Raw genomic sequence first — 55313 nt, 5'->3', positions numbered from 1 at the left:
GCACGTCAACCTGATCGGCAGCCTGGCCGGCATGATCGTGCCGGTCGGCGCGTGGGCGTTCGCGATCCTGGTGATGACCGAGTTCATGCGCGACGTGCCGATCGAGCTGGAGGAGGCGGCCCGGATCGACGGGGCCGGTGACCTGCGGATCTTCTGGTCGGTGATCCTGCCGGTGTGCCGACCGGCGCTCGGCGTGCTGGGCATCTTCGGCTTCACGATGATCTGGGACCAGTACATCCTGCCGCTGCTCGTCGCCCAGGACGCGAAGCAGTTCACCCTGGCGCTGGCGTTGCGCAGCCTGCGCGCCGACGAGCAGGTGGGCACCGGGGTGCTGATCGCGTCGGCGCTGCTCGCCCTGCTGCCCTCCGTCGTGGTTTTCCTCGCCTTGCAGCGCCAGTTCATGCGCGGTCTGACCTCGGGAGCGATCAAAGGATGAAAGTCAGCGAAGTGACCGTGACCCCGGTCGCGTTCCCTGACCCGCCGTTGCTGAACTCCGCGGGCGTGCACCAGCCGTGGGCGCTGCGCGCGATCATCCAGGTCCGCAGCGCCGATGGGGCGGTCGGGCTGGGGGAGACCTACGGCGACGCTCCGCATGTGGCGCTCCTGACCCGAGCCGCTTCTGCTATCAAAAACCTGGATATTTTTGATTTAGCAGGACTTGTACGGAAAATCGGGGTCGCTCTTGGTGACGCCGACGCCCCGGATCGCCATGGGCTCACCGGCGACTCCACCGCCGCCAAGACCCTGGCCCGAGTCGTCTCGCCGTTCGAAGTCGCGCTGCTCGACCTGCAAGGACAGGCGATCGGCCGGCCGATCCACGACCTGCTCGGCGGCAAGGTCCGTGACCGCGTCCCGTTCTCCGCCTACCTCTTCTACAAGTGGGCCGGCACCGACGACTGGGGACCCGCACTCGACCCGGCCGGGATCGTCGCCCAGGCCCGCACCATGATCGACCAGTACGGCTTCGAGTCGATCAAACTCAAGGGCGGGGTGTTCCCGCCCGACGAGGAGATCGCCGCGATCCGGGCACTGCGCGACGCGTTCCCCGGCCTGCCGCTGCGCCTCGACCCGAACGCCGCGTGGACCCCGGAGACCTCGATCAAGGTGGCCGAGCAGACCGAGGGCCTGCTGGAATACCTGGAGGACCCGACCGGCGGGCTGGCCGGGATGGCCGAGGTGGCCGCGCTCGCCCCGATGCCCCTGGCGACCAACATGTGCGTGGTCGCGTTCGCCGACCTGCCCGAGGCGATCGAGCGTGGCTCGGTGCAGATCGTGCTCGCCGACCACCACTACTGGGGTGGGCTGCGCGCCTGCGTGGAACTCGCCGCGATCTGCCGCACCTGGGGGATCGGCGTCTCGATGCATTCCAACAGCCACCTCGGGATCAGCCTGGCCGCCATGGTCCACCTCGCCGCGGCGACACCACAGCTGACCTACGCGGTGGACACCCACACGCCGTGGCAGTCCGGGGTGGACGTGGTCAGCGATCCGCTGGTGATCAGTGGGGGAGCGGCGACCGTGCCGGACACCCCGGGGCTGGGGGTGACGCTCGACGAGGACAAGCTGGCCGAGCTGCACGACAACTGGTGGCGCTGCGGGATCCGGGAACGCGACGACACCGCGTATCGGCAGAGCTTCGAGCCGGACTACGTGAAGCTGCGGCCGCGATGGTGAGCGGGCACGCTTTTCCGTGGGATGTGCTCGGGGATCCCGGGTTCCTGGACCGGGCGCCGCAGCGGGTGACTTTGGCCGCCGCCTACCACTCGACGCGGGCCGCGACCCCGCTGCACCCCGCGCGCCGGATCGTCGACGCGCGGTGGGCGGCGCTCTACCGCCCGGTCCGTTCGCCGGCCTGGGAGGGACGGCAGCTGCGGCCGCTCGCGCCGAACTGGGTGTCGCACGCCGACGCGTTCGGGACCGCGGCGCGGTTGCTGAAGCGGGCCGGGCGCCAGGTGAGCGCGTGGATCGTACTGACGCACAACACCCGGCTGGGCACGGCACGACCGGACGTCGCGGTGGTCAACTGCTTCGGAGAGCCTTATCCGTACGCCCTGTGCCCCGCCCATCCGGAAGTCCGCGACTACGCCGCCACGCTCGCCGCCGAGGCGGTCCTCGACCTGGACCTCGACGGTGTCTCGCTCGAGGCGTGCGGCCAGCTGGGCGTGAACCATCTCGGACACCACGAGAAGACCGACGGCGCCTGGACACCGGCCGAGGCGCGACTGCTGTCGATCTGCTGCTGCACCGCCTGCCGACGGGGGTGGGTGGCGCAGGGGCTCGACCCGGCATCGGTGGCCGCGGCGCTGCGGGCCGGGAACCCGTCCGACGAGGTCCTAGCCGTGCTGCTCGGGGTGCGGCACCGGAACACCGACCTGCTGCGCGCGCAGGTGCTCGCCGGGCTGGGTGATCTGCCGGTCACGCTGCACGCGCACCCCGACCCGTGGGCGACCGGACCGTCGCCGGGACTGACCGCCACCGCGGTCGCCGAGGTGGACGCGCTGCTCGTGCCGTGCTGGCCGGTCGGCTCCGAACAACTGGTGCGCGCGGCCGCCGAGCACGGGAAACCGGTCGACGCGTACGTCACCCTGCTGCACCCGATGGAACCCGACGCGGTCGGGCCGCACGTGACAGCGCTCCAGGCCGCCGGCGCGAGCCGGCTGAGCCTCTACCACCTGGGCCTCGCTCCCGCCTGGCGTCAGGATCTCTTCACTCTTTGATGGAGTCCACTGTGCTTGGAAAAGCCGCGGCACTCGCCGCCTTCCTGGTCATCCTCGCCCTGCCGGTCCCGGCACAAGCCGCCACCACCACCGTCACCGTCGACACCGTGCACCCGGCCGGGCGGCTCGCCGCCGACGCGGTCGGCCTGTCGTTCGAGATGCGCGAACTCGGCCTCGGCAACCTCGACCCGGCCCGCGGCAACATGGCCCAGCTGATGCGCACGCTCGGCGCCAGCAACCTGCGGATCGGCGGCAACACCCTGGACCGCGACACGCTCTGGCTGCCGGCCGGGCAGTCGCCACCCGACCCCAAACCGGACTGGGTGCAGGACATCGTCACCCCGGCCGACATCAAACGGCTGCGCGGGCTGCTCGACGCCACCGGCTGGAAGGCCGAGGTCGGCGTCAACGTCGGCCGCTGGGACCCGGCGCTCGTCGCTGATCAGGTCCGGACGATGGATCAGGTCCTCGGCAAGCGCCTGGTCGCGGTCGAGTGCGGCAACGAACCGGACCAGTGGGAGGGCAAGGCGTTACGCCCGCCCGGCTACGCCTATCCGCAGTACCACGCGGACTGGGCGGCCTGCGCGGACGTGGTCGGCCACCACCGGATCGCCGGACCGGACACCGCGGGCACGTCGTCGTCCTGGGCGTCCTCGCTCGCGGCCGACGAGCACGATCGGATGGCGATGCTGACCGTCCATCAGTACGCGTCCGGCCCGGACCTCACCATCAACCGGATGCTGTCGGCCGCGCAGATCACCTCGCAGCTCACCGCGGTCGCCGGCAACCTGGCCGCGGCCACTGCCACTGGCCTGCCGATGCGGGTCGACGAGGCCAACTCGGCGTACAGCGGCGGTGTCGACGGCGTCAGCAACAAGTACGCGTCCGCGCTCTGGGTGATCGATTACGGACTGTCGATGGCGCAGGCCGGGATGGCCGGGATCAACGTGCACGGCGGGCTCGGCGTCTGCAACGCCCCGATCTGGAACGGCAAGTTCCAGCGCTACACCCCGATCTGCGCGTCCAGCACCGCCTATGAGCTGGCCCAGCAGTACCGAGTCATGCCGATCTATTACGGCATCTGGATGGCCAGGCAGATGGGTCCGGGACGGTTCCTGCCGGTCACGACCGACACGACCCAGAACCTTTCGGTGTACGCGGTGCAGGGCGACGACGGGCGCACCCGGATCGCGCTGGTCCACAAGGACGGGGCGCCGGTCGACGTGACCCTGGCGGTCGGTGGCCGGAATCGGCTGGCGTCGGTGCTGGCGATGACCGGTGCCGGGCTGGACCAGGAGTCGACGGCGGTGCAGGGCGTGACCGTCGACGGCGCCGGCCGGTTCTCTCCGGCCCCGTCCTCGGCGCGGGTCACCGGCGGGAAGCTGACCCTGACCGTGAGCGCGGCGAGCGCGGTCGTGGTGACGCTGTGAATCGTCGTACCGTGTTGGGGTTGGGTCTTGTGCCCTTTGTTCCTCTGCCCTCCTCGAAGCCGGCCTTGACCACCGTGGCTGCCGCGTCGGCGGCCCGCACTGATCGGCGGCCGGTCGCCGGTGGCGTGCACGACCCGCGCGCCGGGAAGACCTTCATCTCCTGGGGCGGGTTCCAGGAGGACAACTACGTGCAGGAGTACGACCACAGGCTCGCGGTCTGGTCGGCGCCGGTGCGGGTGGCCGGCGGTGACAACGACTCGCACAACTATCCGACGCTGATCCAGGCCGACGACGGTCACCTGCTGGTCTTCCGCGGCCTGCACAACCGGGAACTGTGGGTGGCCCGCTCGCCCGAGCCGCACTCGATCGCCGGGACCTGGACCGACACGATCATCCCGGAGGGTCTCGGCGCGACATATCCGATGCCGGTGAAGACGTCGACCGGCGACATCTTCGTGTTCATCCGCGAGACGGCCGGCGACTTCGACCCGGCTTTTCCCACTGACACCCGGCCGATGAAGTACGTCCGCTCCACCGACGACGGGCTCAGCTGGCAGAGCTCCACGGCGCTCACCGGCGACCGCTGGTGCATCGCGCCGCTGAACCGCGCGGACAACATGAACGAGATCTATCTCGGTCAGATCCGCGTGGAGGGCGACCGGATCGCGATGGTGTGGACGCTGGCCGGCGGCGGGCCGGAAGGTCACCTGCACGACCGATACCACCGCAACGTCTACTACGCCACGTTCTCCCCGGCCGACCTGCGGTTCCGGTCGGCCGCCGGGCGTGACCTGGGCACCAGCGTCGACGACGCCGACCAGGAACGGTATCTGAAGGTCGCGGCCACCGAACTGCAGACCGTCAACCCCCGTTCGCCGGACTACATCAGCCTGGTCGGTTCGACGCTCGGCGGCCGCGCCCCGTTCGTGGTGTGGATGCAGCTGGACGCGCAGGCCCGGGTGCACACGCACAGCGCCGTGCACCTGGCCGGCATCGGCTGGCGGGCGACCGAGCTGGGCACCGGCGCCCGGGTCCGCGACATGGAACCGGCCGACGACGTCTCCTGGCGTGTCCATGCCACGCCGGACCCGGCGGCGACCGGTGTCGACACCTACCGGCTGGTGCCCGGGCTGCCCTGGCGCCGGGAGTCGACGCTTGCCACCCCGCAGCCGATCCAGCGGATCGAGGTGATCGCCGGGCACCACCGGCCGGCCCGCCTGCTGCTCACCGGCGCCAGCAGCGCGCGGGAGGTGACGGTGGCCGACGGCGACGTCTACGTGGCGGGATAGTTTCAGCCCTGTTCGGCGGCCCACTTGGCGACCCGCTCGGCGCTCTCCTTCTCGGAGAGGTCCTCGACCCGAGTCATGATCGACCAGCGGACGCCGAACGGGTCCCGCACGCTCGCGAACCGGTCGCCCGACACGAACGTGGCAGCCGGTTCCCGCACCGTCGCACCGGCCGCCTCGGCCTTGGCGAGCACCGCGTCGACATCCGGGCAGTACATCCCGATCGAGTAGCAGTCCTGCTCCCCGGCGGGCGGCGGCACCAGGCCGTAGGACTCGATCGGCTCGCCGAGCTGCAGCAGCCCGCTGCCGAAGTCGAGCACGGCGTGCGCCACCACGCCGCCCATCTCGGTCACGTCCACGACCCGGGCGCCGAAGACGTCCCGGTAGAAGTCGATCGCGCCGCGGGCGTCCGGGATGACCAGGAACGGGGTCAGGCTGGTGGCGCCGTGCGGGGTGCCGTTGGTGGTGTATTCGCCGGTAGCGGCTTTATCGGTCGTAGTCATGGCCCTAACGCTAGGTGCGGCCACCGGCGGATTCCTTGGAGATACGCGACAGCTTGTACGGTGGTGACCGTGAGCCAGGAGCACCGTGGCGTGCTGTACCCGGTGCGGCTGCCGACGTTCGCGCGCCTGCCGCCGCCCGCGTCGGTGGCCGCGCTGGTGCGGTGGTTCTGGATCCCGGAGTGGCAGATCGCGCCCGGCCGGGTGTCCCGTCAGTACCTGATCGCCTTCCCCGCCTCGAACCTGGTCGTCGGCCCGGACGGGGTGGAGCTCTCCGGCCCGTCGACCCGCCGTTCGCACCGCGACCTTTCCGGTACGGGCTGGGCGGTCGGCGCGCTGCTGCGCCCGGCCGCGGTGCCGGCCTTCACGGCGGCGCCCGCGGAGCTGAAGGACACCGCCCAGCCGGTGGACCTGCCTGACCTGCAGAAATGGGTCACCGAGGCGATGACCGGCCCGGCCGACCGGCATCGCCTGGCAGTCGACGCGTTCGCGGACTGGCTGGCCGGTGTGGTGCCGGCGCCCAGCCCGGAGGCTTTGCTCGCCAATGCGATGGCCGAGCTGATCGACGCCGACCCGGCGGTGCTGCGGGTCGAGGACGTCGCCGCGCGTTTGCACGTCTCGACCCGCACGGTGCAGCGCCTGGCCCGGCGGTATGTGGGTCTTCCGCCGCTCACGATGATCCGGCGGCGGCGGTTGCAGGAGGCGGCCCAGCAGTTGCGGGATGATCCGGGTACCAGCTTGGCGGAGCTGGCGGCCCAGCTCGGCTACGCGGACCAGGCCCACCTGAGCAGCGACTTCAGCACGATCCTCGGGTTGACCCCGAGCGCCTACCGGAGCGCCGTCACTCCCGAAAGCTGACACCTCGCGTTTCAGTCAGCTGACGTTCTCGTCTGGCCGCGGCGCGGTCCTGGCGTGCTCGCGGCGCGCGGCGGCCGGTCGCTCGCGGCCCCCGGCTGGTGCTCAGGGGTGTCTCAACGGTCGTGAGGCACCCCTGGATGCCAGCCGGGTTCCGGGAGCGGGCCGCGGCTGGTGCTCAGGGGTGTCTCAACGGTCGTGAGGCACCCCTGAGCGCCAGCCGGGGGGCCGGAAGCGGCGCGCCTTCCGGGCTCAGGCCGAGGCGATGGCGAGTGCCAGCGTGAGCATCCCGACGGCCATGAGTGCGGCGGGCAGCGGGATGCCCTTGGTGTCCTTGACCCGCACGTGGGCGAGCACCGCGCCGGCGAAATACAGCACCAGGCCGGCCGCCGCGGCGATGCCCAGCGGCCGCCACGCGATCCCGATCAGCAGGCCGATCCCGCCGGCGAGGTTCAACAGACCCAGCGGCACGAACCACGACTCGGGGACACCCGACGTGGTCAGCACCGTGGTGACCCGCTCGACCCTGCGGAACTTCGCGACGGCGGAGTTGACGTTGGCCAGCCCGAACACGACAGCGGCGACGACGTAGGCAACAAACATGGCATCTCCCAAATGATGGTGCGCTGGAAATCGTTGGAAGCCTACAACGATTATTCCAGAGCAACAATCGGGGTGCTGGTTATGATGGCGGCATGGCTTCGACCGCGCGCACCGCGCTTCCGGCCCCGTTGGGCGTGCTGCTGGCCGGCCGCGGCGCGGTCGCCAGTGCCCGGGTCCGTGAGGCCCTGGCCGCTCAGGGGCTCACCATGCGTTCCGAGTTCACGCTGCGGCACCTGGCCGACGGCCCGGTCAACCAGCAGGCGCTGATCGACCTGCTCGGCGTGGATCCGAGCGCGCTGGTCGCGGTCCTCAACGAGTTGGAGAGCCTGGGCCTGGCGTCCCGGCAGCGCGACACGGCCGACCGCCGCCGCCACATCGTCACCATCACCGCGAAGGGCACCGGCACCCTGCAGTCCGTCGACGATGTCCTGGCCGGCGCGGACGACGACCTGTTCGCCGCGCTGTCGCCCGAGGAGCGCGCTCAGTTGGAGCGACTGCTGGACAAGGTCGCCGACGTCGCCTCCTGCGGCGACAAGTACTGACCTGGCCGGGTTGCGCGGCCCGGCGGGCGAGTGTCAAGATCAGGCGGTCAGCCCGTGGCGAGGGGAGGTGTGGTTGAGATGTTCACTTACCAGTCTCCCGCGCCCCTTCGCCAGCACCGCTGACCTGCTGTGACCCGGGGCGCATTCATCCACTTTGGAGAGTGCGATGGCTTCAGGCATCAACCACATCACCTTCGACACGACCGGTGATCCGTACGAGCTGGCCCAGTTCTGGTCGCAGGTGGTCGACCGTCCGCTGAGCGACGACGACCAGCCGGGCGACCCGGAAGCGTCACTGAGCGCCGATGGGCAGCCGTCGATGCTGTTCATCCGGGTGGCGGACGGCAAGGCGGTCAAGAACCGCGTCCACCTGGACCTGCAACCGCAGGACCGCACCCGCGACGAAGAGGTCGACCGGCTGATCGCGATCGGCGCGAAGCTCTTCGGCGACCACCGCCGCCCGGACGGCACCGGCTGGGTCACCCTGACCGACCCGGAAGGCAACGAGTTCTGCGTGGAGCGCAGCGCCGCCGAACGAGCCGCCAGGTAACACCACGGCAGGGGACGGTCCGTACCGCGGGCCGTCCCCTCGGTGCACCCGGCTCAGAGGGCGACGAACGTGAGGCCTCGGGCCTTCAGGGCGGGGAGGACGACGCTCAGGGCCTTGTAGGTCTGGGAGCGGTCGCCGCCGCCGTCGTGGCAGAGGAGGATCTGGCCTGGTTTGGCGGCCAGCATGCGCTTCTCGATTTTGCCGGCGCCCGGTTGGGTCCAGTCCCGGGGGTCGTTGCTCCAGTCCAGGGGGAGCAGGCCGGCCTTGGCCACCTCGCCCAGCAGGTGCGGGGACCAGTCGCCGCCGGGGGAGCGGAAGAGCTTCGGGACGTACCCCGTGGTGTTGGTGATTTTCTTCTGCGCGCGGTGGATTTCCTTCTGGGCGAGGGACTTCGACTTCTCGCCCAGCTCGGTGGGGTGGCTCCAGGTGTGGTTGGCCAGCTGATGGCCGTCGCCGGTGACCATCTTGGCGACCGCCTCGTGGCCGAGGACCTGGTTGCCGATCATGCAGAACATCGCCGGGACCTGGTACTTCTCGAGCAGCTGCAGGATCTTCGGGGTCCAGATCGGGTGCGGGCCGTCGTCGATGGTCAGGGCGATCGCGTCGGAGGGGAACGCCGGCAGGCCGGCGGCCTTGGTGTACTCGGCGAGCGTGGAGAGCGGCTTGCGCTGGACCGGCACCGGGGAGGCGGTGACTTGCGCCTTCTCCGGTGTGCGGGAGGTGACGACCGCGGGTCCGGCGGGGGCGGGTTTGCCCGGGGCCGTGCTGGATTCGGTGGTCGCGCCGTGGATGGCGACCGCACCCGCGGTCAGGGCCGCGGCGCCGGCGACGCCGGAGAGCCCGAGGATCAACCGGCGCCGGGACACGGCGATGCCGCCGATCCGGACCGGGGCCGCCGGGGCGACCGGTGCGCTGCCGAGACCGGCCGCCAGCCACGTGGTGGCTTCCTCGTCGGCGGGCGCGGAGGCGCGGGCAGATGCCGGGAGGCGGGCGGGTGCGGGCGCCGGGGCGCGGGCGGGGGTGGAGGCGCGGGCGGGCGGAGCGGCAGGCGTGGTGGTGCGGGCGGGTGTCGGTGCGGACCACGCGATCGTCGCCTCGTCCGGCGGCGGGGTGACGGTCATCGCGACGGTGGCCTCGTCAGCCACCGGCGGGGCGGCGACGATCGCCACGGTCGCGTCGTCGACGGGCGTCGCCAGGGCTGCCGCCTCCGCGGCGGACACCACCACCGTGGTCTCGTCGGCCGGTGGCGCGGTGGCGGCGATCGCCACGGTCGCGTCGTCTGCGGGCGCTGCCTCCGCGGCGGACACCAGCATGGTGGTCTCGTCGTCCGGGGATGAGGCGGCAGCCGTCGCCTCGGCCGCGCTGAACGCCACGGTGGCCTCGTCGGCGGCCGGCGGCACGCTGACCTCGTCCGAGGCCACAGTGGACTCATCCGCAACGATGGGCGCGGTGGTGTCGTCCGTAACTACCAGCGCGGTGGTCTCGTCCGCGACGAGCGCCACGGTGGGCTCATCTGCGGGCTCCGGCGCGGTGGTCTCGTCCGGGACCGGTGGCACCAGCGGCACCGTCGGGTCGTCGGCGGAAATTACTGCGGTGGGCTCGTCCGGAAGAGGGGCCGCGGGCATCACCACGGTGGCCTCGTCGGTCTCTTCGGGCGTGCTGCCGCCGGGTGTTGTCCCACTGGGCTCGGCGGGCATCAGGAACCTCCGCATCGACGACTGACCTGCCAGCGGGCGACGCTAGCACTGACTGTCGAATTTCCCCCAAAAGGATGAAACCTATCGATTCTTTCTGTTCGTCAGGCTGGGAAATCCCGCTGCGAGCCCCGCGGACCTATATCCAGGGGTATAGGCGCGATTCCGACCGTGGTCAGATCCGCCGACGCCGCGGGACGGTCAGACTTCTCGCATGGACATCGACAACCACCCGGCACCGCAGCCGGCCGCCACCAGCCGCACCCGCATCTGGCTCCGCCGCCTGGCGATCGCCGCCGCGTGCGGCCCGCTCGCTCTGGTCAGTGTCCTGCACACGATGGGGCGCACGGGCGACTTCGGCGTGCTGGGCGAGTGGTACGTGCTGGTCCCGCTGACCGTCGCGGGCCTGTTCGCCTGGCACCTGATCGAACGGGCGGTCGCGATCAGCAAGTGAGCGCGGCGAGCAGCTCGTCGCGGCCGCTGACGCCGGTCTTGCGGTAGATCGCCTTGAGGTGGTCGTTGACCGTGTACGGCGACAGTCGCAGCCGGGTGGCGATCTGCTTGGCGGCCCGACCGGCGCGCACCTGGTCGAGGACGGTCCGTTCCCGCGCGGTGAGGTCGTGCCAGGCCGCGAACGCCGGGAGCAGCTGGTCGGCGGCGGCCGGTTGGATCGTGACGACCAGCGCGGCGTCGAGGGGCTGGGCGTGCATGGCGAGCCAGCCGCCACCGGCCGGGATGCGGGTGAGCGCCTCGCCGCCGGTGCGCCGCGCGGCGTACACGACGCTCCACAGGTTGGCGAAGAGCGTGTCGTCGTCGGTGGCCGCGGACGGCGGGAGCAGCCGGGCCAGCCAGGCGCGGCCGGCGGCGGTCGGGCGTACACCGTCGTCGGCCTCGACCACGACGACGCCGGGAGCGGACCGGTGGGTGAAGGGGCGCGGCGGGCGGCTGGTGACGAAGTTCTTCAGGGCGACGGCCAGCGGTGCGGACAGTCGCTCGGCGCGGTCGGCGTCGGCCGGGGAGAAGGGCCGGCTGCCGCGTTCGCGGAGCAGGGTGAGGGTGCCCCAGGTGATGCCGGCGTGGACCAGGGCGACGCGCAGCTCGCTGCCGAAGCCGTCGGCGGCCATCAGGTCGTGCAGGCGTTCGCTGTGGCGTTCCGCGCGGGCGCCGGTGCCCAGCACGCCGACGCGCCGGCCCGCGCCGGTCAGAGCGGCCAGGGAGTGCAGGTCGCGGCCGCCGGCGTCGTTGATCTCGAGGCGGCGGGCCGCCGACGGGCGGTAGGCGTTCTCGGTCACGGCGAGGCAGCCGACGCCGGTGATCGGGTCGAGGGCGCGCAGCTGGTAGCCGTCGTGCGGGACGGTGCGGCCGGCCGTACCCGAAACGGCGGAGCCGAAAGCGGCCAGTGACATGCCCTCGAGTCTGCCCACCGGCCATCCCCAGGTCTCGGGATTTTCCGGCGCCGCCGGGCGCGGCAGGCTCGCGGCATGCAACCGGACGAGTACGCCCGCTACGACGCGCTCGGCCTGCGCGGGCTGATGGCCGCCGGCGAGGTGACGCCGGCCGAGGTCGAGGACGCCGCCCGGCGCGCCCTGGAGACCGCGAACGCCGCGCTGAACGGGCTGTCGCTGCCGCTGTTCCCGCGCCCGCTCGCGCACGCCGCGGACGGGCCGTTCGCGGGCGTGCCGTTCCTGCTCAAGGACGGCGGGCCGATGGCGGCCGGTGTCCCGTTCGCGCTGGGCAGCCGCGCCATCCGGCACGCGGTCGCCGGGCACGACAGTGACCTGATGTGCCGGTTCCGGGCGGCGGGCCTGGCCACTCTCGGTCAGACCACGGTCCCGGAGATGCTGCTCAGTTTCGCCACCGAGTCGGTGCGTTACGGCGTCACCCGCAACCCGTGGGACCTCGACCGGGGTGCCGGCGGCTCCAGCGGCGGCGCGGCGGCCCTGGTCGCGGCGGGCGCGGTGCCGGTGGCGCACGCCAGCGACGGTGCCGGTTCGATCCGGGTGCCCGCCTCGTGCTGCGGCCTGGTCGGCCTCAAACCGAGTCGCGGCCGGGTCGCGTGCGGGCCGGATCTCGGCGAACCGATGTTCGGGATGGCCGCCGAGTTCGCGTTGACCCGCACCGTCCGGGATTCCGCGCACCTGCTCGACGCGGTGCACGGCCCCGGCGTCGGCGACAAGTACACCGCGGCGCCGCCGCACCGGCCCTACGCCGACGAGCTGACCGCCGAGCCGGGCCGGCTGCGGGTCGCGGTGACCACCCGGGCCTGGTCGGGTGTGCCGGTCGACGCCCAGGTGGCGGCCGCGACCGAGCGGACCGCCCGGCTGCTGGAGCGGATGGGCCACGACGTGAGCGAGGCCGCGCCGGCGGTGGACGGGGCCGACGCGGTGCAGGCGCTGCGCGCGGAGCTCTCCGCGATCGGCGCGGCGTTTCTGAGCGGACCCCGCCCAACGGACCCGCTCCTGCTGGAGGCGGTCTCCCGGCAGGTCATCGCGGAGACCCGCGGGCTCGGCGCGCTGGAGCTGATGGCCCGGCTGGACGCGCAGAACCGGGTGAGCCGGGCGGTCGGGGCGTTCTTCACCCGGTTCGACCTGCTGGTGACGCCGACGCTGGCGCAGCTGCCCGCGCCGCACGGCACGCTGCGCTACGACGATCCGTTGCAGTCAGTCGCCGGATGGCTCGAGGTGATGCTCGGTTACGGGCCGTTCACGTCGGTGTTCAACGTCAGCGGTCAGCCCGCGGTGAGCCTGCCGCTCGGGCACAGCGCTGAGGGGTTGCCGATCGGGGTGCAGGTCGTCGCCGGTCACGGCCGCGAGGACCTGCTGATCCAGGTCGCCGCGCGGCTCGAGGAGGCCGCGCCGTGGCAGGAGCGGATTGCGTACGCCTTCGTCGCGCGCCCGACCCCGCTCGCGTGCGCCGAGGAGCCGGCTGCCTAGGCTCGCGGCATGGTTGACGTGAGCCCGCTCGGACAGTTCCTGCGCGCCCGCCGGGCGCAGGTCGACCCGGCCGACACCGGCCTGCTCACCAGCGGGAATCGCCGGGTGCCGGGCCTGCGCCGGGAGGAGGTCGCCGTGCTGGCCGGGGTCAGCGCCGACTACTACGCCCGCCTCGAACAGGGCCGCGAGCGGCACCCCTCGCCGCAGATGCTCGCCGCGATCGCGCGGGTGTTCCGGTTCGACGCGGACACCCGCGGTCACCTGTTCCGGCTGGCCGGGCTCAGCCCGGGCGACGCGCCGGCCACCGCCGGTGACCGGGTGCACCCGGCGCTGCTGACCCTGATGGACGGGTTCCCGCGGGCGGCCGCGTACGTGTTCGGCCGGCGTTCGACGTGCTGGCGGCCAACCCGCTCGGCGCGGCGCTGCTGGCGCCGTTCGGTGAGCGGCCCAGCATGGTGCGGGTGGTCTTCACCGACCCGGGCGCGCCGGCGTTCTTCGACGACTGGCCGGCCGCGGCCGACGCGGTGGTCGACGCGCTGCGCCGCAACTCCGGGCTGTTCCCGGCCGACCCGGACATCCTGGCCGTCCTGGAGGATCTCGCGGATCGCGCCGAGTTCACCGGGCGCTGGGCGCGGCAGGGTGTCGGTGCGCTGCCGCGCACCGACAAGACCTTCCACCATCCCGAGGCGGGCCGGATCGACCTGACCTACCAGACCTTCGACGTACGCGACGCGCCCGGCCAGCAGCTGCAGGTCGGCACGGCCGCGCCCGGCAGCCGCAGCGAGCAGGCCCTGACGTATCTGGGCGCGGTCACCACGCGGGTGCGCGCCGGGTAGCCCGCGGCTCAGGCGTCCTCGACCTCGGCGAAGACGATGCGGACCCCGCCGGTGGCCAGCTCGAAGACCTTGGCGACGAACGTCGCCGCCTGCGGGGTGGTCACCGCCGTGCTGGCCGTGTCGTAGTCGGCGAAGTACAGGTCGAGCAGGCGGTAGGCCGGGGTGGGGCTGCCGTCCTCCTTGGGCCACACCTTCGCGCTCTCCACCCGCCGGATCCCGGGCAGTTTCCTCGCCAGGGTCACCTGCTCGTGGTGGTCGGCCTCGAACGCCTCCGGGTCCTTGGGGTTGTCGTAGATGACGGTGATCTTCGTGGGCATGGTCCTGGACCTTTCTAGTCGCGTTTCCATTCGGCGTTGGTGGGGATCGACTTGTTGGCGATCACGACCTCGATGATCGAGGGACTGCTCGAGTTGGCCAGGGCGCCGGTCATCGCGGTGCGCAGCTCCCCGTACGTGCCGACCTTCCAGCCCTGGCAGCCGAAGACCTCCGCCAGCTTGCTGTAGTTCCACGGGTGCAGGATGCACGACTTGTAGAACGACCGGTTGCTGGCGAAGACCGACGCGTCGGCCAGCCACTGCTCCACGCCGTAGACCCCGTTGTTGATCACGAAGATGATCGGGTTGAGGCCGAAGCGGGTCTGCGTGGACAGGCATTGCGCGCTCATCTGGAACCCGCCGTCCCCGGAGAAGACCATCACCCGCTTGTCGTCGTTGTTGGCCAGGCAGATGCCGGTCGCGGCCGGTCCGATGTAGCCGATCGCCGAGTACGACGACTGGGCGATGAACCCGCCCGCGCTGGGCACCTTGAGCAGCAGGCTGCCGAAGTAGTTCAGGCTGGCGTCGCTGCCCACGATGGTGTACTCGTCGACGTACTGCGGAATGAAGTCGTAGAACCCCTGATAGGTGATCGCGGTGTCGGACGCGGCGACCGGCGCCACGCCGTGCGCCTGCACCTGCGGCCACTTCAGGTTGTCCCGGCTGACCTTGCCGGCCAGCAGCCCGTCGATCAGGTGCTCCAGCGAGACCTGCGGGCTGAAGTAGGTGCCGTACTTGACGGTGTCCAGCGAGACGAAGGCGGTCTTGGTGTAGTCGGTTTCCCAGCCCAGGGTGTTGAGGTCGGTCAGCCAGACACCCAGGGCCAGGATGAAGTCGGCGTCCTCGGCCAGGTCCTTGACCGCCGCCGAGGACGCCTGCCCGTCGAACACCCCGGCGAACAGGGTGTCGTCCTCGTCCAGGACCGCCTTGCTGAGCAGCTCCGAGACGTACGGGATGTTCAGCTGGTGCAGCAGGGTGGACGTCTTCTCGTGCAGGCCGAGGCGGTCGACCTCCACCCCGACCCAGATCAGCGGCTTGCTCGCACTCTCCAGCTTGCGGTTGATCTGCTCGACGGACTGCTCCAGGTTGGCCGGATCGGACATGATCCGGGCCGGCCGCAGGGTGCCCTGCGGCGGCTGGCAGCTCAGGTCGACCATGTCCTCGAGCAGCTCGATGTAGACCGGCCGCTTCTCGCTGATGCACTGGGTCAGCGCATAGTCGATGATCATCGGTGCGAGGTCCGGGTTGTCGACCCGGACCGCCGCGACGGTCAGGTGCTCGAAGGTCTGCAGGTCGGTCTCGCGCCCGCTGATGAAGTGGTGCGAGCTGAAGCCGGTCTGCTCGAACGCGAGCGTGCGCTTGATGCTCGGCGTGCCGTTGATCAGGACGACGGGCACCTTCTCGACGAAGGCGCCCGCGATCGCGTTCACCGCGGACAGCGCGCCCGCGGAGTAGGTGACGCACAGGGCGCCGATGCCGCGGATCCGGGCGTAGCCGTCGGCCGCGAAACCGGCGTTCAGCTCGTTGACCTCTTCGATGACCTCGATCTGGCTCTGCTGGACGTACCGGTTGACCCATTCGATGGAGTAGTCGCCGGCGATCGAGAACAGGTGTCCCAGTCCCAGCTCGCGTAGCCGATCGACCAGGTACCGGCCGACCGTGTAGTCGGTGTTCATGGTTGGCTGCCCTCCGTGCTCGTTCGCCAGTGACGTGACGTTCAGTAGTCCCCCGCGCCGTCGAACAGCCGGGGCAGGTAGATGTCGAAGATGCCCGGGCACCGGCGTTCGGGGTAGCGCTGGATCAGGTAGTCCTGGAAGGACTTGCCGGTCACCCCGTCGGCGATGGCCTGCCCGGCCGCGGCGAGGTACTCGATGTTGCGGGCGACCTCGTTCTTGTCCGCCGGCAGGCCGTGACCCGGCATGAACAGGTCGTAGTCGGCGAGCAGCATCCCGCTCAGCACCCGGATCCACGTGTCGATGTTCTTCGTCAGGTACAGGTGCGTCCCGCTGTAGACCAGGTCCTGGACGAAGTACACCCCCGATTCCGGGAGCCGGATGGTGAGCGCGACGTCGATCTCGGTCTCGGTGACCCGGTCGAACTGGTAGCGGACCCCGTCGATGACGTCCTCGCCCGGCGCCACGGCGTGCTGCGGGACGACGATCCGGGCCGGGGCGAGATCACCGAGCTTCCCGTGGTCCTTGCGGGAGTCCTCGCCGTGCTCCCGGACGAAGTCGATGGTCTCGGGCAGCGCGTGCACGGCGACGTCGGTGAACGCGGTGCCCAGCCCGAACCAGTGGTCGGGGTGGCGGTGCGAGAGGTACACCCGGTCGATCGGCTTGCCGAGGCTGTCCGCGTAGGCGCGGAACTTCGTCGCGTACGGGGCGAGGAACTGCGCGTCGACCAGGACGAGCCGGGTGCGGCTCTCGACGATGTGGGTGGCGTTGGCGATGTTGCCGCCGGTGAACGCCGCGACGAACGTGTGGATGCGCACGTCGCCGGCCTCGCGGACCACCATCACGACGGGTTCCGGTAGCGGGGCGGGCATCAGGAACCTCCGGTGCCGGCCGGGACGGCGGCGAGGTGCTCCCGGAACGTGGCCAGCGCGTCGCGCGCGACGTCGTAGGCGCTGGGGCGGTGCGGCTCGGGGGTGTCCTCGCCGGGGCGCCAGAAGCGCCGGCGCGCCATCCGCATCGAGCTGACGAACGGCGGGACCGCGTTGAACACCTCGATCAGGTACGGGCCGTGGTAGACCGGGGCGAGCTCGCCCAGCATCAGCTCCCACGGGATCCAGCTGTCCCGCACCGCGCCCCGGTCGGGTGCGGAGATGTGCACGTAGAACAGCCGGTTCTGCCGGGTCGCGCGGGCCACGTTGCGTTTGAACACCTCGGGACCCTGGCTCTCCATCAGCACCTGGGCGGTGTCGACGGTGACGCCGCCGGGCAGGCTGCCCGGGGCGTCCTCGACCGTGTCGAGGAAGTCCAGCACCTCGGAGACCATGTTCGGCGGCGGGGTCTCCCAGCTCTTCACCGGTTCGATCGCGAGCCGGACCTGTTTGCGGGAGGCGTACTCGGCCAGCTCCTGGAAGACCGGGCGGGCCGCCTCGTAGCGGGGTGTCATCCACTCCTGCAGGTCGTCGCTCCAGATCTGCTCGCCGAGGTCGGTGAGCGGGAAGACGCCGTACGGGTAGAGGAACGGCCCCGACATGATCGATTCGCCGCCCAGCACCCGGGTGATGTCGACCCGGGACTTGAGGTACGCCAGGGCCTGCCGGCGCTGCTCCTCGTACGGTGAGGTGATGTCGAAGGTCCGGGTGGTGCCGACATTGGTGGTGAACTTCGTGTCCTGCAACCCGGCCTCGTCGAGCGCCTTGCGCAGGTGGACGTAGCTGTTGAGCTCGAGGTGCGGGTCGGCGCCGGCCGGTGGCGGCGCGATGTGCACGTCGAAGCCGTCGTAGCCGATCTCGGTCAGCGCCGTGAGGTGCCCGATCAGGGTCCGGGTGTAGTCGGCGTCGTCCGGGCGCAGATCGGCGGTGAACATGAAGAAGCTGAAGTAGATCTTGGGCATGGTCACCACCCCAGGACATCGGCGAGGTAGGCGCGGGCCTTCATGGCGTACGCCAGCGGGTTTGCCTTGTTCGGGTCCTGCTCGGCCTCCACGACCAGCCAGCCGCGGTAGTCGGCGTCGGCCAGCACCTCGAAGATGGGCCGGAAGTCGATCGCGCCGTCGCCGGGCACGGTGAACACCCCGAGCTCGACACCCTGCTGGAAGGACAGGCCCTGCTCCCGGACCTGGCTGACCACCTCGGGCCGGACGCTCTTCATGTGCACGTGGCCGATCCGGTGCGCATACGCGCGGGCCAGTTCCAGCGGATCGTCGCCGGCGAATGCGGCGTGGCCGGTGTCGAGCAGCAGGAAGACCAGATCCGGATCGGTCGAGGCCATCAGCCGGTCGATGTCGTCGCGGGTCATCACGCCGGTGCCCATGTGATGGTGGTAGCTGAGCTTCATCCCGGCCGAGTTGGCGATCTTGCCGAGGGTGTCCAGGCCCGCTGTGAGGGCGTCCCACTGGGCGTTGCTGAACACCGGGCGGTTGGCGAACACGTCGACCGGCAGCAGGTGCGACGAGGCGCCGAACTCGGCCACCACCAGCTCGTCGCCACCCAGCGCCTTGATCGTCGCCAGGGTCTGCTCGAAGCTGTCGACCGTCTTCTGGTACATCTTGCCGATCGTGAAGTAGGTGCTCGTCCACGGTTCGGAGACGCGCAGCCCGCGCAGGTCGAGGGCGGCCTTGAGCTCGGCCGGATCGGACGGGTACTTGTGCCCGATGCTGCAGCCCTGGAAGCCGGCCAGCGCCATCTCGCTGACCGCCTGACCGAACGGGATGCCGGCGTCGATGGTCGGGAAGTCGTCGTTCCACCACAGGGTGCAGCAGACGCCCAGCCGCACCCGGTCCGGGCCGAGCCGGCCGGCCAGGTCAGTCATCTTCTCGCGCCTTTCAGGTAGCGGTCGTCGATGCGGGGCGGCTCGGCCCAGGACCCGAAGCCGGGTGCCTTCGCGCCGGGCGGGTTCGCCCCGATGGCCCGCCACAACAACCCCTCCTGGTACGAGGCGGCGGTGACGGTGGAGGTCTGTGCCGCGCTCTGCGCCCCGTAGCTGTCGGTCCACTCCGGGGGCAGGCCGTACCAGGTCCCGGCGTACCAGAGCTTGATCACGTTGCGGGCCACCGGGCCCAGGCAGTCGTCGCTGAAGATCCGGTACCGCAGGGCGCGGTCGAAGCCGTCCGGGTCGCCGGCGGACTCGGCCCGGGCCGCCTGGTGCGCGGCGAACAGCGCGGTGACCACGGCGTCGCCGCACGCGCCGCGCAGCTTGGCCAGGTACGGGCTGCCCAGCCCGGTGCCGAGCAGATCGGTCTCGCCGAACGCGGTGAGGTCGACCGAGAGGGCGACGAAGTCGTCGAGCGAGGGCGCGGTCATGACAGCGCTCCGCCGGTGCCGGTCACCTCGAAGGTCGGGCCGGCGTGCAGGCCGTCACTGCCGGGCAGCGGATTGCGGATCAGCCGGTTGACGCTGTCGCGCAGCCGGAACATCCACCAGACGGCGTCCTGCAGCCGGTCCGGCTCCCCGTTGAACGCCCGGGTCAGCAGCGTGAGGAACGCGCCGTAGTCGGTGTTGAACGCCGCCGCGGCGGCGGCCAGTTCGGAGCCGGGCGGATAGTCGGCGAGCTTCGGGCTCACCTTGACCTTCCAGACCTCGTCCCAGTCGATGTCGAGCTCCGGGCCCGACGGCGCGTCGGCCTTGTCACCCTTCTGGTAGTAGCGGCCGAACTGCAGTTGCCGGAACCGGTAGTAGTGGGCCAGTTCGCCCTCGGCGTCGTAGACACCGGTGTCCAGCCCCTCGCCCTGCTCGGAGATGAGCTGCAGGGCCCGGCAGGCCGACGCGAGGTCGTGCACTTCGATGATCATGCCGCCGCCGGAGTAGAACTGCTCCGGCCCGACCTGGCGCGACTCGTCGCCGCTGAACAGCTTCGGGTCCTCCGCGGCCAGCCGCTGGAGCCCCTCCATGATTTCCTCGTAGAACTCGCCGATGCTGTAGAACCGGATACCGCTCGCCGTCGGGCTCCCCACCAGCAGGGACTCCTCGGGGCGGACCGCCATCAGGCGGGCCTGCGGGTCCGGCGCCTTCCGCGGGCGTTCGATCTTGCAGAACGTCTCCACCGCCTCGGGCGAGAACGGCCGCAGGTCCACGGTGAAGTCGTCCTCGCCGTCCGGCAGGTAGGCCGGGTAGGACGGCACGAAACCCGGGCGGGTCAGGTCGGGACTGCCGCCGACGGCGTTCATGACGTTGGCGACCAGGGTCAGGTGCAGCATCTCCTCGACCGCGGTGACCCGGATGATGTGGGCCGCGTCGGAGTTGGTGGTGGAGTGGATCGAGTAGTAGGCGGTCAGGTAGACCGGGATCGTGGCGTGCTCCAGCGCCAGTGCGGCGTCGAGGTATCTGATCAGGTCATCCCGGCTGTTGATGGTCGGGTCGGTCACCGGCCTGCCTCCTCGCGGTGAGACGGCGCGCCCGCGGTGGCCAGCTGGACGGGCGCCTGCTCGCGGTCGAGCTGGGTGAGCATGGCCCGGGCGCTGCGCCGGCAGAGCGCGGCGATGGTGAGGGTGATGTTGGAGGTGCCGACGGTCGGGAAGCTGCCGCCGCCGACCAGGAACAGGTTCTGGTGGTCCCACGAGCGCTGGTCGGCGTCGACGACCGAGGTCGACGGGTCGGAGCCCATCATGTGCGTACCGGCCAGGTGGTTGCCGCCGCGGATCTCATAACCCTGACCTTCGTACGTGGCGTAGCCCCAGAAGTTCGGGTCGTAGTCGGTGTGGTCCTCGGCGCCGAGCCGGGCGAAGATCCGCTTGGAGAGCTGCCGGGCGTAGGCGACACCGCGCATGGTGTAGTCCGGGATGGCGTACGTGAGGATCGGCCGCATGTTGCCGAGCCGGTCGGTGTACGACGGGTCGACGGTGATCCGGTTGCTCGGGCTGGCCGGCACCTCGACCATGAACGCCAGCAGCAGCTGGTGCGAGACCCGGTCGACCAGACCCTGCCGCAGGCTCTCGCCGTAGCGGCCGCCGTTGTCGACCAGGTCCAGCAGGTCGGTCATCGGCGCGCCGCGCGACCAGCCCCAGCCGTCGTTGTGGATGTCGACGGCGAACGCGGCCTGGTTGCGCCGGAACCGGCCGCCGCGCAGGTCCGAGATGCCGCCGGTGCAGTTCGTGCCGCGGAACGTGCCGGCCACCTCCGGGAGCAGCCCCCAGGTCAGCAGGTACGCGTGGTCCATGAAGTTGCGCCCCATCAGGCCGCTGGAACCGCGCAGGCCGGACGCGAGCATCAGCCGCGGGTTCTCGACCGCGTTGGTGGCCAGCACGTACAGCCGGCCCCGGGCCCGTACCGTGGTGAAGGCCTTGCTGTCCGGTCGCTTGTAGCGGCGGTACTCGATCTCCTGGACCCGGCCGGTCTCCGGGTCGACGTGCACCCGGTACGCCACGGCCTGGGCGATCAGGTCCACCCGCCCGCTCTCCAGCGCGACGGTGAGCGTCTTGCCGGCGTGGTACTTGGCCTGCACCGGGCAGATCGGCACGCAGTTGTTGTTGCCCTGGCAGCGCTCACCGACCTCGACCTGATAGGTGCTCACCGCCCCCTGCGGGACGAAGCCGTTGCCGCCGTCGTACGCCGGGTTCGGTATCCCGTTTCGGCCCTGCGGGAACGGCCGGACCCGCAGCCGGGTCTGCTCGCCGTCGAGCTCGACCGGCATCCCGTCGACGTCCTTGGCCACCATCCGGTCGAGGTAGGACAGCGGCAGGCCCTTCATCGGATAGACGTAGCGCTCGTCGAAGGTGATGCCGAGGAACGACTGGTCCTCGACGTCGGCCGACACGCCGATCACCCGTTCCGCCTCGGCGTAGTACGGGGCGAGGTCCTCGTAGCTGAGCGGCCAGTCGACGCCCTCGCCGTACAGGGTGCGCATCCGGAAGTCGTCGGGCAGCATCCGCGGCGTCTTGCCCTCCCAGTGCATGGTGGTGCCGCCGAGCACCCGGGTGTAGGTGGTGTCGCTGGCCAGCGGCCCGCTCTGCACGAGGTAGGCCGACGTGTCCGGCGCGCCGGGAGCGATCCGGCGGGTGTCGGTGCCCCGGGGCATCGGCGCGGCCAGCGACGCCGGGTACGGGGCCTGGTTGTCCTTGCTCGTCGAGGAGTAGAACCGGTCCAGGTAGCTCTCGTAGCCGCGCAGGGTGAGGTCCTCGGCCGGCCCGGCCTCCAGGATCAGCACCCGTTTGCCCGCCTCGCTCAGCTGGGCGGCGATGATCGACCCCGCGATGCCGGCGCCGACGATGACCACGTCGTAGAGGACTTCGGCGGCGGCGTCCTTGTCGGTGCGCTCGGTCGCGCCCTGCGGGAATTTCACGAACATGAGGCAGTCACCCCTTCTGACCGGTCCGCGCGACGCGGGGCCCGTGCGACGGGACCCGCGTGGCGGACTGTTTGGTGATCACACCGCGGTGGCGCGGGCCCGCAGCGCGGACAGGTAGGAGGCGTAGCTCCAGGTCAGGTTGTTGACGCTGCGCTCGTAGCCGGTCGTGCCGTCGAACTGCTCGGACAGCGCGAAGTCGTCGCTGTGGTAGATGACGGCCTGCACCATCGCGTCACCGGTGGCGACCAGGGCACGGGCCGCGGCGTCGGCGGGTGTCGACGCGTCGACGCCGGACTGGGCGAAGAACGGACGCGACAACTCGTCGAAGGGCAGCGGGGTGCCCGCCTTGATCTCGGAGGCCAGCGTGTAGTGCAGCTCGGCGACGTTGCAGGTGGTCAACGCCCACGGGTGCCCGCCCGGCTTCGGGTGGCTGGTGTCGCCGTCGTAGGTGTCGGCGGGGTAGCGGCCGAACAGCGGGCCGAGGCCCAGCTCCTTGTCGGTCTTGTTGACCGGGTAGAACGCGCTGCCGCCCTCCTCCCACTGTGCCCGCAGCTGCGCGGCGGTGGCCAGCATCTTCGTGTCGGTGCAGGGCACCGCGCCGTACACGGACGCCTGGACGATGTCGATGTTCGGGTCGTAGCCGTACATCACCGGGTGCCGCGGTGACGGCGCGCCACCGTCGCCGGGGATGGTCATCATGCTGATGTAGATGTTGCCGTCCCAGTGGCTGTCGAGGGCCTGGCGCAGCCACTCGATGGCCGGCTGGATCCCGTTCGGCTTCTCGACCCCGGCGACCGAGGTGGCCAGCACCGTCTCGAAGCAGCGCAGCTGGGCGGAGCGGGCGAAGAAGCTGTAGCCGATGTGCTCCTCCCACAGGTTCGTGGTGGGGTCCTTGTACGTGGCGAGCAGGAACTCCACGTTCGCGTTGACCAGCGCCACCGCGGTCTTCTGGGTGCCGGGGTCCAGCCGGTCGAACGCGGCCAGCAGAGTGATCGACTGCAGGGCCGGTCCGTCGTTCTGCTCGGTCCACGGCCGCGGCTCGCCGGCGATGGTGAAGCACGCGTGGCCCTTGGTCGGGCGCGCGTTGGCGAAGCACAGGTCGGCGAACTCGACGTACTCGTTGAGCGTCTGGTCGGACAGCCCCAGGTGGGTCGGCATCTCGGCCTTGACCACCTCCATCGCGGTGATGGCGCCGTCGCGGACCCAGTTGAAGACGTAGTTCTCGTCGACCCGGGGCGTGTTGGCCGGGAACGACGGAGCGGCGATGATGCAGCCCGGCTTGGAGTCCTTGGAGTAGTCCCCGGGCGTCTGCGGATCGCTGAACGTGAATCCGTAGCTGGCGATGTTGCGGGACATCAGCGCGTACATCAGCGGCACGAGCGACGGCAGGTCGATGGACCCGGGCGCGATCGAGTTCTGCACGCGGGCCTGCGGCTGGAAGATGGCTTCCGAACGGTTGGTACGGGCGGGCATTGTCGCATTGGTGGCGGGATCGGACATTCTCTGCACGCCTTTCGTATTTCGGGCGCACTGATATGTCACCGGGTTGCGAGAGAGCACCGGTGGTCATCTGATGCGCGAGTTATGGGTGTACGAAACGGGCGGGGCGTAATCCGGGCCGAAGCTGACAATGAATGGCGGCGCCCGGGTGTGCGGCAGGCGTCCCCGCACCTCGGGCAGATGGAACAGCGGCGGCCGGCACGCCGCCGCTGATTCTCCGCGCGTGTTCAAAAGGAAACGTACAGCTCTTTCAAACCTTTGAAACCGACAAATCGAGGACAGTTTCTTTCGTCCTTTGCAAGACCTCGTCTTCTGTCACCGTGATCCGTCTTTCGCCGTGGAGATCGGACCGGACTACGGCAGTGATCCCGGATCCAGGGCGGCGCGCTTGACGTTTTCGGACAGCCGTTTGCAGGACAGATTCGGCGACGCGTAGCCGCGGCGCTCGATCACCCAGAGCAGCGGCCGTCTGCCGGACGGCTGGACCCGGTTCAGGTGGCAGAGTTCCCGATACCGGATCCCGGCGGTCGGTATCCGGCGCAACCGGCGGTCGCCGGCGGTCACCACGGTGGTCCACGGTTCCGCGTCGCTGAGCACGTGACCGACGATCTGCCGGCACCCGGGCGCGTCGAGCAGGGTCACCGGGCGGCCGGCGAAATCCGTGGCGCCGATCGTCATGGCGCACCGGGGGCCCTGCTCGTAGACGACGACCTCGACCGGGAGCCAGAGGTTCGTCATCGTCTGCAGCAGGATGGCCAGCACCATGATCAGGAAGGTGGGCAGGACCATCCGAAACGTGATCAGACGGCGCCAGTGTCGCGCCGCCGCCTGCCGGACCGCCACGGCGGCGCGCGGCCGGGCGGGCGCCGGTTTGCGCAGCATCAGCAGCGCGTCGCCCGCGGTCGACAGGGCGAACAGGCCCAGCATGATCCCGGCGACGATCAGCGTCTCCTGCCAGAGGTACGGCCACGGCGACGCGCCGACCGCGACCACCGCCACCCCGAGCGCCAGCATGATCATGGTCGGGGGACCGCCGGTGCGCCACTGGTGCAGGGCGTAGACCAGCAGCGCCAGCGCCAGCAGCGGGAAGAGCTGGTAGCTGTAGGACACCATCGACCCGAGGAACACGTTGATCGGGGCGGTGGTGAGCAGCGCCGCCGCGGTGGTCAGCGAGAAGTACGCCGCGGCATAGGCCTTGAGCATGGTGAACGCGATGAGCGCGACGGCGCCGTAGGTGGCGGCGTGCTGCAGATCGGGCAGGCCGCCGCCCGGCCGGCCGGCGTGGTGCTGTTCCGGTTCGCGCTCCGGTCCCATCTCGACCACCGCCGATGCGTCAGGCCGGCATCCACGCTACCGGCGCGCACCTTGCCGGAACAGGGCCGGCCCGTCTTTCAGGACTCGTAGCGGAACCGGGAGACGAGGGTGTGCAGGTCGCTGGACATCCGGGCCAGCTCCGCGGTGGCCTGCTGTGCCTGGCCGACGCCGTCGGTGGTGTGCTGGGCGGCCAGCGCGACGGTGGTGACGTTCGCGGCGATGCCCTCGGTGCTGATCGCCGTGTCGGCGATGCTGCGGCGGCGGCCAGCGACGTCGCCGACCCGTCGATGGTGCGCATCGCGGTGCCCAGCGCGCTCAGGCTCTGCCGCAGCGCGGTGGCCATCGCGGCGATCTCGTCGCGGCCGGTGACGATCACCGGCGAGGCCAGGTCACCGTCGGCCAGCAGGACCAGCCGCCGCCGGACGCTGTCGACCGGCCGGGTCACCGACCGCGTGACGACCAGGGCCAGCCCGGCGGCGATCAGCGCCGCCACCGTCCCGGCACTCCAGATCAGGGCGTCCCCGGTGCGCTGCGCCGCGGTGGCGCTGCTGCGTGCGGCGGCGAAGTCGGTGCCGGCGGCTGCCGCGACCGTGTCCAGGTGCGTACCGATCTGCTGGAAGATCTCGATCTCCTGGCCGATCACGAGCACGTTCGCCGCGGTGCGCGCCGCCGTGGTGTCCCGTCGGTACAGCTCGGCGATCTGCGTGTCGACGGTCAGGAACTGCGCGGCCAGCGTCGCGATGCTCTCCAGCTCGGTGCGCGTCGCCGTGCTCGTGGCGCTCGTGGTCGCGGTGGCCACCGTCGTCTGGAACGTCCGGATCGAGGTGAGGAACGCCGCGCGCGACGCCCCGGTGTCCTGCGCGGCGTCCGCGACCCCGCGCAGGGCGTCGAACGCGTACGCGGTCTGCCAGCCGTTGAAATCGGCGGACGAGAACTTCGCGTCCTTCAGCAACTCGACGAACTGCTGGGTCTGCTCCATCCGGCTGGCCGCGGCGCCCTGCCGCGCCGCGGTGAGGATCGCGGTCGCCATCACGACGAGCAGCAGCACGATGACAGTGGCGAAGGCAGTGGCCAGGCGTGCACCGAGTCGCAGCCGGTTCAGGAGGGTCACTGTCGCACTGTCGGCGGACCCCGCCGACACCTGATGGCCGTTGCGTAGTTGTCAGGGAGCAAAGGCCGCGGAGCGCTGGAGGGCGCCGCCCCGCAGCGCTTGCCTGGACCAAACGGTCCGGCGAGGCGTCAACGCGACGAGCATCGACGACATCCTGCTCGCCACCGGCACCAGCAAGTCGCAGCTGTACTCGCACTTCGGCGACCGGGAACGGCTGGTCCGTGCCGTGGTCCGCTTCCGCGGCGACGTGGTGCTCGACCGCGAACACGGCCGGCTGCAGCGGCTGAGGACGTTCTCCGGGCTGGTGCGCTGGCGGGACGCGCTGGTCGAGGCGAACAAGCTCAACGGCGGGGCCTTCGGCTGCGGGCTCGGCTCGATGGCCGCCGAACTCGCTGATCAGGACGAGGAGTCCCGGGTCGCCCTCGCCGAGACGTTCGCTCGCTGGCAGCAGCTGCTGTCCGACGGCTTCGTCCGGATGCAGAAGAGCAACCTGCTGCGCGACGACGCCGACCCCGAGACGTTGGCGACGTTCCTCATGGCGGCGCTGCAAGGTGGCTACCTGCTGGCCGACGCCGCACACAGCGTCGCGCCGATGGCCGTCGCGCTCGACATGGCGTTGGACCAGGTCAGGTCGTACCTGGTGACCACCCCGGCGCCATGAACTCGCCGCTGCCGGCCGGGACGCCCCACGCGCGGGACGTCCCGGCCGGCACAAGAGCTCAGCGCGCGGTGTTGAGCGCGATCACCTTGGCGATCAGGCCGTTGCCCGGGAAGTCGAGCATCAGCATGCCGGTGCGGACCACCGGGGTGTGCACCTCCGGGCCCTCGTTCAGGTAGGTGAGCAGGAACGGGTTCACGCCCTGCACACCGAACGCGCCGCCGGCCACCTGCTGGGGCTGGGCGAAGATGCTGGCACCGCTGGCGAAGTTGACGTACATGGTGCTGCGGTCGGCGGCGCTGGTGACGTCCAGGAAACGGCGGACCTGGTCGCGTTTGGTGGGGATCGCGCCGACGCTGGAGACCGTGTACTCGTCCTGGACGTAGGTGGACGAGCCGTCGTGCCAGCCGGCGAACTGGGCCAGGCCGTAGTGCTCGATCACGCCGCCGCGGGGTCCGTTCAGGACGGCCAGCACCACCTTGCCGCGGACGGTGGCCAGCGCCGGGGTCGCGGCGCCGGTCGCGCGGGTCACCGACGGCTGCCAGAACAGGTTCGGGTACCGGGCCGTGTAGCTGTCGAAGATGTCGGCGAAACCGGCCTGGCCGGACACGTCGGTGCACGAGCCGAGCTCACCGGTGCACTCTTGCTTGAGCCGCAGCACCACGGTCTCGCCCGGGTGCGCGGCCAGGAACGCGCCGAGCTTGCCGAGCACGTCGTCGAAGTTCGCGTTCTGGTACGTCGCGCCGTGGTGGATCGTGAACGTGTTGCCGGTGTTCACCCGCGCCCGGATGTCGATCATCCGGATGCCCGCGGTGAGCTGCCGGGCCAGGGTGCCGCCGCTGTCGCCGAAGTCCTCCTGGGTCTGGGTGAGGATGCCGCCGTGCGTGGACATGGTCTCGTGGGTGCCGGGGATGGAGAGCGCGGCCAGACTCGTCGCGCCGGGCAGCGGCGCCATCCAGTCGGGGTTGGTCGCGGCGCTCAGCGTGCGATACGACGCGTCGGCGGCGAGCGTGGGCCGTGGGGTGACGGCGAGGGCGGTGAGAACGCAGAGCGCGACAGCGAGGGAGCGTTTCATGCGAGTGATTCTCATCTATGCCCGGCGTTCTGGTGAAGACTCGACACTTGAAGATCATCTTTTCGCCATGTGGGGGTCGCTCAGGGTGACGGGGGTGTGCATACGGTCGGTTGCCATGAGTGCGTTGCCCCGCTGGGCCGACCCCGCCGTACCGGAAAAGGAATTGGATCCGCAGGGTCTGAGCCGTCGCGGCATGCTGCGCCGCGCGGGGTTGTTCGGAACGGCCTTCGCCGCGGCCGCGACCCTGCCCGAAGCGGCCCCCGCGGCCGCGAGTGAGAGCGACGACGAGCAGGATCTCGTCTACCTGGTCGGCGACCACCACGTGCACACCCAGTACAGCCACGACGCGAAGTACACCCTGGCCCAGGCGGCCCGGCGCGGCGCGCAGTACGGCCTGGACTGGATGGTCTGCACCGAGCACAGCAACCTCGGTCACGACACCACCGGCGCCGCCCTCGAGCACGCGGACATCCTCGCGGCCCGTGCCGAGAACCCGCGCCTGCTGATCTTCCAGGGGCTGGAGTGGTACATCCCGGGCGCCGAGCACGCCACCGTGTTCACCCCGCCCGGCGAGCACGAGGTCGAGGTGCTGCGGCAGTTCGAGCGGTCGTACGACGGCAAACTGCTCGCCCGCACCGAAGGCACCGCCGCGAACGAGGCCCTGGCCGTCGCCGCGATCCGCTGGCTCGCCGCGCAGAAGGCCGCCGGGTACGTCGACGACGCCCTGATCCTGGCGAACCACCCGTCCCGGCTGGGCATCGACTCCCCGCACGAGCTGCGCGCCTGGCGCGACGCCGCCCCGGACCTCGTGATCGGCATGGAGGGCGCTCCCGGCGCACAGGGCGCGGCCCTGCCCGGCCTGCGCGGCGCCACCAGCGTCCGCGGCGAGTACGAGAACAAGCCGTCCGCCCAGTCCCACCCCGGCTACCCGGCCGAGGCGTACCTGACCTACGGCGGCTTCGACTGGATGACCGCCACCGTCGGCGGACTGTGGGACGCGCTGCTCGCCGAGGGCCGGCTGTTCTCGATCACCAGCAATTCGGACAACCACCGCACGGTGCGCGACACGCTGCGCAACGGCGACTACCCGCCAGGCGCCACGTTCGACAGTCTCGGCCACGTGCCCGACCCGGTGGAGACCGGTGCGGCCCAGCCGGGCAGTGACTTCTGGCCGGGGCAATTTAGTCGTACCCATGTGGGGGTGAAAAGGTTCGGCTACCGCGAGGTGATGGACGGTCTGCGGGCCGGCCGGGTCTGGGTCGACCACGGTCAGCTCGTCGACGGCCTGGACGTGCGGCTGACCTCCTCGCACGGTCGCTCGGCGACCCTCGGCGGGCGGCTCCGGGTCCGGCGCGGTGACCGGATCACGCTGACCGTCACGGTGGCCGGCGCGTCACGGCCGAACTTCCTCGGCACGCTGCCCCGGCTCGCCCACCTCGACGTGATCCGCGGCGCGGTCACCGGCCGCCCGGCCGACCCCGACACGTGGCGGGCGCCGCAGACCCGGGTGGTGGAGAGCGTCGACGTCAGCCGGCGCACCGGCGAGTACACGGTGCGGATCCCGCTCGGGGCGGTCACCGCGCCCGGCTACGTGCGGGTGCGCGGCTCGGACGGCAAGCGGCACGGCGCCGGCCTGCTCGGCGCCCGCGTCGACCCGCACGGGCCGATCGCACACCCGCCGGGCGACGGCGATCCGTGGCTGGACACCTGGCTCTACACCAACCCGATCTTCATCGAGGTGGCGTGACAGTGGTGTGGCAGTGGCCACGAAATCGGCAATGGGCCACCACATTGCGTTTCCGGCCCGTAACTTTGAGGGCTGCCCCGGGCGGCTCGGCGCCGTGCGCCTGACAGACGACCAGCCGGGGGCGGAGATGGAGCGCGCACCGGTGACCGTGACCACGGATCTGCGACTGATCGAGCTTTCCGAGACCGAGGTTTCCCCGGAGGCGCCGGCGCTGTTCCGGTCCCGTTCCGCACCGATACGCCGCACCCTGCTCGACATCCTCGACGCGACGGTACGCGACCACGCCCACGCGCCCGCCATCGACGCCGGTGGTGCCGGGCTGACCTACCGTGAGCTGGCCGGTGAGGTCGAGGCGTTGCGCGCGACGCTGTCCGGGCACGGTGTCGGCGTCGGCGACCGGGTGGGCATCCGGATCCCGTCCGGTTCGGCCGAGCTCTACCTCGCGATCCTCGGTGTGCTCGCGGTCGGCGCGGCGTACGTGCCGGTCGACGCGGACGACCCGGAGGAACGCGCCGAGCTGGTCTTCGCCGAGGCGGACGTCTGTGCCGTGCTCGGTGACGGGCTGGGCGTGACGGTCCGTCGTACCCCGGAAGGTCGCCCCGGACGACCGGAACCGACCGACGACGCCTGGATCATCTTCACCTCCGGGTCGACCGGCACCCCGAAGGGCGTGGCGGTCTCGCACGGCGCCGCCGCCGCGTTCGTCGACGCCGAGGCACAGCTGTTCCTGGTCGACGACGGCACCGAGCCGCTCGGGCCGCCCGACCGGGTGCTCGCCGGGCTGTCGGTGGCCTTCGACGCGTCCTGCGAGGAGATGTGGCTGGCCTGGCGGCACGGCGCCTGCCTGGTGCCGGCCGCGCGGTCGCTGGTGCGCAGCGGCGTCGACCTGGGACCGTGGCTGGCCGAGCAGCGGATCACCGTGGTCTCCACGGTGCCGACGCTCGCCGCGCTCTGGCCGGTCGAGGCCCTCGAGGACGTCCGGCTGCTGATCTTCGGCGGGGAGGCGTGCCCGCCCGAGCTGGCCGAGCGGCTCGCGGTCGAGGGCCGCGAGGTCTGGAACACGTACGGGCCGACCGAGGCGACAGTGGTCGCCTGCGCGGCCCGGCTCACCGGCGAGGGCCCGGTCCGGATCGGTCTGCCCCTGGCCGGCTGGGAACTCGTCGTGGTCGACGCCGCCGGTGACCCGGTGGCGATGGGCGAGACCGGTGAGCTGGTCATCGGCGGGGTGGGCCTGGCCCGTTACCTGGACGCCGGCAAGGACGCCGAAAAGTTCGCGGCGCTGCCCTCGCTCGACTGGGCGCGCGCCTACCGCAGCGGCGACATCGTCCGCGCCGAACCCGAGGGACTGCTGTTCCTGGGCCGCGGCGACGAGCAGGTCAAGCTCGGTGGCCGCCGGATCGAGCTGGGTGAGGTCGACGCCGCCCTGCAGGCGCTGCCCGGGGTGGCCGGCGCGGCCGCCGCGGTGAAACGCACCGCGGCCGGCAACCAGCTGCTGGTCGGCTACCTGGTGGCCCGCGACGGCGACGGGTTCGACCTGGCCGCCGCGACCGAACGGATCCGCGAGCAGCTGCCGGCCGCGCTGGTCCCGCTGCTCGCCGTGATCGACGACCTGCCGACCCGCACGTCCGGCAAGGTGGACCGGGCCGCGCTGCCCTGGCCCCTGGCCGTCTCGGCCGGCGCCGAGGCCGAGCTGACCGAGGCCGAGGAGTGGCTGGCCGGCGGGTGGGAGCAGATCCTCGGGGTACGCCCCGGCTACGGCGGCGCCGACTTCTTCAGCAACGGCGGCAGCAGCCTGAACGCGGCGCAGCTGGTCGCCTGGATCCGGCTGACCTACCCGCAGGTGTCGGTCGCCGACGTCTACCAGAACCCGAGGCTGTCGCAGATGGCGTCGGTGCTGGGCGCGCTGGGCGCGGAGGCCAAGGCGCGCAGCACGGTGCGGCCCACGCCCCTGCGCGCCGGGTTCGTGCAGGCGTTGCTGCTGCTGCCGATGCTCGCGCTGGTCGGGCTGCGCTGGGTCACCGTGCTGGCCGCGGTCGGCAAGGTGCTCGCCCTGCTCACCGTCGCGGAGTGGGCACCGCAGGTCTCCTGGTGGTGGATCGCGGCCGGCTGGCTGCTGCTGTTCAGCCCGGCCGGGCGGATCGCGGTCGCGGCCACCGGCGCACGGATGTTGCTGCGCGGGGTCGGGCCCGGCAAGTACCCGCGCGGCGGCGGCGTGCACCTGCGGCTCTGGGCGGCCGAACGGCTCGCCGAGCTGACCGGCGCGAACGGTGTCGCCGGCGCCGGCTGGATGATCACTTACGCGAAGATGCTCGGTGCGCGGATCGGCCGCGACGTCGACCTGCACTCCGCGCCGCCGGTCACCGGCCTGCTGAAGATGGGCCGGGGCGCGGCGATCGAGCCGGAGGTCGACCTGTCCGGCTACTGGGTCGACGGGAACGTGGTGCGGGTCGGCATGGTGCGGGTCGGCGCCGGCGCCAAGGTCGGATCCCGCAGCACACTGATGCCCGGCGCCCGGGTCGGCAAGGGCGCGAAGATCGGCGCGGGTTCGACGGTGACCGGCGCGGTCCCGGCCGGTCGGCGCTGGGCGGGTTCGCCGGCCGCCCCGGTCACCGACAAGGACGCCGAGGGCTGGCCGGTGCAGCGCCCGGACCGGCACCGGCTCGGCGCGAAGTTCTGGGTGGCCGCGTACAGCCTGACCGCGCAGCTGCTCGGCCTGGTCCCGGCGGTGGCCGCGCTGCCGGCGCTGGCGTTGCTCGGCTGGGCTGTCGACGGCCGCCCGGCGCTCGAGGCCGCGCTGATCGCCGTCCCCGGCGCCTCGGTCGCCTACCTGTTCACCTACGCCCTGGTGGTGCTGGTGTCGGTGCGGGTGCTCAGCGTCGGCCTGCGCGCCGGTTTCCACCCCGTGCAGGGCCGGGTCGCCTGGCAGGTGTGGACGACCGAACGCCTGATGGGGATGGCGCGGACCGCGCTGTTCCCGATGTACGCCAGCCTGTTCACCCCGGTCTGGCTGCGCCTGCTCGGCGCGAAGGTCGGCCGTGGTGTGGAGGCGTCCACGGTGCTGGCGCTGCCGGCCATGACGACCGTCGACGACGGCGCGTTCCTGGCCGACGACACCATGGTCGCCACGTACGAGCTGAGCCACGGCTGGCTGCGGGTCGCCCCGGCCCGGATCGGCAAGCAGGCCTTCCTCGGCAACTCGGGGATGGCGGCGCCCGGCCGGTCGGTGCCGAAGCGGGGCCTGGTCGGCGTGCTCTCGTCGGCGCCGCACAAGGCGAAGAAGGGCTCGTCGTGGCTGGGTGCCCCGCCGATGCCGCTGCGTCGTACCGTCGAGGCGGCCGACACCAGCCGCACCTTCGCCCCGCCGCTGCGCCTCAAGGTGGCCCGCGCCCTGATCGAGCTGTGCCGGGTCATCCCGGTGATGTGCGCCGGCGCGCTGGCCATCTTCGTGCTCGCGGCGCTCGCGCTGATCTGGCGGACCGGCGGCGGCTGGGTGGCCGCGCTGGCCGCCGGGCCGGTGATGCTGGCCGCGGCGATCGTGGCGGCGCTGACCGCGACGGCCGCCAAGTGGCTGCTGATCGGCCGGTTCACCGTCACCGACCGGGCGCTGTGGACGTCGTTCGTGTGGCGCAACGAGCTGGCCGACACGTTTGTCGAGGTGCTCGCCGCGCCGTGGCTGTTCCGCTTCGCCAACGGCACGCCGCTGCTCACCCTGTGGCTGCGCACGCTCGGTGCACGCATCGGCCGCGGTGTCTGGCTGGAGACGTACTGGCTGCCCGAGTACGACCTCGTCACGCTCGGTGCCGGTGCGACGGTCAACCGGGGGTGCGTGGTCCAGACCCACCTGTTCCATGATCGAATCATGAGCATGGACGAGGTGACTCTGGGCGCGGGCGCCACGCTCGGCCCGCACGGGATCGTGCTGCCCGGCGCGAGCATCGGCGCGCGCACCACGGTGGGACCGGGCTCGCTCGTCACCCGCGGTGACGCCGTGCCGGACGACAGCCAGTGGCTCGGCAACCCCATCGCCGCCTGGTCCGCGACGGCGTCGCGGCGGCGGTGACCCCGCCGGCAGGGCCGGTCGGCGCCACACCGGGCGCCGACCACTCGGCCGACGGGTACCTGCCCCGGCACGGCAACGGCGGCTATCGGGTGCTGCACTACGACCTCGACCTGGACTACCGGGTGCCGGCGAACCGGCTGGCCGGCAAGGCCGTGATCACGGCGCGGGCGTCGCAGTCGCTGTCCCGGTTCACCCTCGACCTGGGTCGCTTCCGGGTGCAGGACGTGCGGGTCGACGGGCGGCCGGCGAAGTTCGAGCACCGGCCGGACAAGATCCGGATCCGTCCGGAGAGTGCCATCGGTCACGGCGCCACCTTCAAGATCGAGATTCGGTACGCGGGGAAGCCGGTGCCGATCACCGACCGATGGGGTGACATCGGCTGGGACGAACTGACCGACGGGGCGCTCGTGGCGAGCCAGCCGATCGGGGCGCCGTCCTGGTTCCCGTGCAACGACCGGCCCGACGACAAGGCGACGTTCCTGGTGAAGGTCACCACCGCCACCCCGTACGCGGTGGTGGTCACCGGTGACCTGGTCACCCGGCGTCGCGGCGCGGGCACCACCACCTGGGTGTACGAGCGCAACGAGCCGACCGCCCCGTACCTGATGAGCGTGCAGGTCGGCCGGTACGAGCTGGTCGAGCTGGCCGCCGGGCGGGTGGTGCAGCGCGCCGCGATCCCGCCCCGGCTGCGCACGCTGTTCCGCCACGACTTCGGCCGGCACGGCGAGATCATGATCGCGTTGGAGCGGCTGTTCGGCCCGTACCCGTTCCGCGAGTACGTCGTGGTGGTCGCCGACGACGACCTGGACGACCCGATCGAGGCGCAGGGCATGGCGGTGTTCGGGCGCAACCACGTCGACGGGCGGCGCACCCACGAACGCCTGGTCGTGCACGAACTGGCCCACCAGTGGTTCGGCAACAGCCTCACGGTGGCCGACTGGCGCCACATCTGGCTCAACGAGGGCTTCGCCACGTACGCGGAATGGTTGTGGTCCGGCGCCTCCGGCGGACCGTCCGCGGCCGCCCACGCGGCCCGGTGGCACACCTGGGCCGCGGCGCAGCCCGCGGACATCACCGTCGCCGACCCGGGCGTCGACCGGATGTTCGACCCGCTGGTCTACAAGCGCGGCGCGCTGACCCTGCACGCGTTGCGCGCGCGGCTGGGCGAGGCGTCGTTCTTCGCGCTGGTCCGCTCGTGGGTCGCCGAGCACCAGCACCGGACGGTGACCACCGAGCAGTTCCGGATCCACGCCGCCCGGTTCTCGGCCCGCCCGCTGGACGACCTGTTCACCGCGTGGCTGGACCGGCCGGCGCTGCCGCCACTGCCGCGCTGAGCGCGGGGTGCTCAGCAGCACCCCGGCTGGTGCCGATCGAACGGTGTGAGGCTAACGCAACACTCCGGCGGGCGGGTGGCGAACGCGGCGGTGGCCGGGACCGGGCTGCTGCTGGCCGCCTTCTTCGTGTTCTACCTCGGCCGGGCCGGCGGCAGCGACCTGCGCCGCTTCGTCACCGACCTGGTGCACGTGCCGATCGGCATGCTGGTCACTGCCCTCGGCCTGCGGGTGGTGCTGCGCGGCCGCGGGGGTCGCCGGATCCGCCGGGCCTGGACGTTCATCACGGTGGCGTTCGCCTGCCGGCTGATCGCCCAGGTCCTGTGGTTCCTCGAGGACGCCGTGCACGGCCCGCCGGAGTTCCCGGCCGGCGCCGACTACTGGTTCATCGCGTTCGTCCCGTTCATGTTCGCCGGGCTGCTGCTGTTGCCGGACGAACGCCGGTCCCGGGTCGAGCGGATCAAGCTGAGCCTGGACGCGCTGATCGTGGCGGCCGGCGCGTCGATGATCCTGTGGTACCTGCTGCTCGGGCCGCTCTTCGTCGACCACGACGTGCCGGTGCACCGGGTCGCCGTGGCGGCCGCCCAGCCGGTCGGTGACCTGCTGCTGGTGCTCGCCCTGGCGATGCTGATGATGGGCCGCTCGGCCGCCGCCGATCCCGCGGTGCGGTTGCTGACCGCGGCGATCACGCTGTTCATCGTCGCCGACGCCGCCTACGGCTACCTGCAACTGCACGTCGGGTTCGGCGGGGGCATGTGGCCCGACCTGTTCTGGCTCAGCGGCGAATACCTGCTGGCGCTCGCCGCGCACCGCACGTACCGGCAGGGTCGCGAGGCGCCGCGCCCGGCCGGCCGGCTCGGGCGGATCAACTGGCTGCCGTACGGCGCGATCGCGCTCGCCTACGCCGTGCTCGGTTACCTGGCCCGGGAGCAGGGCATGTACCCGCTCGGCGGCATGATCATCGGGGCGATCCTGCTGACCGTGCTGGTCGTCGTACGCCAGATGTTCGTGCTCCGGGAGAACCACGACATGGCGGTGACCGACCCGCTGACCGGCCTCGCCAACCGGATCCTGATCAACAACCGGGTCGCGGATCTGGTCGCGCAGCCCCCGCGCGCCGACCGCTGCTCCGCGGTTCTCCTCATCGACCTGGACAAATTCAAACCCATCAATGATACGTACGGCCATGAAGCCGGCGACGCGGTCCTGCAGGCGGCAGCGGTCGCCCTCCGATCGGTGATCCGTTCCGGTGACACCGCGGGCCGGCTCGGCGGCGACGAGTTCGCCGTCATCCTGCGCGGGCTGCCGGACAGCGCCACCGCCGAGCGGATCGCCCAGCGCCTGGTCGAGGCGCTGCGCACCCCGGTCGTGCTCGGTGACCTGGTCCTGGGCGTCGAAGCCAGCGTCGGCGTCGCGGTCTACGACGGCCACGAGCCGCTCGAAGCCGACCAGCTGCTGCACCGCGCCGACCTGGCCATGTACGCCGCCAAACGCTCCGGCCGGGCCCGCTACCAGCTCTACGACGCCGAACTCGACCCGGGCGCCCGCGACGCCGAGCTGCGCCGGGCCATCGAGAACGACGAGCTGGCCCTGCACTATCAGCCGGTGGTCGCGCTCAGTGGCAGCACCGGCGTCGAGGCCGGGGAGATCGTCGCGGTCGAGGCGCTGGTCAGATGGAACCACCCGACACGTGGCCTGCTGATGCCCGGGGCGTTCGTCGAGATGGCCGAGGAGACCGGCGCGATCGTACCGATGGGGGAATGGGTGTTGCGCGAAGCGTGCCGGCAGGCCGCGGAGTGGAGCGGATGCGTCCCCGGCGCCGACCGGGTCCGGCTCAGCGTCAACCTGTCACCCCAGCAGGTGAAACAGGCCGACCTGCCGGCCGTGGTCACCGGGGTGCTCGCCGAGACCGGTTTCCCGGCCGACCGGCTGCTCCTGGAGATCACCGAGAGCACCGCCCTGGAACCCGACGAGCAGACCATCAGCCGCCTCGAAGCGCTCCGCGGCCAGGGCATCCGGTTCGCGGTCGACGACTTCGGCACCGGGTATTCGGCCCTGAGCTACCTGAGCCGGCTCCCGGTCAGCATCCTGAAGATCGACCGCTCGTTCATCGCCGGCATCACCGAACAACCGCGGGCCCGGCGGGTGGCCGAGGCGCTGGTCCACCTCGGACTGGCCTTCGACCTGCAGGTGGTCGCCGAGGGCATCGAGACGGCGGAGCAGGCGGAGCTGCTGGCCGCGATGGGCTGCGGCTTCGGCCAGGGCTACCACTTCCACCGCCCGCTGAAGCCGATCGCGGCCGTCGAGGCACTGCGCGCGGTCCTGCGCACCGCCTGACGCGGCCCAGGCTGCACAATCACCGGCGGTCACTCACAGAACTGGGGGTGATTGGTGATGTGGGTGATGAGTCCGGAACCGTCCGGCTTGTCGCCGGTCCAGAAGACGTCCGGCTCCGCCTTCGTGAAGATCTCGAACAGGCCGAACATGTCGTTGTACTTGCCGGTGGCGTCCGGGATCACCGACAGCGCGTCCGGCACGCTCGTCCGGGTACTCACGCCGTAGGGCAGGTCGAGCCGGGTGCTCAGGGCTCCCGGGCGGACACTCCACCCGGCGACCGTCTCGGCCGCGCCCGCCTCCGAGGCCACCGTGACGGTCAGGTTCTGCCAGTCGAGGGCGCGTTCCTTGACCGTGGTGGGCCCGGCGAGCAGGCACGGCTCGACGTCGGTCACCCGGGTGGGTGCGCCGAACAGGGCGGTCAACTCGGACTGCATCGTCGCTGCCGGCCCGCCGTTCGGCACGCTTCCGACCGCGCCGGCGGTCAGTGCGAGGGTGCGTGGCGACGCCGGATCGACCGTCTCCGGGCCGGCCTGGCAGCCCGCCAGCGGAGTCAACATCATCAAGACGACTGCTTTCATCGTACGCAAGCGGGTTTCCGTTCTGAGTGGAGTTTCCTGACCTGCACCGGATCGGAGTAGGAACTTATGCCGATTCGCTGGCGTGATCTGAACAGTAGGCTTCAGGTCTATTAAGTTTCATAAATGTAGGTGCTGGCGCTCTCGGTGGGATTCACGTCGACGGCGCGGAGGAATGATATGCGGCGTATCGAGCCACGCGGTGTTCTGGCGGGTGACGCCGCGGAGAATTTGAAACGAGTCATATCGGAGATCGTCCTGCGCGAGCAGGTGGACGAACTGCACGTCAGCCTGGCCGAGGTATCAGCTCTGGGCGATTCCGGGGTCGACGCGCTTCTCGCGATTTACGTCCTGTCCGTTGAGCATGGCGTGCGTTATCGCGTCGTCGATGACGCCGAGCATCATCGCAAGGCACTGCGGTGGCCGCTCCTGCTGGACGTCCTGGCCGACAGCGACGACATCGGTGCGCTCATCTTCGCCCTGGCGGTTTTCCGGCACAGCGCCTTCGTGGGGAGTTCGCGGTGATCGGCTCGCCCGCGCTGATCGTGGATGGTGACCGCGGGCGGAACGGTACGGCGATGATCTACGTCAGTGGCGAGCTGGACAGCGGATCCGTGGCCACATTCCGCGACCGGATAGCGACCCTGCTGGCCGGCTCCGGCGCCGATGAGATCCTTTTGGATCTGTCGGGTCTGACCTTCTGCGACTGCGCCGGGCTGCGCGCCATCGAAGCGCTGGAGTTCGACCATGCCGATGTGGGTCCGGTGCGCATTGTGGCGGCCAGCGAACCCGTCGACATCCTGGTGAGCACAGTGGGAAGTGCGTCGTTCCTCGGCTATGTTCCTGGTGTGGACACCGGCGCGGATGGCTCCTTCACCGGGTGATTCATCGGGAACGCGGGTGATCGGTCCGGGCAGGAGGGTGGCTGCATGCCGTCACACCGCGAGTCGCTGGCACCCGAGCTGGCCTTGGAGTTGTCGGACCTGGCGGCGGCGACCCGCCAGTCAGCGGAGAGCGCACCGGCGGTCTTGGAGCTGCTGCACCGGGCCGGTTCCTTCGACGCCGGCTTCGTCAGCCTGTTCGACCCGCAGGACCGCCGGCAACTGCTGCTGCACAGCCAGGGGCATTCGGCCCGGGTCCAGCAGTTTTTGGCGAGCCCGATGCTCGTCGACGACTTCGAGCAGCTCTCGCTGCTGCGCGCCCATCAGCGACCGGTGCAGGTCAACGAGACCATCTCGGCGCTGGACTCGGTGCGCGGCTGGTGGGAGTTCATGCGCCCGGCCGGGTTCGGCCGTTCGGTCGGACTTGCGCTGACCACCGCCGACGGCCGGCACCTCGGCAACATCGGTCTGCAGAGCATCACCAAGCAACCGCCCGACGACGCCTACATCGAGCTGCTGCACCGGCTCACCCGCCTGGTCGCCCGGGTCTTCGACCCCCTGCGGACCGTCTCGGCCATCTCCCAGCTCGTCACCGACGCGTACGCCGGGACGATCCTCACCCGCCCGGCGGAGGTCATCCCGCTGAGCGGGTTGCCCGGCGACCTGCTGCTGGCGGCCGGCTCGCCGGTGTTGTCCACGGTCGCGGCCCGGCTGCACGACGGCCTGCAGATGCTCACGTTCCTCTGCCCGACATCCCCGGGCGCGCAGACGCTGACCCGGGTCACCGCGCTGGCCTGCCCGCCGCACCCGCTGGGCCGCCTGCACAGCGTGGTCCTGCTGTCCCCGCCGCCGCCACGCTACGGCCTGACCATCCGGGAACTGCAGGTCCTCGGCCTGCTCGTCGACGGGTACAGCAACAACGCCGTCGCCGCCGCGCTGAACCTCGCACCGCGGACCGCCGTCGCCCACGTCGAACACATCATGATCAAGCTGGCCGCCTCGTCCCGGACGGTCGCGGCCGTGCGGGCGCTACGCCAGGGTCTCTACCTCCCCGCCGACCTGCACACCACCGAACGACGAGCGGCACCGCGATGACCGGGGCGGCGCCGGACGCCGAGATGCTGATCTTCGACCTGGCCGACATCGCGAACCGTCCGTGTTCGCTCGCCGCACGAGCCGAGGCGCTGCTGACGACGATCCGGTCGGTGATCGCCCACGACGCGGCCTTTCTCAGCCTGTTCGAGCCGGAACGCTGCCTGCACAGCCCGCTGGCCCGCTACGGCTACTCCGCGCAACGGAAACGGCATCTCGACAGTCCCGCCTTCGCCGACGACATCACCACGCTCGGCCTGCTGGGGCCCGCCCCGGCAGCGACGGTCCTCAGCGTCGACGCCTCGGAGATCTACGTTCCGCTCCGCGCCGGCGGCGATTACCTGGGTCTGTTCGGCCTGCGCACCACCGCACCCGAACGGTGGCAGGAACAACTCACCGTCGTCGCTCCGATCATCGCGCGCGCGATCGACCCGCGGCAGAAGCTCACCGCGATGGCCTCCCTGGTCGCCGACCCGATCGCCGCAACGGTCCTCACGAGAGCCGGATCCACCGAACCGCTGCCCGGCTTGCCGGGACTCGAAGCGTGCGGCCCCGCCGCGCCGGTCGTCGCCGAGGCACGCGCCCTCCTATCCGCCGGTGCGAGCCATGCCAGCTTCCTGGCCGTCGGCGCGTCCGCCGGCTATCTCAAGGTGACCGTGTTGGCCACCGCCGGCCTGCCGCCCGGTCACCGCAGCGGCATCGTGCTCATGTCGGACCCCGGCCACCTGCACGGCCTCACCCGTCCCGAGCTCACGGTGTTGGGCCTGCACCTGGCCGGCTGGGACGACCGTCGCATCCACGAGCACCTGGATCTGACCGCGGGCAGCCTTCTCGAGTCCATCTGCCGGAAGCTGGCCGCGCCCGGCCGCGACGCCGCGATAGTCCAGGCCGCGGCGCACGGCCTCTACCTCCCCGCCGCACCCGCCTGACCCGCGCTGACAACGTCGGTTGTCATGGTGCCTACATTGACAACCTTGGTTGTCAAGCGAACTCGGCGCAGCCTGTCTCGCGCCGAGGCCGAAGCCCTCGCGACGGTGTTGCCCAACGCGCGCCCCACTGTCGGGCAACTGTTGGCCTGCCCGGATCGCCTGTTTGCGGAACGTCGACCAGCCGGAGACAGCGCCAAGTCGAGAGCGCATCTATCGGGACCGGGTTGTCGCGGCGCAGCCCCCACCGTCGTCCTTGAACGGGCATTGACGGTCCAGCGTGGAAGACGCGGACGAGGCGCACCTGGGCGGCGCGATCCGCCTCACGAAGCGATCCTGGCACCGGGGGAGCAATCACCGCAGCCGGCCTCGGCCTGGCGGGCATAGTCGGCATCTCGGCTGCGGCCCGTCTTTCCGGACGGCGACCTGGCCTTCGTGACGTTGCCGGCCGGTCGCCGGTTGAGTCGGCCGCCTCATCAGACCACATGCCGGTGACGAGGCCACGGCGCCGCCCAACAGCAGTAATCCGTTGGCCGACACCCGCACCACGTCGGCCCCCAGGGCGCCGGGGTGGGCCAGGTGTTGGCGTGCTGTCGGGTTCGTGTCGGGAGATGCCCGGCGATGTCCGGCGCCGACAGCGGCCCTTTGGTAGGTATCGCCTCAATCGGTGCCACTCCGCTCGCCGGCGCTACCGCAGGCGTTCCTGACTACCGTCCCCGAGCTGGTCGGCGACCGGGCGTTCCCGCGCAACTACACCCGCGATCTCACCGACCCGGCCGGGCCGTCAAGTTCGACACCACCCCGGCGCCGCTGCGGTCCACGGTGAGCGGTCCGGTCCTGGCCCGGCTGCGGTTGCTGTCACTGCCCGATTTTGTACGGGACCCGCATTCCACCTTCGACAGGCGCCGCATCCACGACGGCGAGATCCGGCGCGCCTGGCTATCGAGGGGTCAGATCGACGGCGCTAACCCGGCGCTGCAGGCGGTGATCGACGGCGCGAACCCGGCGCCGCGGCCGGTGATCGACGGCGCCGGGCCGCCCCGGCCCCGCCCTGGTCCGGACCCCGGTCAGCACCCCGGCCCGGGCCCGGCCCCGTACTGCCGGGGCGGGGCCGACCCTGACTCGCCCAACACCGCAGCTCGGAGGCCACTATGTGCGCAGCGATGCCGCCCCGACAGCTTCCTGTAGGGGAAGCTCCCGAACGGGGGAGCAGCCTTTTGACGATCTCCCGCCGCCTGCAGGTCCGCGACTACACGATCGCGCAGCTGCTCGACGAGCACACCGCCCTGACCACCGACCAGCTGGCCGCCGCGCTGTTCGACAGCGGCACCACGTGCCGGCACCGGCTGCACGCCCTGCGCACGCTCGGCTTCATCGACCGGTTCGTGCGTCACCGGCCCGCCGCCCCTAACCCCGCCTGCTGGGTCACCGGATCGCTGTCCGCGCGCTACCTGGCACTGGCACGTGGCGAGACGCCACCGAGCCCCAGCGCGCTGCGGGCTCGGCAGGACCGTACGTACGCAAGCCCGATTTTGAATCACCTGCTGGGGGTCAACGATTTCTTCGTGAGTCTGCTGGCCCAGGCGTGGCCCAGTGGTCCGTCTACGGCAACGTCGTGATGGCCACCGGCAAGATCGGGCTGGCGGTGGTCTCGCCGTCGCTGTTCCTGATCGTCAACGGGGTGTTCAACCTGGGCCTGGCCGCCGCGAAACACCTGGCCATCTCGACGCACCGCAAGTCGCCGGAGCGCGATGCTGTCCATCGCCGAGGACCGCGACGCCGGCAGCTACACCGGGTTCACCGGCGTCTTCCTCGGTTTCGTCGCGGCCGGAACCGGGCTGTACATGTGCCTGCGCCGGTCGATCCGCCGCCCGGCTGACCTCAGCCGGCGGCCCGGGGATCGCCATCAGCCAGCGGCGCGGTGAGCCCGGCGCTGAGCATCACCACCAGGTCGTTGATCAGGACCTCGATCGGGGCGGGCAGGCTGGCCCGCTTGCGGTGCGCGGCGTGGTAGCGCGCCAGCGCGTGCACCGCGCTGGTCAGCGTCACCCACCAGCGCTCCTGCAGCACCGCCTCGGGGACGTCCGGGACGAGCCGGCGCAGTACGGTCTGCAGGGTGATGACCGACGCGCCGGTGTGGACGTTCCTACCGAGCCCCTCGTAGCCACCCTCCTCGGTGATGTAGAGCGACAGGAAGGTGAGGTAGTAGTTGTCCGGCCGGATGTGGATGGCCAGCGGCCGGACGAACGCGGCGACCACGTCGACGACGGTGGGCGGTGTCGTCCCGAGCATCAGTCCGGCCACCAGGTCCACCCGGCTGGTCTCGCTCTGCGCGCCGCGGAACTCCATGATGGCTTTGACCACCTCGTCGCGCTCGCCGAAGTGGTACTGCACGGCGGCGTGGTTGCGCTGCCCGGCGGCGACACCGATGTCGCGCAGCGGCACTGCCGCGATGCCGTGCAGGGCGAACAGGCGTTCCGCGGCGGTGAGGATCAGTTGGCGCGTCACGTCGCCCCGGACGTTCTTGCGTTCCCCGCCGGTGCGCGAGGTGCCGCGGCGCGTGGCTCGGTCGGGCGGAGTCTGTGACATGGTTCAGGAATCTATCGCGACGTCGACGTCGAACGGCGCAAGGTCGGTTCCGGCCGGGTAGACGTTGCCGAAGACCGGGATCCCGGCCTCGGTGAGACTGGCCGGCAGGGCCTGCCGGCGCAGTGTGTCATCCCGCTCGGCGGGGGCCAGCTCGGCGATGGTCAGGCGTCGATCTCCCGCGGTGATGCTCAGCGCGCCGGCGTCCGGGCCCAGATCGAGCCGCAGCCCGGCCAGGGTGACGTCGAGTGCGCCGTGATGGGCCGCGAAGCGCACCTCACCACCGAAGTCCAGGCGCCAGCCGCCGTCCACCTGGGCGGCGTCGAGCAGCGGGAACGTGATGACGTCGTCCGCACCCAGCACGGCGCCGCCGGTCGCCTCGCACGTCCCGGCGGCGATCACCCGTACGTAGCGCATGAAGGACGCCTTCACCGCCCACCGCAGCGCTCCGGATCGCGGGTTCAAGCGTCGCGCCGGTGGTGCTCGGGGAAACCGATGAGTCCCTCGTCGAGCTGGAGCCCGAGCACGGTGAAGGCCGTGCAGTGCATGTCGTAGGTGCCGACGGTGAACGTCAGGTCGATGAGCTGTTCCGGAGAGAACTGGTTCGCCAGCTCGCTCCAGGTCACGTCGGAGACGTTCTTCACCGTGCACATCTCGTCGACGGCGCGCACCACGGCGGCGTCGCCCGGCGACCACTGCGCGGCGTCCGGGCCCTCGGAGAGCGCGGCGATCTCCGCGTCGGTCAGGTAACCGGCGGCGCGGCTCATCCAGACGTGCTGGGCCCACTCGTACTCGCCGAAGCCGAGCCAGGTGGTCCGCAGGATCACCATCTCGCGGACCCGGTCGGAGAGCGTGGAGTGCCGCAGGTGCTGGGAGAACGGCATCCAGCCGCGGACGAACGCGGGATGCCGGGCGTAGATGCCCAGGATGTTGGCCTTCGGCCGGGCCGGCGGGCTGCTCTGCTCGGCGGGGGCGTGGCCGCGGAGCACCGCGAAGGCGTCGTCGACCTCGTCGGTCCAGTCCTCGGTGGGCAGGGGGGTGATGCGAGGCTTGGGCATAGACCTATCCGATGAACGAGCCGCCATTGACGCTGACGGTCTGGCCGGTGATGTAGGACGCCTCGTCGGCGACGAGGTAGGAGACGGCGGCGGCGATGTCGGCGCCGGTGCCGGTGCGCCCGACCGGGATGAACTTGGCCATCTCCTGGGCCGACGGCATCTGCCCGGCATCGCGCTTCTTCTGCACGCTCGGTGTGTCGATCGAGGACGGCGCGACGGTGTTGACCGTGACGCCGCTGCGGCCGAACTCCATGGCCAGCGCCTTGGTGAGCGCCAGCTGGCCACCCTTGGAGGCGGCGTAGTGCGCCATGTTCGGCGCGCCCCGCTGAGCGCTGGAGGACGAGATCAGAACGACCCGGCCCCAGCCGGCCGCCACCAGGTCGGGCAGCGCGGACTGCACCACGTTGAACGTCCCGGTGAGGTTGATGGCCAGGGTGCGGTTCCACTGCTCGAGCGTCATCTGCAGGAACGGCTGCTGCAGGGCGACCGCGGCGTTGGCGACGACCACGCTCAGCGGTCCGAGCTCGGCCCGCGCCGCGGCCAGTGCGGCGTCGACCTGCCCGCGATCGCTGACGTCGGCCTGGAAACCGGCGGTGACGCCACCGTCGTCGGCGATCCGCTTGGCCGCTTCCTCCGCCGCTCCGTCGACGACGTCGAGGATGGCGACCTTGAAGCCGTCCTGCGCGAGGCGCTCGGCGATCGACCGGCCGATACCGGCCGCGGCTCCCGTCACCACCGCGACGCGTCCTGCTCCTGCCATGGGCTCCCACTTCCTCTCGTCGCCTGCAACGGAACGTCTGTTCCGTTGCTTGGCGAGATCCAGAATCGACCTACCGTCCAGTGATGTCAAGCATCCCGGTCGCCACCTGGTTAACCTGGCGTTGACACGTGCTGCGGCACCTGACGATACTGGCATGTGTTCCGTTGTAAAGACTAGATGTTCTTTTAAGTGCGAAGGGTCGACGCGATGGCCGATGCAACCCCTGACCAGCACGTGGTGATCGTCGGTGCCTCGCTGGCCGGTACGCGGACCGCGCAGGGCCTGCGCGCCCTCGGGCACACCGGTCCGATCACCCTGATCGGGGCGGAGACCGAGCTGCCCTACGACCGCCCGCCGCTGTCCAAGACCCTGCTCTCCAGCGACTGGTCGGCGTCCGCGGTCGACGAGGTCCGGCTGATCAGCACCGCCGAGCTCGACCAGCTCGCGGTCGAGCTGCGGCTGGGTACCGCCGCCGCGGGTCTGGACACCGCGGCCAAGCTGGTACGCCTCGCCGACGGCGCCGAGGTCGGCTACGACGTGCTGGTCATCGCGACCGGCGCGGTGGCCCGGCCCTCGCCGTGGAACCCGGCGTCCGGCGTCCTCCAGCTGCGGACCCTGGCCGACGCCCGCGCGATCGCCGAGCGGCTCGCGCTCAAGGAGCCGGTGGTCGTGGTCGGTGGGGGTTTCATCGGCACCGAGATCGCCGCCGCCGCGGTCGCGGCCGGGTGCCCGGTGGTCGTCGTCGACCCGGTCCCGGAGCCGATGGCGCGCCTGGTCGGCCCGGAGATCGCCGGCAGCCTGGTCGGCCTGCACCGCGACAACGGCGTGACGACCCGATTCGGCGTCGGCGTCATCGGGATCACCGGCGTCGCCGGCGCGCTCACCGTCGAGCTCGACACCGGCGAACGGCTGCCGGCCTCGACCGCCGTGGTGGGCATCGGCTCGATCCCGGCCACCGACTGGCTCACCGGCTCGGGGCTCACGCTCGACAACGGGGTGGTGACCGACGGCTTCCTGCGCGCCGTCGGCGCCGCCGACGTGTACGCGATCGGCGACGTCGCCCGCTGGCCGCACCCCGGTCGTGGCCAGCAGGTCCGGGCCGAGCACTGGACCAACGCCAGTGACCAGGCGCGCCACGTCGCCACCGCGATCGCCCGGGGCACCGAAGCGGCGTACGAATCCACCGACTACGTCTGGTCCGACCAGTACGACTGGAAGGTCAACGCGGTCGGCTGGCGCGACCCGCGAGGCAGCTCGACCGTGATCGGTGACCTGGCGGAGGGCGGCCGGGTGGCCGTCGTGCACGCCGACGCCGGCGGTGCCGCGTGCGGTGTGGTCACCGTGAACTGGGTGCGGGCGCTGAACCAGGCGCGCCGGCGGCTGATGGCCGGCGAGCCGGGCGCGACCATCGTCGAGGCGCTGCGGCAGCTTTCCTGACCGCCGCGTAACAGGTGGGGGCGGTGCACCTCGTTGTGCACCGCCCCCACCTGTATTACCGCCGGGCAGACGTCCCTCACGCCACCTGCTCGGCGAGCGAATCGGCGAACACCACCCGATCGGCGATCATCGCGTCGACCTCGGACTCGCTGAACCCCAGCTCACCGACGAGGATGCTGGCCGTGTCGGCGCCGAGCGCCGGGGGATAGGCCGGCTCGCCGACGGGTGTGCCCACGAAGCGGATCGGTGTGGCCACGTTCTCGAACGACGCCTGGTCGCCCTTGATCTCGATCAGGCTGCCGTCGCCGGCCGCGCGCGCGTCGGCGAGCGCCTCCAAGACGTTCTTCACCGGCGCGGCCGGCACCGACGCCGCGGCGAGCGCGTCGACCCAGTACGCCGCGGGCCGTGACGCGAACCGTGCCTCCAGCACGGCCCACAGTTCGTGCTTGTGACGCAGCCGCCCGGCGGCGTCGAGGAAACGCGGATCGGTGATCAGCTCGTCGACGCCCAGCACCCGGCAGAGGCCTTCCCACATTCGCGGGGTGTTCGCGGTGACGACGAGTTCGCGCCCGTCGCCGGCCCGGAACGACCGGTAGGTGGCGATCGAGTCGTGCCCGGCACCCTGCGGTTCGGGCGCCACCCCGTTGAGGTTGGTGTACAGCGCCTGATAGGACAGCATCGCGAGCTGCCCGCGCAGCATCGACACGTCGATGATCCGGCCGCGGCCGGTCTGGTGGCGGGCCTGCAGGGCGGCGAGCACGCCGATCACCGCGTAGAGCCCGGCCACCACGTCGCCGGCCGGGATGCCGAGCCGGGCTGCGGGGGCGCCCGGGTGCCCGTTGAGGCTCATCACGCCGCTGAGCGCCTGCACGATCATGTCGTAGGCCGGCCGGTCGCGCAGTTCGCCCTCCTGGCCGAAACCGCTGATCGACGCCCAGACCAGGCTGGGCCGTTCGGCCAGCAGGGCTTCCGGGTCGAGACCCAGCCGGGTCGTCACCCCCGGGCGGAAGTTCTCGATGACCACGTCGGCGCCGGCGATCAGGCGCTGGAGCACCTCGAGGCCGCGCGGCGACTTCAGGTTGAGCGCGATGCTGCGCTTGTTGCGGTTGTTGGCCAGGAAGTACGCGCTTTCGCCGAGTACGGTCGGCCCGACGATCGCCCGGCTGGAGTCGCCGTCCAGCGACTCGACCTTGACGATGTCGGCGCCGAGGTCGCCGAGCAGCTGGGTCGCCGACGGGCCGGACAGGAACGTGGTCAGGTCGACGACCCGGATCCCGGCCAGGGGCAGTTGCTCGTTCATGCCGCCTCGAAGATGTGGATCGTGCACGCCCCGTGGTCCAGCCCGGCGGTGCCGCCGCCGGTCACGTGGGTCGCGGCCCAGCGCGCGTCCTCGATCTGCCGGGCGCCGGCCTGCCCGGTGAGTTGCCAGAACGCCTCGGCGACCTGGGCGACGCCGCTGGCGCCGACCGGGTGGCCCTTGGCGAGCAGGCCACCGCTGGGGTTGACCACGACGTCACCGCCGAACGTGGTCCGGCCGTCGCGCAGCAGGGCAACGGCGCTGTGCTTCTCGGTGAGACCGAACGCCTCGTAGTACACCAGCTCGGCGATCGAGAACGCGTCGTGGAACTCGATCATGTCGAGGTCGTGTGGCTCGATGCCGGCCTGCGCGTACGCGTCCCGGGCCGACTGATAGGTGATCTCCGGCTTGGTCATGTCGCGGAAGCCCTCCTGCACCTGCCCGGAGTGCAGCACCGACGCGGCCACCCGGGCGGCGCCGCCGATGCCGAGCCGGTGGCGGGCGCGTTCGGAGGCGAGCACCACGACCGCGGCGCCGTCGCCGGTCGGGCAGCACATCAGCAGGGTGAGCGGATCGGCCACCGGACGGGCGGCCAGCACCTGCTCGACGGTCACCTCCTGCCGGTACTGCGCGAACGGGTTGAGGGCGCCGTGCCGGCGAGCCTTCACGCTGACCAGCGCCAGGTCGTCGACGGTGGCGTCGTTCTCGTACAGGTAGCGGGTGGCGCGCATCGCGTAGACCGCCGGCATCACGATGCCCTGCTTGACCTCGCGGTCTTCCGGGGAGAGCGGGAGGGTGCCGCCACCGAACTGGGTGAGCTTCTCCACGCCGATGACCACGGCGACGTCGATGAGGCCCTGGGCGATCGCGGTCGCGGCCTCGTGCACGGCGGTCGCGCCGCTGGAGCAGGCGTTGTCGACGTTGACGGTGGGGACCGTGCCGAGGCCGATCTCCTTGGTGATCCGCTGACCGGTCATCATGCCGCCGTACGAGTGGCCCACGTAGACCGCGTCGACGTCGGACTTCTGCACGCCGGCGCGCTGCAGGGCGTCGATGAGCGGCGACACGGCCAGGCCCACGTAGGACGAACTGCGGTACTTGCCGAACGGGATCATCGAGGCGGAGATGACGTACGCGTCTTCAGCCATGGGGGGATTTCCTTCTCTCAGGCGCCGGTGACCGGCGTGAAGAACCAGGCGTCGCCGTCGACGACGAGCTCGACGGGTGCGTCCGGGCGCAGCGGAGTCGCGTCCTCGCGCAGGTCGGCGAGGGTGCGTACGTCGTCGTCGAGGTCGACGTAGCCGACCGCGCGCACCCCGTCCCCGCCGACGTGCAAGCGGGTGAAGGAGTACAGAACCCCGGTGCCCGGCAGCGGGACGCGGGAGACGTCGCGGCTCACGCACGAGCTGCAGACGACGCGGGAACCGATCATGGTCTGGCCGCAGTTCCCGCATCGGGTGCCGACCAGCCGCCGGCCCTCGGCGAAGCTGCCCAGCAGGTCGTCACTGTCCAGGTCGGCGATCGGCACGGAGACCGGGGCCTCGGGCGTGGCGCTCATGTCGCTCCTTCGCTGGTGGGGCCGGCCGTGACGCGCGCGATCGAGCGGGTCGGGCACACGGTGATGGCCATGTCGATCTTGTCGTCGCTGTCGCCGTGCGCGTCGACGACGATCGCGACGTCGATGTCGTCGAGGTCGAACGTGTTCGGGGCGTAGAAGGTGCACTGGCCGGAGCCCATGCAGCGATCCCGGTCGACGGTGATCTCCTCGCCGGCGGGCATCAGACGTACTCCAGGTACAGGTGGATGTGGCCGCGGAACTTGTAGCTCTTCATCAGGTCCCACCGGCGCTCACCGGCCGGGCCGTGGTGCTTCTCGGCGATGCTGATGCGCTCGGTGCGCGCGAGCAGCCGCTGGATCGAGAAGACCGCCTCGGCGCGGGCCAGCGGCGCTCCGGGGCAGGTGTGGATGCCGCGGCCGAAGGCCAGGTGCTGGCGGGCGTTCGCGCGCTTGACGTCGAAATCGCCGGGGTTGTCGAAGATCCGGGCGTCACGGCCGGCCGCCCCGTGCAGCAGCAGCACGACGGTTCCGGGGGCCAGGTCGAGCCCGCCGATGCTGGTGGCGACCTTGGTGAGCCGGAACGAGCCGCGGATCGGGGCCTCGATGCGCAGCACCTCCTCGAGGAACTTCGGGATCAGCGCGGGCTCGCGGCGCAGCAGGTCCTGCAGCTCGGGGTCCTCGGCGATCCGGGCCAGGGAGATGCCCAGCAGCTGGACCGTGGTCTCGTTGCCGGCGGCGAACAGGTTGGACGCGATCCGGGCGACCTGGATCGGCTCCGGCAGGGTGCCGTCCGGGAACGTGGCCAGGGCCATGCCGGTCAGCAGGTCGCCGGTCGGGTTCGCCCGGCGCTCCTCGATCTTCTGCACGAAGTAGCCGTAGAGCCGTTCCAGGCTGTTGTGGCCGGTTTTCTGCAGTTCGAGGTTGCCCAGCATCGGCGCCTCGGTGGCCAGCAGGTCGATCAGCATCTGGTGGTCCGACTCCGGCACGCCGAGCAGGTCGGCGACCGCGAGGATCGCGTACGGCTTGGCGTACTCCCAGATGAACTCGCAGCCGCCGGCGGGCACCAGCGCGTCGAGGAAGCGGTCGGCGGTGGCCTTGAGGAAGTCCTCGTTCTCCTTGAGCCGCTTCGGCGTGATCAGACCCATCAGCAGCGCACGATGGTCGGTGTGCATCGGCGGGTCGAACGTGACGATCTGGTCGTTGGTCGGGAAGTGCTCCCGGTACTGCTCGAGCAGCTCGGTCAGGTCGTCGCCGGCGAGTTCGACGGGCAGGTCGAGCACCGGGCCGCCGGTCCGGTTGATCGAGGAGTACACCTCGGGCTGGTGGTAGACCTGCAGCGCCTCGTCGTACCCGGTGACGATGACGACCCCGTACTTCGGCTCGCGCCACACCGGGTGGTTGGCCAGCATGTAGTCGAAATACGGAGCCGAGTCCGCCGCCACCTCGGCGTCGGTGAAGTAGTCGATCCGCTCCGGGTCGATCTCCACGGTGCTCATCCCTGCCCCTTTCCTCGCGGCTGCCCCGGTAGGCCGGGTGTTTCACTGTAGCGAACATGCGTACTGTTGTGCAGCACGATCAGGATGGTCCGCGAGCCGCGCCGGTGTCAAGCGTCAGGGCCTGAACCACCTGGTCCGTTGACAGCGCCCCGGCTCACCTGCAGACTCCCGGAAACATTCCGTTATAGAGTAAGTGCGTTCGGTTCAACGAAAAGCACACCGCAGAATGGAGTCGACCATGGCTGAGGACCTCGGGCCGGATCCGCTCGCACCCTGGCTGCGCGAGATCGCCGCGACCCACGACGCCGCCCGGCACACGGCCGGGTCGCAGTGCCGCGGCTCGGTCGCGCTGATCGACGAGGCGGCCCGCCTGCGCGGCGTCGCCGAGGTCCGCCTCGGCCGGGCGATCTCCCTGGAGCGCGAGGTGGAGACCCGGCCGGCCCAGCTCGCCCGGCTGGCCGAGGCCGCGGCCGAGGAACGCCGGGCCTGGCAGGCCCTGGCCCAGGCCGAGCTGCCCGACGGCCACGGGGCGGTCGAGCTCGACGTGCGGGTCGGACTTTACGGCCGCTCCGCGCACGGCGGCGACGTCATCACCTACGACGCGCACGGCGTGCACAACACCCACCTCGACGGCCTCGCCCACCTGGGCACCGACGCGACCTGGCACGGCCCGATCCCGGTCGCGAACTCACAGACCGACGAGGACACCATCGTCAACTGGGCCCAGCACGGCATCGCCACCCGCGGCGTGCTGCTCGACATCCCCGCGATCCGCGGCACCGAGTGGGTCACCGCGGACCAGCCGGTCACCGGCGACGACCTCGATGCCGCGCTCAAGGCCACCGGCGTCACCCTCGCACCCGGCGACGCACTGATCATCTATCAGGGCCGCGACCGGTTCGAGGCGGCCGGGCACCGGTACACCCCGGGCGCGGTGTTCCAGGCCCGCCCGGGCATCGGGGCCGACGGCGCCGCGTGGATCGCCGCCAACGACCCCGGTCTGGTGCTGTGGGACTTCCACGACGCGCGCAGCAACCCGATGTTCGCCCTCGAGGTGCACAGCCTGATCTACGCGATCGGCCTCTGCCTGATCGACAACAGCCTGCTGGGCCCGGCCGCCGCCGCCCTGCGCGCCGCCGGGACCTCCACCGGCCTGCTCGTCGCCGCGCCGACCGCTATCCACCGCTCGACGGGTGTGCTGATCAACCCACTGCTCCTGTACTGACCCGTCACCGACCCGGTCTGGCACCGGCCTGGGGAGACCCGGCCGGTGTCAGACCGTTCCATATCCGGCGCCGCAGGCGCCCGGCGTGAAGGAGAAGGTCCGACCATGCTCATCGGAGTTCCCCGCGAGCCGGACGGGGAGGCCCGCGTCGCGGCCACCCCGGCGACCGTCACGCAGCTCATCGCCCTCGGCTACGACGTCGTCGTCGAGGCCGGCGCCGGCACGCCCGCCGGGTTCGCCGACACGGCGTACATGAAGGCCGGCGCACGCCTCGGACCCGTCGAGCAGGCCTGGGGCGCCGACGTCGTCCTCCGGGTCACCGGGCCCGGCCCGCACGAGGTCGACCGGCTGCGCCCCAGCGCCGTACTCGTCGGCATCCTGGCGCCCGCGCAGCATCCGGAGCTGGTCGAGGCGCTGACCGCGCGGAAGATCACCGCGCTGGCGATGGACGCGGTGCCGCGGATCAGCCGGGCGCAGTCGCTCGACGTGCTCTCCTCGATGGCCAACATCGCCGGTTACCGCGCGGTGATCGAGGCGGCGCACCGCTTCGGCCGGTTCTTCACCGGTCAGATCACCGCGGCCGGCAAGGTCCCGCCGGCCAAGGTCCTGGTTGCCGGCACCGGCGTCGCCGGCCTGGCGGCCATCGGCGCGGCTGTCAGTCTGGGCGCGATCGTGCGCGCCACCGATCCGCGACCCGAGGTCGCCGACCAGGTCAAAAGCCTCGGGGGTACGTACCTGCCGGTCCAGGTCGGCGAAACGATGGTCTCCACCGACGGCTACGCGAAAGCCACGTCCGAGTCGTACGACGCGGCCGCCGCCCGTCTGTACGCCGAACAGGCGGCGGACGTCGACATCGTCATCACCACCGCGCTGATCCCCGGCCGACCGGCGCCCCGCCTGATCACCGCCGCCGACGTGGCCGCGATGCGCCCCGGCTCGGTCATCGTGGACATGGCCACCGCCCAGGGTGGCAACGTCGAGGGGTCGGTCGCCGGCGAGGTGGTCACCACCGGTCATGGCGTGACGATCATCGGCTACACCGACCTCGCCGGGCGGCTGGCCGCCCAGGCCAGCCAGCTCTACGGCACCAACCTGGTCAACCTGATGAAGCTGCTCACGCCGGGCCGCGACGGCAAGCTGGTCCTGGACCTCGACGACGTCGTGCAGCGCGCCATCACGGTGGCCACGGACGGCGAGACGCTGTGGCCGCCACCGCCGGTGCAGGTGTCGGCGGCCACCACCCCCGCCCCGGCCGCCCCGGTCGCCGCCCCGGTCGCGATGAAGCGACCGCTCCAGCCGGCCGCCCGGCTCGCGCTGACCGGGCTGGGCGCCGCCGGGCTGTTGGCCGTCACCGCGTTGGCCCCCGACCCGATCCCGCGACACGTCACCGTGCTGCTGCTCGCGGTCGTGATCGGCTACTACGTGATCGGCAAGGTGCACCACGCGCTGCACACGCCGCTGATGTCGGTGACCAACGCGATCTCCGGCGTCATCCTGGTCGGCGCCATGTTCCAGATCGGCGCCCCGGACGCCACCGTACGGACCCTGGCCACCGCCGCCGTCGTGCTCGCCTCGATCAACGTGTTCGGCGGTTTCGCCGTGACCCGCCGCATGCTCGCCATGTTCCAGAAGGGCCACTGACCATGAATGCCACTTCGATAGCGCTCGCGGCCGGCCTGGTCGCGTCCCTGCTGTTCATCCTGTCGCTGGCCGGGCTCGCCAAGCACGAGACCGCGAAACAGGGCTGGGCGGCCGGCGTCGCCGGCATGGTCCTGACCGTCGCGGCCACCGCCGGCCTGGTCGTCGACGGGCATCCCGGCATCGGGCTGCCACTGCTGGCCGCCGGCGTGGTGGTCGGCGCTGCCATCGGCCTGTGGCGCGCCCGGGTCGTCGAGATGACCGGCATGCCGGAACTGATCGCGCTGCTGCACAGCTTCGTCGGCCTCGCCGCCGTGCTGGTCGGCTGGAACGGCTACCGCGAAGCGGCCCAGGGCCTGATCACCTTCCCGTCCGGCAGCCTGGAGCGGATCCACCACGGTGAGGTCTTCGTCGGCGTCTTCATCGGCGCGGTCACCGTCACCGGCTCGATCGTGGCGTTCCTCAAGCTCAGCGCCCGGATGAAGTCGGCCCCGCTGATGCTGCCGGGCAAGAACCTGCTCAACCTCGGCGGGCTGGCGCTCTTCGGCGTGCTCACCGTCTGGTTCGTGATCAGCCCGGCGCTGTGGCTGCTCGTCGCGGTCACGGTGCTGGCGTTGGTACTGGGCTGGCACCTGGTCGCGTCGATCGGCGGCGGTGACATGCCGGTGGTCGTCTCGATGCTCAACAGCTACTCCGGCTGGGCGGCCGCCGCTTCCGGCTTCCTGCTCGACCAGGACGTCCTGATCGTGACCGGCGCGCTCGTCGGTTCGTCCGGCGCCTACCTGTCCTACGTCATGTGCACGGCGATGAACCGCTCGTTCCTGTCCGTGATCGCCGGCGGTTTCGGTATCGAGGCCGGCCCGGCGTCCGACGTCGACTATGGCGAGCATCGCGAGATCCTCGCCGACGATGTCGCCGAGCTGCTCACCTCGGCCTCCTCGGTCGTCATCACCCCCGGATACGGCATGGCCGTGGCTCAGGCGCAGTATCCGGTGGCGGAGCTGACCCGGCTGCTGCGCGACCAGGGCGTCGAGGTCCGGTTCGGCATCCACCCGGTGGCCGGCCGCCTGCCCGGGCACATGAACGTGCTGCTCGCCGAGGCCAAGGTGCCCTACGACATCGTGCTGGAGATGGACGAGATCAACGACGATCTCGTACGGACGGACGTCGTGCTGGTCATCGGCGCCAACGACACGGTGAACCCGGCGGCCGCGGAGGACCCGGCGAGCCCGATCGCCGGCATGCCGGTGCTGACCGTCTGGAACGCCCGGAACGTCATCGTCTTCAAGCGCTCGATGGCCGCCGGGTACGCCGGCGTGCAGAACCCGCTGTTCTTCCGGGAGAACTCCCGCATGCTCTTCGGCGACGCGAAGACCAGGGTCGAGGAGATCGTCCGGGCACTGTCGCGCGTACCGGCCTGACCGGCGGGCTGCGGTGCGG

53 protein-coding genes and 1 pseudogene (1 of these 54 running past the window's edge) are annotated in these 55313 nt (G+C 71.2%); 28 read left to right on the top strand and 26 right to left on the bottom strand.

Annotation, left to right across the window (positions count from 1 at the left end; genetic code table 11):
* The 5 genes from Apa02nite_RS33440 to Apa02nite_RS33420 all read left to right on the top strand — a co-directional run.
* On the top strand, nucleotides 1-436 hold the 3' portion of the coding sequence (locus Apa02nite_RS33440; RefSeq protein ID WP_203828608.1) for a carbohydrate ABC transporter permease. The gene continues 428 nt to the left of window position 1, outside the view; 436 of the gene's 864 nt are visible here — the last part of the coding sequence; its start codon lies off the left edge, out of view; the stop codon is at nucleotides 434-436.
* Complete coding sequence (locus Apa02nite_RS33435) at nucleotides 433-1674, top strand: glucarate dehydratase family protein (protein WP_203828607.1); 1242 nt, start codon at nucleotides 433-435, stop codon at nucleotides 1672-1674. Before Apa02nite_RS33440 ends, Apa02nite_RS33435 begins: the two co-directional genes overlap by 4 nt.
* The gene (locus Apa02nite_RS33430) at nucleotides 1668-2717 is read left to right on the top strand and encodes a hypothetical protein (protein WP_203828606.1); all 1050 of its coding nucleotides are present in this window, start codon (nucleotides 1668-1670) and stop codon (nucleotides 2715-2717) included. Before Apa02nite_RS33435 ends, Apa02nite_RS33430 begins: the two co-directional genes overlap by 7 nt.
* An 11-nt stretch (nucleotides 2718-2728) precedes the next feature.
* Complete coding sequence (locus tag Apa02nite_RS33425; protein ID WP_203828605.1) at nucleotides 2729-4147, top strand: glycosyl hydrolase family 79 C-terminal domain-containing protein; 1419 nt, start codon at nucleotides 2729-2731, stop codon at nucleotides 4145-4147.
* A gap of 74 nt (nucleotides 4148-4221) precedes the next feature.
* Nucleotides 4222-5436 carry a BNR-4 repeat-containing protein gene (locus Apa02nite_RS33420; protein WP_239164738.1) on the top strand — a complete coding sequence of 405 codons (1215 nt, stop codon included), beginning with the start codon at nucleotides 4222-4224 and terminating at the stop codon, nucleotides 5434-5436.
* Between the two features lie 2 nt (nucleotides 5437-5438).
* Here the strand turns inward: Apa02nite_RS33420 and Apa02nite_RS33415 are convergent, their stop codons facing one another.
* A complete protein-coding gene (locus tag Apa02nite_RS33415) occupies nucleotides 5439-5936 on the bottom strand; it encodes a VOC family protein (protein WP_067691377.1) in 498 nt (165 codons plus the stop codon).
* 144 nt (nucleotides 5937-6080) lie between these two features.
* Here Apa02nite_RS33415 and Apa02nite_RS33410 point away from each other — a divergent pair, with 144 nt between their 5' ends.
* Nucleotides 6081-6791 (top strand): helix-turn-helix domain-containing protein, encoded by a 711-nt coding sequence (locus Apa02nite_RS33410; protein WP_203828615.1) that lies wholly within the window; start codon nucleotides 6081-6083, stop codon nucleotides 6789-6791.
* A 249-nt stretch (nucleotides 6792-7040) separates the two neighbouring features.
* Here the strand turns inward: Apa02nite_RS33410 and Apa02nite_RS33405 are convergent, their stop codons facing one another.
* Nucleotides 7041-7391 carry a DoxX family protein gene (locus Apa02nite_RS33405; protein WP_203828603.1) on the bottom strand — a complete coding sequence of 117 codons (351 nt, stop codon included), beginning with the start codon at nucleotides 7389-7391 and terminating at the stop codon, nucleotides 7041-7043.
* A 92-nt stretch (nucleotides 7392-7483) separates the two neighbouring features.
* Here Apa02nite_RS33405 and Apa02nite_RS33400 point away from each other — a divergent pair, with 92 nt between their 5' ends.
* Together Apa02nite_RS33400 and Apa02nite_RS33395 are read left to right on the top strand one after the other, a co-directional pair.
* Nucleotides 7484-7933, top strand: coding sequence for a MarR family winged helix-turn-helix transcriptional regulator (locus tag Apa02nite_RS33400; protein ID WP_203828602.1), 450 nt, complete (start codon nucleotides 7484-7486; stop codon nucleotides 7931-7933).
* A gap of 166 nt (nucleotides 7934-8099) precedes the next feature.
* Nucleotides 8100-8483, top strand: a complete 384-nt coding sequence (locus tag Apa02nite_RS33395; RefSeq protein ID WP_203828601.1) for a VOC family protein — start codon at nucleotides 8100-8102, stop codon at nucleotides 8481-8483.
* Between the two features lie 53 nt (nucleotides 8484-8536).
* Here the strand turns inward: Apa02nite_RS33395 and Apa02nite_RS33390 are convergent, their stop codons facing one another.
* Nucleotides 8537-10180, bottom strand: coding sequence for a polysaccharide deacetylase family protein (locus tag Apa02nite_RS33390; RefSeq protein ID WP_203828600.1), 1644 nt, complete (start codon nucleotides 10178-10180; stop codon nucleotides 8537-8539).
* A gap of 211 nt (nucleotides 10181-10391) precedes the next feature.
* Here Apa02nite_RS33390 and Apa02nite_RS33385 point away from each other — a divergent pair, with 211 nt between their 5' ends.
* Nucleotides 10392-10631 carry a hypothetical protein gene (locus tag Apa02nite_RS33385; protein ID WP_203828599.1) on the top strand — a complete coding sequence of 80 codons (240 nt, stop codon included), beginning with the start codon at nucleotides 10392-10394 and terminating at the stop codon, nucleotides 10629-10631.
* Here Apa02nite_RS33385 and Apa02nite_RS33380 read toward each other — a convergent pair.
* Nucleotides 10621-11583 carry a LuxR C-terminal-related transcriptional regulator gene (locus tag Apa02nite_RS33380; RefSeq protein WP_203828598.1) on the bottom strand — a complete coding sequence of 321 codons (963 nt, stop codon included), beginning with the start codon at nucleotides 11581-11583 and terminating at the stop codon, nucleotides 10621-10623. The two genes, Apa02nite_RS33385 and Apa02nite_RS33380, sit on opposite strands and share 11 nt — an antisense overlap.
* A 75-nt stretch (nucleotides 11584-11658) precedes the next feature.
* Between Apa02nite_RS33380 and Apa02nite_RS33375 the strand changes: the two genes are divergently transcribed.
* From Apa02nite_RS33375 to Apa02nite_RS51315, 3 genes and pseudogenes are all read left to right on the top strand, one after another.
* Entirely contained in the window at nucleotides 11659-13110 is a 1452-nt protein-coding gene (locus Apa02nite_RS33375) for an amidase (protein WP_203828597.1), read from the top strand.
* 9 nt (nucleotides 13111-13119) lie between these two features.
* A pseudogene (locus Apa02nite_RS51320) lies at nucleotides 13120-13362 on the top strand (helix-turn-helix domain-containing protein); the annotation flags it as partial.
* A gap of 140 nt (nucleotides 13363-13502) precedes the next feature.
* Nucleotides 13503-13946 (top strand): MmyB family transcriptional regulator, encoded by a 444-nt coding sequence (locus Apa02nite_RS51315; RefSeq protein WP_239164736.1) that lies wholly within the window; start codon nucleotides 13503-13505, stop codon nucleotides 13944-13946.
* A gap of 8 nt (nucleotides 13947-13954) precedes the next feature.
* On the opposite strand, the gene Apa02nite_RS33365 is transcribed toward Apa02nite_RS51315, so the two are convergent.
* The 11 genes from Apa02nite_RS33365 to Apa02nite_RS33315 all read right to left on the bottom strand — a co-directional run bounded on the left by Apa02nite_RS33365 (nucleotide 13955) and on the right by Apa02nite_RS33315 (nucleotide 26137).
* Nucleotides 13955-14263: an EthD family reductase gene (locus tag Apa02nite_RS33365; protein ID WP_203828595.1), complete on the bottom strand. Its 309-nt coding sequence runs from the start codon at nucleotides 14261-14263 to the stop codon at nucleotides 13955-13957.
* Nucleotides 14264-14277: 14 nt separating this feature from the next.
* Complete coding sequence (locus Apa02nite_RS33360) at nucleotides 14278-15936, bottom strand: alpha-keto acid decarboxylase family protein (protein ID WP_203828594.1); 1659 nt, start codon at nucleotides 15934-15936, stop codon at nucleotides 14278-14280.
* A gap of 41 nt (nucleotides 15937-15977) precedes the next feature.
* Nucleotides 15978-16805, bottom strand: coding sequence for an MBL fold metallo-hydrolase (locus Apa02nite_RS33355; protein WP_203828593.1), 828 nt, complete (start codon nucleotides 16803-16805; stop codon nucleotides 15978-15980).
* A complete protein-coding gene (locus Apa02nite_RS33350; RefSeq protein ID WP_203828592.1) occupies nucleotides 16805-17824 on the bottom strand; it encodes a sugar phosphate isomerase/epimerase family protein in 1020 nt (339 codons plus the stop codon). The genes Apa02nite_RS33355 and Apa02nite_RS33350 overlap by 1 nt, the downstream gene beginning before the upstream one ends.
* Before the next feature lie 2 nt (nucleotides 17825-17826).
* Entirely contained in the window at nucleotides 17827-18741 is a 915-nt protein-coding gene (iolE, locus tag Apa02nite_RS33345) for a myo-inosose-2 dehydratase (protein WP_067697351.1), read from the bottom strand.
* Nucleotides 18738-19232, bottom strand: coding sequence for a hypothetical protein (locus tag Apa02nite_RS33340; RefSeq protein WP_203828591.1), 495 nt, complete (start codon nucleotides 19230-19232; stop codon nucleotides 18738-18740). The genes iolE and Apa02nite_RS33340 overlap by 4 nt, the downstream gene beginning before the upstream one ends.
* On the bottom strand, nucleotides 19229-20293 hold the full coding sequence (locus tag Apa02nite_RS33335; RefSeq protein ID WP_203828590.1) for a ferritin-like domain-containing protein: 1065 nt from the start codon (nucleotides 20291-20293) through the stop codon (nucleotides 19229-19231). The genes Apa02nite_RS33340 and Apa02nite_RS33335 overlap by 4 nt, the downstream gene beginning before the upstream one ends.
* Nucleotides 20290-22212 (bottom strand): GMC family oxidoreductase, encoded by a 1923-nt coding sequence (locus Apa02nite_RS33330; RefSeq protein WP_203828589.1) that lies wholly within the window; start codon nucleotides 22210-22212, stop codon nucleotides 20290-20292. The genes Apa02nite_RS33335 and Apa02nite_RS33330 overlap by 4 nt, the downstream gene beginning before the upstream one ends.
* 78 nt (nucleotides 22213-22290) lie before the next feature.
* Entirely contained in the window at nucleotides 22291-23685 is a 1395-nt protein-coding gene (locus Apa02nite_RS33325; protein WP_203828588.1) for a glycoside hydrolase family 15 protein, read from the bottom strand.
* A gap of 381 nt (nucleotides 23686-24066) precedes the next feature.
* Nucleotides 24067-25026: a hypothetical protein gene (locus Apa02nite_RS33320; protein ID WP_203828587.1), complete on the bottom strand. Its 960-nt coding sequence runs from the start codon at nucleotides 25024-25026 to the stop codon at nucleotides 24067-24069.
* 19 nt (nucleotides 25027-25045) lie between these two features.
* On the bottom strand, nucleotides 25046-26137 hold the full coding sequence (locus Apa02nite_RS33315; protein WP_203828586.1) for a HAMP domain-containing protein: 1092 nt from the start codon (nucleotides 26135-26137) through the stop codon (nucleotides 25046-25048).
* 40 nt (nucleotides 26138-26177) lie between these two features.
* On the opposite strand from Apa02nite_RS33315, the gene Apa02nite_RS33310 reads away from it, so the two are divergent.
* Nucleotides 26178-26798 (top strand): TetR/AcrR family transcriptional regulator, encoded by a 621-nt coding sequence (locus tag Apa02nite_RS33310; protein ID WP_203828585.1) that lies wholly within the window; start codon nucleotides 26178-26180, stop codon nucleotides 26796-26798.
* Nucleotides 26799-26856: 58 nt separating this feature from the next.
* Here the strand turns inward: Apa02nite_RS33310 and Apa02nite_RS33305 are convergent, their stop codons facing one another.
* A complete protein-coding gene (locus tag Apa02nite_RS33305; protein WP_203828584.1) occupies nucleotides 26857-27870 on the bottom strand; it encodes a phosphatidylinositol-specific phospholipase C in 1014 nt (337 codons plus the stop codon).
* Between the two features lie 115 nt (nucleotides 27871-27985).
* Here Apa02nite_RS33305 and Apa02nite_RS33300 point away from each other — a divergent pair, with 115 nt between their 5' ends.
* The 4 genes from Apa02nite_RS33300 (at nucleotide 27986) to Apa02nite_RS33285 (ending at nucleotide 37345) form a co-directional block, all read left to right on the top strand.
* Complete coding sequence (locus tag Apa02nite_RS33300) at nucleotides 27986-29617, top strand: PHP domain-containing protein (protein WP_203828583.1); 1632 nt, start codon at nucleotides 27986-27988, stop codon at nucleotides 29615-29617.
* 142 nt (nucleotides 29618-29759) lie between these two features.
* Nucleotides 29760-33677, top strand: a complete 3918-nt coding sequence (locus Apa02nite_RS33295; protein WP_203828582.1) for a Pls/PosA family non-ribosomal peptide synthetase — start codon at nucleotides 29760-29762, stop codon at nucleotides 33675-33677.
* Entirely contained in the window at nucleotides 33674-35011 is a 1338-nt protein-coding gene (locus tag Apa02nite_RS33290) for a M1 family metallopeptidase (RefSeq protein ID WP_203828614.1), read from the top strand. Before Apa02nite_RS33295 ends, Apa02nite_RS33290 begins: the two co-directional genes overlap by 4 nt.
* A gap of 45 nt (nucleotides 35012-35056) precedes the next feature.
* The gene (locus Apa02nite_RS33285; protein WP_239164735.1) at nucleotides 35057-37345 is read left to right on the top strand and encodes a putative bifunctional diguanylate cyclase/phosphodiesterase; all 2289 of its coding nucleotides are present in this window, start codon (nucleotides 35057-35059) and stop codon (nucleotides 37343-37345) included.
* A 29-nt stretch (nucleotides 37346-37374) separates the two neighbouring features.
* Here Apa02nite_RS33285 and Apa02nite_RS33280 read toward each other — a convergent pair whose 3' ends face one another.
* Nucleotides 37375-37905, bottom strand: a complete 531-nt coding sequence (locus tag Apa02nite_RS33280; protein WP_203828581.1) for a hypothetical protein — start codon at nucleotides 37903-37905, stop codon at nucleotides 37375-37377.
* Between the two features lie 195 nt (nucleotides 37906-38100).
* On the opposite strand from Apa02nite_RS33280, the gene Apa02nite_RS33275 reads away from it, so the two are divergent.
* The 7 genes from Apa02nite_RS33275 to Apa02nite_RS33245 all read left to right on the top strand — a co-directional run bounded on the left by Apa02nite_RS33275 (nucleotide 38101) and on the right by Apa02nite_RS33245 (nucleotide 42698).
* The gene (locus tag Apa02nite_RS33275; RefSeq protein ID WP_203828580.1) at nucleotides 38101-38445 is read left to right on the top strand and encodes a hypothetical protein; all 345 of its coding nucleotides are present in this window, start codon (nucleotides 38101-38103) and stop codon (nucleotides 38443-38445) included.
* Nucleotides 38442-38804 (top strand): STAS domain-containing protein, encoded by a 363-nt coding sequence (locus tag Apa02nite_RS33270; protein WP_203828579.1) that lies wholly within the window; start codon nucleotides 38442-38444, stop codon nucleotides 38802-38804. Before Apa02nite_RS33275 ends, Apa02nite_RS33270 begins: the two co-directional genes overlap by 4 nt.
* A gap of 45 nt (nucleotides 38805-38849) precedes the next feature.
* A complete protein-coding gene (locus tag Apa02nite_RS33265; protein ID WP_203828578.1) occupies nucleotides 38850-39896 on the top strand; it encodes a helix-turn-helix transcriptional regulator in 1047 nt (348 codons plus the stop codon).
* Nucleotides 39893-40822, top strand: coding sequence for a hypothetical protein (locus Apa02nite_RS33260; RefSeq protein ID WP_203828577.1), 930 nt, complete (start codon nucleotides 39893-39895; stop codon nucleotides 40820-40822). Before Apa02nite_RS33265 ends, Apa02nite_RS33260 begins: the two co-directional genes overlap by 4 nt.
* A 664-nt stretch (nucleotides 40823-41486) precedes the next feature.
* A complete protein-coding gene (locus Apa02nite_RS33255; protein WP_203828576.1) occupies nucleotides 41487-41645 on the top strand; it encodes a hypothetical protein in 159 nt (52 codons plus the stop codon).
* Between the two features lie 391 nt (nucleotides 41646-42036).
* Nucleotides 42037-42438 carry a replication-relaxation family protein gene (locus Apa02nite_RS33250; protein ID WP_203828575.1) on the top strand — a complete coding sequence of 134 codons (402 nt, stop codon included), beginning with the start codon at nucleotides 42037-42039 and terminating at the stop codon, nucleotides 42436-42438.
* Nucleotides 42435-42698 carry a hypothetical protein gene (locus Apa02nite_RS33245; RefSeq protein ID WP_203828574.1) on the top strand — a complete coding sequence of 88 codons (264 nt, stop codon included), beginning with the start codon at nucleotides 42435-42437 and terminating at the stop codon, nucleotides 42696-42698. The genes Apa02nite_RS33250 and Apa02nite_RS33245 overlap by 4 nt, the downstream gene beginning before the upstream one ends.
* A gap of 2 nt (nucleotides 42699-42700) precedes the next feature.
* On the opposite strand, the gene Apa02nite_RS33240 is transcribed toward Apa02nite_RS33245, so the two are convergent.
* Genes Apa02nite_RS33240 through Apa02nite_RS33225 form a run of 4 tightly spaced genes read right to left on the bottom strand, consistent with a single transcriptional unit; the run spans nucleotide 42701 to nucleotide 45223 of the window.
* The gene (locus tag Apa02nite_RS33240; RefSeq protein ID WP_203828573.1) at nucleotides 42701-43408 is read right to left on the bottom strand and encodes a TetR/AcrR family transcriptional regulator; all 708 of its coding nucleotides are present in this window, start codon (nucleotides 43406-43408) and stop codon (nucleotides 42701-42703) included.
* Between the two features lie 3 nt (nucleotides 43409-43411).
* Nucleotides 43412-43870, bottom strand: coding sequence for an HtaA domain-containing protein (locus Apa02nite_RS33235; RefSeq protein WP_275412556.1), 459 nt, complete (start codon nucleotides 43868-43870; stop codon nucleotides 43412-43414).
* Complete coding sequence (locus Apa02nite_RS33230; protein ID WP_203828571.1) at nucleotides 43867-44463, bottom strand: carboxymuconolactone decarboxylase family protein; 597 nt, start codon at nucleotides 44461-44463, stop codon at nucleotides 43867-43869. The genes Apa02nite_RS33235 and Apa02nite_RS33230 overlap by 4 nt, the downstream gene beginning before the upstream one ends.
* A gap of 4 nt (nucleotides 44464-44467) precedes the next feature.
* Nucleotides 44468-45223 carry an SDR family oxidoreductase gene (locus Apa02nite_RS33225; protein WP_203828570.1) on the bottom strand — a complete coding sequence of 252 codons (756 nt, stop codon included), beginning with the start codon at nucleotides 45221-45223 and terminating at the stop codon, nucleotides 44468-44470.
* 207 nt (nucleotides 45224-45430) lie between these two features.
* Here Apa02nite_RS33225 and Apa02nite_RS33220 point away from each other — a divergent pair, with 207 nt between their 5' ends.
* On the top strand, nucleotides 45431-46660 hold the full coding sequence (locus Apa02nite_RS33220) for an NAD(P)/FAD-dependent oxidoreductase (protein ID WP_203828569.1): 1230 nt from the start codon (nucleotides 45431-45433) through the stop codon (nucleotides 46658-46660).
* Between the two features lie 76 nt (nucleotides 46661-46736).
* Here the strand turns inward: Apa02nite_RS33220 and Apa02nite_RS33215 are convergent, their stop codons facing one another.
* The 5 genes from Apa02nite_RS33215 to Apa02nite_RS33195 are packed head-to-tail and all read right to left on the bottom strand — an operon-like array spanning nucleotide 46737 to nucleotide 51010.
* Nucleotides 46737-47960: a CaiB/BaiF CoA transferase family protein gene (locus Apa02nite_RS33215; protein ID WP_203828568.1), complete on the bottom strand. Its 1224-nt coding sequence runs from the start codon at nucleotides 47958-47960 to the stop codon at nucleotides 46737-46739.
* Entirely contained in the window at nucleotides 47957-49105 is a 1149-nt protein-coding gene (locus Apa02nite_RS33210) for a thiolase family protein (RefSeq protein ID WP_203828567.1), read from the bottom strand. The genes Apa02nite_RS33215 and Apa02nite_RS33210 overlap by 4 nt, the downstream gene beginning before the upstream one ends.
* 17 nt (nucleotides 49106-49122) lie before the next feature.
* Nucleotides 49123-49515: a Zn-ribbon domain-containing OB-fold protein gene (locus Apa02nite_RS33205; RefSeq protein ID WP_203828566.1), complete on the bottom strand. Its 393-nt coding sequence runs from the start codon at nucleotides 49513-49515 to the stop codon at nucleotides 49123-49125.
* The gene (locus Apa02nite_RS33200) at nucleotides 49512-49736 is read right to left on the bottom strand and encodes a ferredoxin (RefSeq protein WP_203828565.1); all 225 of its coding nucleotides are present in this window, start codon (nucleotides 49734-49736) and stop codon (nucleotides 49512-49514) included. The genes Apa02nite_RS33205 and Apa02nite_RS33200 overlap by 4 nt, the downstream gene beginning before the upstream one ends.
* A complete protein-coding gene (locus Apa02nite_RS33195; protein ID WP_203828564.1) occupies nucleotides 49736-51010 on the bottom strand; it encodes a cytochrome P450 in 1275 nt (424 codons plus the stop codon). Before Apa02nite_RS33195 ends, Apa02nite_RS33200 begins: the two co-directional genes overlap by 1 nt.
* A 238-nt stretch (nucleotides 51011-51248) precedes the next feature.
* On the opposite strand from Apa02nite_RS33195, the gene Apa02nite_RS33190 reads away from it, so the two are divergent.
* From Apa02nite_RS33190 to pntB, 3 genes are all read left to right on the top strand, one after another.
* The gene (locus tag Apa02nite_RS33190; protein ID WP_203828563.1) at nucleotides 51249-52235 is read left to right on the top strand and encodes a cyclase family protein; all 987 of its coding nucleotides are present in this window, start codon (nucleotides 51249-51251) and stop codon (nucleotides 52233-52235) included.
* A gap of 105 nt (nucleotides 52236-52340) precedes the next feature.
* On the top strand, nucleotides 52341-53876 hold the full coding sequence (locus Apa02nite_RS33185; protein ID WP_203828562.1) for a Re/Si-specific NAD(P)(+) transhydrogenase subunit alpha: 1536 nt from the start codon (nucleotides 52341-52343) through the stop codon (nucleotides 53874-53876).
* Nucleotides 53877-53878: 2 nt separating this feature from the next.
* Nucleotides 53879-55294 carry a Re/Si-specific NAD(P)(+) transhydrogenase subunit beta gene (gene pntB / locus Apa02nite_RS33180; RefSeq protein ID WP_203828561.1) on the top strand — a complete coding sequence of 472 codons (1416 nt, stop codon included), beginning with the start codon at nucleotides 53879-53881 and terminating at the stop codon, nucleotides 55292-55294.
* The last annotated feature ends 19 nt before the right edge of the window (nucleotides 55295-55313 follow it).

Source organism: Actinoplanes palleronii, assembly GCF_016862315.1.
Lineage (GTDB): Bacteria > Actinomycetota > Actinomycetes > Mycobacteriales > Micromonosporaceae > Actinoplanes > Actinoplanes palleronii.
This window is presented reverse-complemented; position numbering and strand designations above follow the sequence as displayed.

What these genes read in the sequence shown, in the direction of transcription:
- Apa02nite_RS33320 (WP_203828587.1), bottom strand. Translation starts at nt 25,026, where the DNA reads ATGGGACCGGAGCGCGAACCGGAACAGCACCACGCCGGCCGGCCGGGC.
- Apa02nite_RS33260 (WP_203828577.1), top strand. Translation starts at nt 39,893, where the DNA reads ATGACCGGGGCGGCGCCGGACGCCGAGATGCTGATCTTCGACCTGGCC.
- Apa02nite_RS33200 (WP_203828565.1), bottom strand. Translation starts at nt 49,736, where the DNA reads ATGCCCGCCGGCGAGGAGATCACCGTCGACCGGGATCGCTGCATGGGC.
- Apa02nite_RS33275 (WP_203828580.1), top strand. Translation starts at nt 38,101, where the DNA reads ATGCGGCGTATCGAGCCACGCGGTGTTCTGGCGGGTGACGCCGCGGAG.
- Apa02nite_RS33330 (WP_203828589.1), bottom strand. Translation starts at nt 22,212, where the DNA reads ATGTTCGTGAAATTCCCGCAGGGCGCGACCGAGCGCACCGACAAGGAC.
- Apa02nite_RS33240 (WP_203828573.1), bottom strand. Translation starts at nt 43,408, where the DNA reads ATGTCACAGACTCCGCCCGACCGAGCCACGCGCCGCGGCACCTCGCGC.
- Apa02nite_RS33375 (WP_203828597.1), top strand. Translation starts at nt 11,659, where the DNA reads ATGCAACCGGACGAGTACGCCCGCTACGACGCGCTCGGCCTGCGCGGG.
- Apa02nite_RS33205 (WP_203828566.1), bottom strand. Translation starts at nt 49,515, where the DNA reads ATGAGCGCCACGCCCGAGGCCCCGGTCTCCGTGCCGATCGCCGACCTG.
- Apa02nite_RS33390 (WP_203828600.1), bottom strand. Translation starts at nt 10,180, where the DNA reads ATGCCCGCCGAGCCCAGTGGGACAACACCCGGCGGCAGCACGCCCGAA.
- Apa02nite_RS33350 (WP_203828592.1), bottom strand. Translation starts at nt 17,824, where the DNA reads ATGCCCAAGATCTACTTCAGCTTCTTCATGTTCACCGCCGATCTGCGC.
- Apa02nite_RS33415 (WP_067691377.1), bottom strand. Translation starts at nt 5,936, where the DNA reads ATGACTACGACCGATAAAGCCGCTACCGGCGAATACACCACCAACGGC.
- Apa02nite_RS33215 (WP_203828568.1), bottom strand. Translation starts at nt 47,960, where the DNA reads ATGAACGAGCAACTGCCCCTGGCCGGGATCCGGGTCGTCGACCTGACC.
- Apa02nite_RS33395 (WP_203828601.1), top strand. Translation starts at nt 8,100, where the DNA reads ATGGCTTCAGGCATCAACCACATCACCTTCGACACGACCGGTGATCCG.
- Apa02nite_RS33300 (WP_203828583.1), top strand. Translation starts at nt 27,986, where the DNA reads ATGAGTGCGTTGCCCCGCTGGGCCGACCCCGCCGTACCGGAAAAGGAA.
- Apa02nite_RS33385 (WP_203828599.1), top strand. Translation starts at nt 10,392, where the DNA reads ATGGACATCGACAACCACCCGGCACCGCAGCCGGCCGCCACCAGCCGC.
- Apa02nite_RS33360 (WP_203828594.1), bottom strand. Translation starts at nt 15,936, where the DNA reads ATGAACACCGACTACACGGTCGGCCGGTACCTGGTCGATCGGCTACGC.
- Apa02nite_RS33210 (WP_203828567.1), bottom strand. Translation starts at nt 49,105, where the DNA reads ATGGCTGAAGACGCGTACGTCATCTCCGCCTCGATGATCCCGTTCGGC.
- Apa02nite_RS33220 (WP_203828569.1), top strand. Translation starts at nt 45,431, where the DNA reads ATGGCCGATGCAACCCCTGACCAGCACGTGGTGATCGTCGGTGCCTCG.
- Apa02nite_RS33365 (WP_203828595.1), bottom strand. Translation starts at nt 14,263, where the DNA reads ATGCCCACGAAGATCACCGTCATCTACGACAACCCCAAGGACCCGGAG.
- Apa02nite_RS33400 (WP_203828602.1), top strand. Translation starts at nt 7,484, where the DNA reads ATGGCTTCGACCGCGCGCACCGCGCTTCCGGCCCCGTTGGGCGTGCTG.
- Apa02nite_RS33340 (WP_203828591.1), bottom strand. Translation starts at nt 19,232, where the DNA reads ATGACCGCGCCCTCGCTCGACGACTTCGTCGCCCTCTCGGTCGACCTC.
- Apa02nite_RS33190 (WP_203828563.1), top strand. Translation starts at nt 51,249, where the DNA reads ATGGCTGAGGACCTCGGGCCGGATCCGCTCGCACCCTGGCTGCGCGAG.
- Apa02nite_RS33430 (WP_203828606.1), top strand. Translation starts at nt 1,668, where the DNA reads ATGGTGAGCGGGCACGCTTTTCCGTGGGATGTGCTCGGGGATCCCGGG.
- Apa02nite_RS33265 (WP_203828578.1), top strand. Translation starts at nt 38,850, where the DNA reads ATGCCGTCACACCGCGAGTCGCTGGCACCCGAGCTGGCCTTGGAGTTG.
- Apa02nite_RS33325 (WP_203828588.1), bottom strand. Translation starts at nt 23,685, where the DNA reads ATGCCCGCCCGTACCAACCGTTCGGAAGCCATCTTCCAGCCGCAGGCC.
- pntB (WP_203828561.1), top strand. Translation starts at nt 53,879, where the DNA reads ATGAATGCCACTTCGATAGCGCTCGCGGCCGGCCTGGTCGCGTCCCTG.
- Apa02nite_RS33195 (WP_203828564.1), bottom strand. Translation starts at nt 51,010, where the DNA reads ATGAGCACCGTGGAGATCGACCCGGAGCGGATCGACTACTTCACCGAC.
- Apa02nite_RS33305 (WP_203828584.1), bottom strand. Translation starts at nt 27,870, where the DNA reads ATGAAACGCTCCCTCGCTGTCGCGCTCTGCGTTCTCACCGCCCTCGCC.
- Apa02nite_RS33355 (WP_203828593.1), bottom strand. Translation starts at nt 16,805, where the DNA reads ATGCCCGCCCCGCTACCGGAACCCGTCGTGATGGTGGTCCGCGAGGCC.
- Apa02nite_RS33435 (WP_203828607.1), top strand. Translation starts at nt 433, where the DNA reads ATGAAAGTCAGCGAAGTGACCGTGACCCCGGTCGCGTTCCCTGACCCG.
- Apa02nite_RS33380 (WP_203828598.1), bottom strand. Translation starts at nt 11,583, where the DNA reads ATGTCACTGGCCGCTTTCGGCTCCGCCGTTTCGGGTACGGCCGGCCGC.
- iolE (WP_067697351.1), bottom strand. Translation starts at nt 18,741, where the DNA reads ATGACTGACCTGGCCGGCCGGCTCGGCCCGGACCGGGTGCGGCTGGGC.
- Apa02nite_RS33405 (WP_203828603.1), bottom strand. Translation starts at nt 7,391, where the DNA reads ATGTTTGTTGCCTACGTCGTCGCCGCTGTCGTGTTCGGGCTGGCCAAC.
- Apa02nite_RS33280 (WP_203828581.1), bottom strand. Translation starts at nt 37,905, where the DNA reads ATGATGTTGACTCCGCTGGCGGGCTGCCAGGCCGGCCCGGAGACGGTC.
- Apa02nite_RS33185 (WP_203828562.1), top strand. Translation starts at nt 52,341, where the DNA reads ATGCTCATCGGAGTTCCCCGCGAGCCGGACGGGGAGGCCCGCGTCGCG.
- Apa02nite_RS33230 (WP_203828571.1), bottom strand. Translation starts at nt 44,463, where the DNA reads ATGCCCAAGCCTCGCATCACCCCCCTGCCCACCGAGGACTGGACCGAC.
- Apa02nite_RS33225 (WP_203828570.1), bottom strand. Translation starts at nt 45,223, where the DNA reads ATGGCAGGAGCAGGACGCGTCGCGGTGGTGACGGGAGCCGCGGCCGGT.